The 57,357-nt window shown below is 73.4% G+C and carries 48 protein-coding genes and 2 pseudogenes; 18 read left to right on the forward strand and 32 right to left on the reverse strand.

Annotated features, from left to right (window positions below; genetic code table 11):
- Positions 1–71, forward strand: a pseudogene (locus AB0C59_RS17175) (DUF4442 domain-containing protein); the annotation flags it as partial.
- 51 nt (positions 72–122) lie between these two features.
- On the opposite strand, the gene AB0C59_RS17180 reads toward AB0C59_RS17175, so the two are convergent.
- Both AB0C59_RS17180 and AB0C59_RS17185 read right to left on the reverse strand, forming a co-directional pair.
- On the reverse strand, positions 123–986 hold the full coding sequence (locus tag AB0C59_RS17180; RefSeq protein ID WP_363005225.1) for a phospholipid scramblase-related protein: 864 nt from the start codon (positions 984–986) through the stop codon (positions 123–125).
- 164 nt (positions 987–1,150) lie between these two features.
- On the reverse strand, positions 1,151–1,819 hold the full coding sequence (locus AB0C59_RS17185; protein WP_363005227.1) for a hypothetical protein: 669 nt from the start codon (positions 1,817–1,819) through the stop codon (positions 1,151–1,153).
- Positions 1,820–2,153: 334 nt separating this feature from the next.
- Here AB0C59_RS17185 and AB0C59_RS17190 point away from each other — a divergent pair, with 334 nt between their 5' ends.
- The 4 genes from AB0C59_RS17190 (at position 2,154) to AB0C59_RS17205 (ending at position 6,228) form a co-directional block, all read left to right on the forward strand.
- The gene (locus AB0C59_RS17190) at positions 2,154–2,813 is read left to right on the forward strand and encodes a helix-turn-helix transcriptional regulator (RefSeq protein ID WP_363005229.1); all 660 of its coding nucleotides are present in this window, start codon (positions 2,154–2,156) and stop codon (positions 2,811–2,813) included.
- 32 nt (positions 2,814–2,845) lie between these two features.
- The gene (locus tag AB0C59_RS17195) at positions 2,846–3,379 is read left to right on the forward strand and encodes a toxin-antitoxin system, toxin component (protein ID WP_363005231.1); all 534 of its coding nucleotides are present in this window, start codon (positions 2,846–2,848) and stop codon (positions 3,377–3,379) included.
- 47 nt (positions 3,380–3,426) lie between these two features.
- Positions 3,427–4,611: an MAB_1171c family putative transporter gene (locus AB0C59_RS17200; protein WP_363005233.1), complete on the forward strand. Its 1,185-nt coding sequence runs from the start codon at positions 3,427–3,429 to the stop codon at positions 4,609–4,611.
- 198 nt (positions 4,612–4,809) lie between these two features.
- On the forward strand, positions 4,810–6,228 hold the full coding sequence (locus AB0C59_RS17205) for an FAD-dependent monooxygenase (protein ID WP_363005235.1): 1,419 nt from the start codon (positions 4,810–4,812) through the stop codon (positions 6,226–6,228).
- A 40-nt stretch (positions 6,229–6,268) separates the two neighbouring features.
- On the opposite strand, the gene AB0C59_RS17210 is transcribed toward AB0C59_RS17205, so the two are convergent.
- Genes AB0C59_RS17210 through AB0C59_RS17220 form a run of 3 tightly spaced genes read right to left on the reverse strand, consistent with a single transcriptional unit; the run spans position 6,269 to position 9,194 of the window.
- Positions 6,269–7,453, reverse strand: coding sequence for a DUF6545 domain-containing protein (locus AB0C59_RS17210; protein WP_363005237.1), 1,185 nt, complete (start codon positions 7,451–7,453; stop codon positions 6,269–6,271).
- Positions 7,450–8,613, reverse strand: a complete 1,164-nt coding sequence (locus AB0C59_RS17215) for an MAB_1171c family putative transporter (RefSeq protein WP_363005239.1) — start codon at positions 8,611–8,613, stop codon at positions 7,450–7,452. Before AB0C59_RS17215 ends, AB0C59_RS17210 begins: the two co-directional genes overlap by 4 nt.
- An 8-nt stretch (positions 8,614–8,621) precedes the next feature.
- Positions 8,622–9,194 carry a toxin-antitoxin system, toxin component gene (locus AB0C59_RS17220; protein ID WP_363005241.1) on the reverse strand — a complete coding sequence of 191 codons (573 nt, stop codon included), beginning with the start codon at positions 9,192–9,194 and terminating at the stop codon, positions 8,622–8,624.
- 307 nt (positions 9,195–9,501) lie between these two features.
- Here AB0C59_RS17220 and AB0C59_RS17225 point away from each other — a divergent pair, with 307 nt between their 5' ends.
- Positions 9,502–9,753 carry a hypothetical protein gene (locus AB0C59_RS17225; protein WP_363005243.1) on the forward strand — a complete coding sequence of 84 codons (252 nt, stop codon included), beginning with the start codon at positions 9,502–9,504 and terminating at the stop codon, positions 9,751–9,753.
- 48 nt (positions 9,754–9,801) lie between these two features.
- Here the strand turns inward: AB0C59_RS17225 and AB0C59_RS17230 are convergent, their stop codons facing one another.
- Together AB0C59_RS17230 and AB0C59_RS17235 are read right to left on the reverse strand one after the other, a co-directional pair.
- Entirely contained in the window at positions 9,802–10,485 is a 684-nt protein-coding gene (locus AB0C59_RS17230) for a 4'-phosphopantetheinyl transferase superfamily protein (protein WP_363005245.1), read from the reverse strand.
- Positions 10,430–11,338 (reverse strand): metallophosphoesterase, encoded by a 909-nt coding sequence (locus AB0C59_RS17235; protein ID WP_363005247.1) that lies wholly within the window; start codon positions 11,336–11,338, stop codon positions 10,430–10,432. The genes AB0C59_RS17230 and AB0C59_RS17235 overlap by 56 nt, the downstream gene beginning before the upstream one ends.
- A gap of 305 nt (positions 11,339–11,643) precedes the next feature.
- Between AB0C59_RS17235 and AB0C59_RS17240 the strand changes: the two genes are divergently transcribed.
- Both AB0C59_RS17240 and AB0C59_RS17245 read left to right on the forward strand, forming a co-directional pair.
- Positions 11,644–12,774 carry an ATP-grasp domain-containing protein gene (locus AB0C59_RS17240; RefSeq protein WP_363005249.1) on the forward strand — a complete coding sequence of 377 codons (1,131 nt, stop codon included), beginning with the start codon at positions 11,644–11,646 and terminating at the stop codon, positions 12,772–12,774.
- 154 nt (positions 12,775–12,928) lie between these two features.
- On the forward strand, positions 12,929–14,617 hold the full coding sequence (locus AB0C59_RS17245) for a carbohydrate binding domain-containing protein (RefSeq protein ID WP_363005251.1): 1,689 nt from the start codon (positions 12,929–12,931) through the stop codon (positions 14,615–14,617).
- A 43-nt stretch (positions 14,618–14,660) separates the two neighbouring features.
- Here AB0C59_RS17245 and AB0C59_RS17250 read toward each other — a convergent pair whose 3' ends face one another.
- The gene (locus AB0C59_RS17250) at positions 14,661–16,001 is read right to left on the reverse strand and encodes a 6-phospho-beta-glucosidase (protein WP_363005253.1); all 1,341 of its coding nucleotides are present in this window, start codon (positions 15,999–16,001) and stop codon (positions 14,661–14,663) included.
- Positions 16,002–16,194: 193 nt separating this feature from the next.
- Between AB0C59_RS17250 and AB0C59_RS17255 the strand changes: the two genes are divergently transcribed.
- Together AB0C59_RS17255 and AB0C59_RS17260 are read left to right on the forward strand one after the other, a co-directional pair.
- Positions 16,195–16,566: a DUF4981 domain-containing protein gene (locus tag AB0C59_RS17255; RefSeq protein WP_363005255.1), complete on the forward strand. Its 372-nt coding sequence runs from the start codon at positions 16,195–16,197 to the stop codon at positions 16,564–16,566.
- 55 nt (positions 16,567–16,621) lie between these two features.
- Positions 16,622–17,470, forward strand: a complete 849-nt coding sequence (locus AB0C59_RS17260) for a hypothetical protein (protein WP_363005257.1) — start codon at positions 16,622–16,624, stop codon at positions 17,468–17,470.
- 92 nt (positions 17,471–17,562) lie between these two features.
- Here the strand turns inward: AB0C59_RS17260 and AB0C59_RS17265 are convergent, their stop codons facing one another.
- On the reverse strand, positions 17,563–20,241 hold the full coding sequence (locus AB0C59_RS17265) for an FAD/NAD(P)-binding protein (RefSeq protein WP_363005259.1): 2,679 nt from the start codon (positions 20,239–20,241) through the stop codon (positions 17,563–17,565).
- Positions 20,242–20,671: 430 nt separating this feature from the next.
- On the opposite strand from AB0C59_RS17265, the gene AB0C59_RS17270 reads away from it, so the two are divergent.
- Positions 20,672–22,075 carry a glycoside hydrolase family 16 protein gene (locus AB0C59_RS17270; RefSeq protein WP_363005261.1) on the forward strand — a complete coding sequence of 468 codons (1,404 nt, stop codon included), beginning with the start codon at positions 20,672–20,674 and terminating at the stop codon, positions 22,073–22,075.
- Positions 22,076–22,108: 33 nt separating this feature from the next.
- Here the strand turns inward: AB0C59_RS17270 and AB0C59_RS17275 are convergent, their stop codons facing one another.
- The 7 genes from AB0C59_RS17275 to AB0C59_RS17305 form a co-directional block, all read right to left on the reverse strand.
- Positions 22,109–23,539: a glycosyltransferase family 4 protein gene (locus AB0C59_RS17275; RefSeq protein WP_363005263.1), complete on the reverse strand. Its 1,431-nt coding sequence runs from the start codon at positions 23,537–23,539 to the stop codon at positions 22,109–22,111.
- Positions 23,540–23,790: 251 nt separating this feature from the next.
- Positions 23,791–24,723 carry an aminoglycoside phosphotransferase family protein gene (locus tag AB0C59_RS17280; protein ID WP_363005265.1) on the reverse strand — a complete coding sequence of 311 codons (933 nt, stop codon included), beginning with the start codon at positions 24,721–24,723 and terminating at the stop codon, positions 23,791–23,793.
- Between the two features lie 427 nt (positions 24,724–25,150).
- Complete coding sequence (locus tag AB0C59_RS17285) at positions 25,151–25,753, reverse strand: histidine phosphatase family protein (protein WP_363005267.1); 603 nt, start codon at positions 25,751–25,753, stop codon at positions 25,151–25,153.
- Positions 25,754–25,758: 5 nt separating this feature from the next.
- The gene (gene gnd, locus AB0C59_RS17290) at positions 25,759–26,637 is read right to left on the reverse strand and encodes a phosphogluconate dehydrogenase (NAD(+)-dependent, decarboxylating) (protein WP_363005269.1); all 879 of its coding nucleotides are present in this window, start codon (positions 26,635–26,637) and stop codon (positions 25,759–25,761) included.
- 67 nt (positions 26,638–26,704) lie between these two features.
- The gene (opcA, locus tag AB0C59_RS17295; RefSeq protein ID WP_363005271.1) at positions 26,705–27,640 is read right to left on the reverse strand and encodes a glucose-6-phosphate dehydrogenase assembly protein OpcA; all 936 of its coding nucleotides are present in this window, start codon (positions 27,638–27,640) and stop codon (positions 26,705–26,707) included.
- Positions 27,637–29,304 (reverse strand): glucose-6-phosphate dehydrogenase, encoded by a 1,668-nt coding sequence (gene zwf, locus AB0C59_RS17300; protein WP_363005273.1) that lies wholly within the window; start codon positions 29,302–29,304, stop codon positions 27,637–27,639. Before zwf ends, opcA begins: the two co-directional genes overlap by 4 nt.
- Positions 29,305–29,379: 75 nt before the next feature.
- On the reverse strand, positions 29,380–29,829 hold the full coding sequence (locus AB0C59_RS17305) for a PPOX class F420-dependent oxidoreductase (RefSeq protein WP_363005275.1): 450 nt from the start codon (positions 29,827–29,829) through the stop codon (positions 29,380–29,382).
- Positions 29,830–29,932: 103 nt separating this feature from the next.
- Between AB0C59_RS17305 and AB0C59_RS17310 the strand changes: the two genes are divergently transcribed.
- Both AB0C59_RS17310 and AB0C59_RS17315 read left to right on the forward strand, forming a co-directional pair.
- Positions 29,933–30,517: a TetR/AcrR family transcriptional regulator gene (locus AB0C59_RS17310; RefSeq protein WP_363005277.1), complete on the forward strand. Its 585-nt coding sequence runs from the start codon at positions 29,933–29,935 to the stop codon at positions 30,515–30,517.
- 8 nt (positions 30,518–30,525) lie between these two features.
- Positions 30,526–31,797, forward strand: a complete 1,272-nt coding sequence (locus AB0C59_RS17315) for a serine hydrolase domain-containing protein (protein ID WP_363005279.1) — start codon at positions 30,526–30,528, stop codon at positions 31,795–31,797.
- A gap of 66 nt (positions 31,798–31,863) precedes the next feature.
- Here AB0C59_RS17315 and ribA read toward each other — a convergent pair whose 3' ends face one another.
- Positions 31,864–32,556, reverse strand: a complete 693-nt coding sequence (gene ribA, locus AB0C59_RS17320) for a GTP cyclohydrolase II (RefSeq protein WP_363005281.1) — start codon at positions 32,554–32,556, stop codon at positions 31,864–31,866.
- Positions 32,557–32,707: 151 nt separating this feature from the next.
- Between ribA and AB0C59_RS17325 the strand changes: the two genes are divergently transcribed.
- Positions 32,708–33,454, forward strand: a complete 747-nt coding sequence (locus AB0C59_RS17325; protein ID WP_363005477.1) for a creatininase family protein — start codon at positions 32,708–32,710, stop codon at positions 33,452–33,454.
- A 275-nt stretch (positions 33,455–33,729) separates the two neighbouring features.
- Here AB0C59_RS17325 and AB0C59_RS17330 read toward each other — a convergent pair.
- The 5 genes and pseudogenes from AB0C59_RS17330 to AB0C59_RS17350 all read right to left on the reverse strand — a co-directional run.
- Positions 33,730–34,743 (reverse strand): annotated as a pseudogene (locus tag AB0C59_RS17330) (lysylphosphatidylglycerol synthase transmembrane domain-containing protein); the annotation flags it as partial.
- Positions 34,740–35,690 (reverse strand): SAM-dependent methyltransferase, encoded by a 951-nt coding sequence (locus AB0C59_RS17335; protein WP_363005283.1) that lies wholly within the window; start codon positions 35,688–35,690, stop codon positions 34,740–34,742. The gene AB0C59_RS17335 and the pseudogene AB0C59_RS17330, both read right to left, overlap by 4 nt.
- Positions 35,687–36,853, reverse strand: coding sequence for a glycosyltransferase family 4 protein (locus AB0C59_RS17340; protein ID WP_363005479.1), 1,167 nt, complete (start codon positions 36,851–36,853; stop codon positions 35,687–35,689). Before AB0C59_RS17340 ends, AB0C59_RS17335 begins: the two co-directional genes overlap by 4 nt.
- A gap of 68 nt (positions 36,854–36,921) precedes the next feature.
- Positions 36,922–37,320 carry a 6-carboxytetrahydropterin synthase gene (locus AB0C59_RS17345; RefSeq protein WP_363005285.1) on the reverse strand — a complete coding sequence of 133 codons (399 nt, stop codon included), beginning with the start codon at positions 37,318–37,320 and terminating at the stop codon, positions 36,922–36,924.
- A 142-nt stretch (positions 37,321–37,462) separates the two neighbouring features.
- Positions 37,463–38,443 carry an FAD-dependent oxidoreductase gene (locus tag AB0C59_RS17350; protein ID WP_363005287.1) on the reverse strand — a complete coding sequence of 327 codons (981 nt, stop codon included), beginning with the start codon at positions 38,441–38,443 and terminating at the stop codon, positions 37,463–37,465.
- Between the two features lie 131 nt (positions 38,444–38,574).
- Between AB0C59_RS17350 and AB0C59_RS17355 the strand changes: the two genes are divergently transcribed.
- Entirely contained in the window at positions 38,575–39,375 is an 801-nt protein-coding gene (locus AB0C59_RS17355; RefSeq protein WP_363005289.1) for a CDP-alcohol phosphatidyltransferase family protein, read from the forward strand.
- Positions 39,376–39,386: 11 nt separating this feature from the next.
- On the opposite strand, the gene AB0C59_RS17360 is transcribed toward AB0C59_RS17355, so the two are convergent.
- Both AB0C59_RS17360 and AB0C59_RS17365 read right to left on the reverse strand, forming a co-directional pair.
- Positions 39,387–39,842 carry an RpiB/LacA/LacB family sugar-phosphate isomerase gene (locus tag AB0C59_RS17360; protein WP_363005291.1) on the reverse strand — a complete coding sequence of 152 codons (456 nt, stop codon included), beginning with the start codon at positions 39,840–39,842 and terminating at the stop codon, positions 39,387–39,389.
- A gap of 178 nt (positions 39,843–40,020) precedes the next feature.
- Positions 40,021–41,457 carry an MFS transporter gene (locus AB0C59_RS17365; RefSeq protein ID WP_363005292.1) on the reverse strand — a complete coding sequence of 479 codons (1,437 nt, stop codon included), beginning with the start codon at positions 41,455–41,457 and terminating at the stop codon, positions 40,021–40,023.
- Positions 41,458–41,672: 215 nt separating this feature from the next.
- On the opposite strand from AB0C59_RS17365, the gene AB0C59_RS17370 reads away from it, so the two are divergent.
- Positions 41,673–42,254 carry a helix-turn-helix domain-containing protein gene (locus tag AB0C59_RS17370; RefSeq protein WP_363005294.1) on the forward strand — a complete coding sequence of 194 codons (582 nt, stop codon included), beginning with the start codon at positions 41,673–41,675 and terminating at the stop codon, positions 42,252–42,254.
- A 10-nt stretch (positions 42,255–42,264) separates the two neighbouring features.
- Here the strand turns inward: AB0C59_RS17370 and AB0C59_RS17375 are convergent, their stop codons facing one another.
- The 8 genes from AB0C59_RS17375 to AB0C59_RS17410 form a co-directional block, all read right to left on the reverse strand.
- On the reverse strand, positions 42,265–43,014 hold the full coding sequence (locus AB0C59_RS17375) for a TIGR03943 family protein (RefSeq protein WP_363005296.1): 750 nt from the start codon (positions 43,012–43,014) through the stop codon (positions 42,265–42,267).
- Positions 43,011–44,027, reverse strand: coding sequence for a permease (locus tag AB0C59_RS17380; RefSeq protein ID WP_363005298.1), 1,017 nt, complete (start codon positions 44,025–44,027; stop codon positions 43,011–43,013). Before AB0C59_RS17380 ends, AB0C59_RS17375 begins: the two co-directional genes overlap by 4 nt.
- Before the next feature lie 164 nt (positions 44,028–44,191).
- On the reverse strand, positions 44,192–45,931 hold the full coding sequence (locus AB0C59_RS17385) for a phosphatidylglycerol lysyltransferase domain-containing protein (protein WP_363005481.1): 1,740 nt from the start codon (positions 45,929–45,931) through the stop codon (positions 44,192–44,194).
- 281 nt (positions 45,932–46,212) lie between these two features.
- Positions 46,213–46,896, reverse strand: coding sequence for a hypothetical protein (locus tag AB0C59_RS17390; protein ID WP_363005300.1), 684 nt, complete (start codon positions 46,894–46,896; stop codon positions 46,213–46,215).
- Between the two features lie 143 nt (positions 46,897–47,039).
- Complete coding sequence (locus AB0C59_RS17395) at positions 47,040–47,882, reverse strand: DUF2690 domain-containing protein (protein ID WP_363005302.1); 843 nt, start codon at positions 47,880–47,882, stop codon at positions 47,040–47,042.
- A 275-nt stretch (positions 47,883–48,157) separates the two neighbouring features.
- Entirely contained in the window at positions 48,158–48,844 is a 687-nt protein-coding gene (locus AB0C59_RS17400) for an SH3 domain-containing protein (RefSeq protein WP_363005304.1), read from the reverse strand.
- A 200-nt stretch (positions 48,845–49,044) separates the two neighbouring features.
- Positions 49,045–50,529 (reverse strand): hypothetical protein, encoded by a 1,485-nt coding sequence (locus AB0C59_RS17405; protein ID WP_363005483.1) that lies wholly within the window; start codon positions 50,527–50,529, stop codon positions 49,045–49,047.
- A 263-nt stretch (positions 50,530–50,792) separates the two neighbouring features.
- The gene (locus AB0C59_RS17410; RefSeq protein WP_363005306.1) at positions 50,793–52,148 is read right to left on the reverse strand and encodes a serine hydrolase domain-containing protein; all 1,356 of its coding nucleotides are present in this window, start codon (positions 52,146–52,148) and stop codon (positions 50,793–50,795) included.
- Between the two features lie 421 nt (positions 52,149–52,569).
- On the opposite strand from AB0C59_RS17410, the gene AB0C59_RS17415 reads away from it, so the two are divergent.
- Both AB0C59_RS17415 and AB0C59_RS17420 read left to right on the forward strand, forming a co-directional pair.
- Complete coding sequence (locus AB0C59_RS17415) at positions 52,570–55,881, forward strand: right-handed parallel beta-helix repeat-containing protein (protein ID WP_363005308.1); 3,312 nt, start codon at positions 52,570–52,572, stop codon at positions 55,879–55,881.
- A 69-nt stretch (positions 55,882–55,950) separates the two neighbouring features.
- A complete protein-coding gene (locus AB0C59_RS17420) occupies positions 55,951–57,162 on the forward strand; it encodes a S8 family serine peptidase (RefSeq protein ID WP_363005310.1) in 1,212 nt (403 codons plus the stop codon).
- Positions 57,163–57,357 lie beyond the last annotated feature (195 nt).

The raw sequence follows: 57,357 nt of genomic DNA on the forward strand, positions 1-57,357 counted from the left end.
TGGAGTACCTGGAGACCACGCCGGAGAAGGCCGTGCTGGCCCTGCCGGACCAGAGCGAGTACAACAACCACGGGTGCACGCGCCGGCCGCCGTTCTTCGTCCCGGGGGGATCCGGGTCCGGCTCAGCCGAGACCTCGGGAGTCCTGCTTGAGCGCCGTGTCCACGGTCAGCGCCGTCGCCACGACCAGGGTCAGCAGCGGCTCGGGAAGCTGGTAGTGGATCTTCAGGACGTAGTTGTCCGCGGTGGTGAACATGGTCTTCGCCAGGCCCTCCCACGTCTTCGTGATCCGGGCGACCTCGTTGTCGGCGTGGTCGACGATCGCGAAGTTCCAGGCGCGCCAGTTCTCCGCCTTGATCGCGCCGACCTTCTGGCCGTTCACGTTCATGGCGAAGTTGATCTTGCCGATCATGTTCTGCTGGACGATCTCGCCCACGGTCTGGCCGTCGGGCCGCGACACGATCACCCGCGACTTGAAGATCTTCGCGGGCCGGGTCAGCAGGAGCTGCGGCTGCCCGTAGGAGTCGCGGATCTCCAGCTTGTGCGTCATGAACTGGTCGAGGCTGGAGACGAAGCGCAGGATCTTCTTGAAGACGCCCTGCCCGACCTCGGTGACCGAGCCGAGCTGGTTGCCGTTCTGGTCGAAGACCCTGTACTCGTTCGTCACCTCGATGAGCTTGGCCTTCTGGTTCACGACCAGGACCGGCTCGGTGAACAGCGTGCCGCCGCCGGCGCCGCTCGGGGCGACTCCGGCCTGGTGCTGCACCTGCTGCTGGATGCGCGCGTCCGGGGCCGGTGCCGGATGGCCGTAGGCCCCCGGCGCCTGACCGCCGGCGGCCGCCTGCGGCGGCACCTGGGCCGGAGCCTGGCCCTGCTGGTCCGCGTGGGTGTGCTCGGTCCACTGGGAGCCGTCCCAGTACCGCAGGGTCTGGGCGGCTCCATGCGGATCCGGGTACCACCCTGCAGGAGTGTTCGATTGCGTGGTCACCGGGGCACACTACCCCGGCCGGGCCCGTCCCCGACCAGCCCGGGCGCTCCGCGATCGGAGGTCACGCGCGCTGTGCACCGCATGTCCCACTCTCCGTCACTTCCGGGGTCCGGATCCGACACCGCGACCCACCGCGCGGGCCGCTCAGCCCGCCGCTCCAGGCTCTAGTCGCTCGCCGCGCGGACCACGCTCAGGTGGCTCGCGGCGCGCCGGGGGCGCCGGGTCGCGCGCGAGGCGGCGGCCGGGCGGCGCGCCTCGCGCAGCACCAGCGTCAGCCGTGAATACCCCATGTCCCGCAGGGTCTTGGGGGTCTCCCCCACCACCCGGCAGTCCGCTCCCCAGCGGGGGTCGGGGTGCAGCAGCGGGCGCACCGCGCCGTCGTGCTCGGTCGCGCTGGATCCGACCGCCCTGATCCAGTGCGGCAGCCCCTGCCGGTAGGCGGCTTCCATGATCGGGTCCTGCGCGATGTCCCGGCGGATGGACTGCAGTTCATGGTCCTGGCCGTGCTGTTCGACCGCCGCGGCGAAGTGCGCCAGCATGGGCAGGCACCAGCTCGCCTCGTGCTCCCCGAGCACGGTCGCCGCGTCGGGGTGGAACAGCACGAACCGCAGAAAGTTGTCGCCGGGCATGGCCGTCGGATGCGGTGCGACACCGCCGAAGAGCGCGTGGAACGCGGAGTTGGCGACGACGACGTCCCAGCGGTGGTCGAACACCACGGAGGGGAACGCCACCGCCTCCAGGAGAGCGGCGTAGTCCTCGAGGTAGGCCCGCGCTTCGGCGTCGTCGGGGGCGGGCCGCGGCTGCGACCGCTGCCCTCCTGCCTGAATCCCCATCGGGAGGTCACCCCTCTTGCCCTTGCGGCCTTCACGCGGCGTCTCGATCCTGCGGCTCCGCATCGAGCCGTGTCAACTATCGTGGCATTCAGGGGGCGTTGACGTCCGAATCTCGCCACAGTTGTGGCGAGAGCTGGATGTCAGTTCGAGAATGCGGCTACTCTCCGGTTGGTGCGCGGCTACCCTCCGGTTGGTTCAGGCCGACCACGCCGACAACGACCCGTGCGGCCCATGGGCGACCGACCGCCCGTGGCGGCGGACACCGGCCGACGACCGCGGCTGTCGGCCCCTGGCAACGGCTGACGGCAGCCGAAGAGACGTAGGAGACCTGTCGGTGACGGATGGCTTCGAGGTTCCGGGCGCCACGGCGATGGGGCTGCTGCCGGCCGTCGTGGCCCGGGTGACCGCCCTGGCCGACCGGCTGGGTGTGCCGCGCGAGGAGGTCCTCGACGTCCCGCACCTGTCGGCCCGGTCCGGCGTGCCGGAGCCGGTGGTGAGAGCCCTGCTCAGAGGCCTGCCCGCCGGGGAACCGGACCTGCAGGCGCGCTTCCTGCAGCGTCTGGACCTGCTGCGCCGCACCCGGCTCAAGCCCAACGGCCGCCGGTACACCCAGCAGGAGATCGCCGACGGAGCGGGCATGTCGCGGCAGCAGGCCGGCGCCCTCATCAACGGCGACCGGCGCCCCACCATGGAGCACTGCAACGCGATCCAGCGCTTCTTCGGGGTGCACGCCGGGTTCCTCACGGCCGAGGACCACGAGGCGCTCACCGGCGCCCTCCAGCGCGGCGAGCAGGAGCTGCTGCAGCAGCTCGCGGACCGTGAGCGCGCGTCGGCGGCCGAGGCCGACGACGACCCCCTGGAGCGGCTCCTGAAGGACCACGGTGTGCGCGGCATCGCCTGGCGGGCGGCCCAACTGCCCACCGACCAGCACCGGGACAAGGTCGCGGAGTGGCTGGACATGCTGTTGGAGAGCGTGAAGCGGCCCGGCGCCTGATGCGGGGGAGATTCGTGGGTATAGGAAGGGACATGCGCCGCCTGTGCGGCGAGTTGGTCGGGGAGCTCTCGCTGGCCGCCCCGGCGGAGCCGACCGAGCTGTACGCCGAACTGTGCGACGGCATGAGCAGACGCCGCGGTCGTCCCGTCCGCTTCCGTACGGCCGCCTTCCCGCCCGGGACGGCGAGCGGCCTGTGGCTCGACATGGCCGACCAGGATCTGGTCGTCATAGAGGAACGCACCGCCCCCGACCACCAGTTGGTGATCCTCGGCCATGAACTGTGGCACATGAACGCCGGGCACCACGGCCACCACGTGGGGGGCGCCAAGGTCGCGGCGCGGCTGATCGGCGACAGCGCCGATCTGGAGGCGGCCGTCCACAGGGTCGCGGCCCGCACGCACTTCGACCTCAGGGACGAGAAGGAGGCGGAGAGCTTCGGGCTGCTCCTGGCCAGCAAGTGCCGCACCTGGCTGGCGGGTTCGTCGCTGATCGGGTCCATCCAGCGCGACGACCTGGCGGGCCGCATCGAGGCGTCGCTCGGGTACCGCGGGCCGCAGGGCCGCTGAGCCGCGAAGCCATACGGACCCCGAGAGGCCATACGGACCCTGACACGATGGACGGCTCCAGCTACTACATACCCGCCGCGGCGATGGCGTTCGCGTGCGCCTTCAAGACCCCGGCGCTGATCCGCTCCTGGCGCGACCCGCTGCTGCGGTCGGTGTGCGCCCTGCTCGCCCTGACCACGCTCGTCTTCCTGTTCGCCGCTCCCCCGACGATCGGCAACGTCAACGTCCTCACGGGCGTCACCAACGCCTCGGCCCTCCTGGTCTACTGCCTGCTCAGCGCGTTCAGCGCCGCCAGCCTGGTGGTCGTCGTCAACTGGCGCGGCGGTCCGCCCGCCGCCACCCGTCGCGTCAACCGCCGCATCATCACGGGCTACGCCGCGGTCATCGTCTGCCTGGCCGTCCTGTTCAGGCTCGGCGACACCCCCGTGGAGCGGCTGCGGGACTTCGACACCTACTACTCCGAGACGCCGTTCATCCGCGAGATGATCGTGCTCTACCTCGCGGCGATGACCGTGGCGGGGCTCGCCATGACACTCATGTGCTGGCGCTGGGCCCTGCAGGTGCGGGCGTGGCTGCGCGCCGGGCTGCTGATCATCGTGACCGGATACCTGTTCAACATGGCCTATCTCGCCGCGAAGTTCACGGCCGTGATCGGTCACTGGGCCGGTCTGGGCCTCGACGGGCTGAGCACCGACACGGCGCCCGCGCTGGCGTCCGTGGGCGCGCAGATCAGCGCCGTCGGCTTCTGCCTCCCCCTGGCCGGTCGCCGGGTCTCGGACAGCTGGACCACCTGGGCCACCTATCGCAGGCTCGGGCCGCTGTGGCGGGAGTTGAGGCCGGTGTCCGCCCACGCCGGCTCGGACGTGCGCATCTCCTGGTGGTCGTCTCCCCAACTCCAGGTCACCCAGCGGGAGTCCGACATACACGACGGAATACTCACGCTGTTCCCGTACTTCGACTCCGTGGTGCGGGAACGCACCTACGACGCGGCCGTGGCGGCGGGCTCGGACCCCGTGCACGCACGGGCGGAGGCCGACGCGGCGATGGTGGCGGTGGCCCTGCGGGCCAGGGCCGCCGATCCGGAAGGCCGTGTCGTCACCTCGGCGGAGGCCGGCGACACCCTCGCCACGGCGCACGGCAGCCCCCGCGACCTCGTACGGATGTCCATGGCACTGCACCGCTCCCCGGTCGTCGCGGCGGTCTGGGACCAGGCCGGTGAGCAGTCTCGATAGAACGAGGCGCGCCCCGGCGCCGCCCCTGCCGTGATGTCCTGACACCCCTGACGTGCCCAATGTCCCCGGCGGCCACGGGATCCGCTCCCGGGCCGGCGGCGTCGCGCCCGGCGCCCCCAGGGCCCCTCCCGCGACGGAACCTCCCCACGCCTCCCCACACCAGCCCGCACCAGCCCGCGAAAGAAAGAGTCACCGCCTATGTCAGACGGAGCCAGCCCTCGCCGCGCCGCGGTCGTCATCGGCGGGGGCATGACGGGGATGCTCGCCGCCTCCGTGCTCGCCGAGCACGCCGACGTGACCGTCCTGGAACGTGATGTGCTGCCCGAGGGGCCCGCGCCGCGCAAGGGCCTGCCGCAGGCCCGCCACATCCACATCCTGTGGTCCGGCGGGGTGAAGGCGCTGGACGACCTGCTTCCCGGCGTCGTCGACCGGCTGGTCGCCCAGGGCGCCTGGCGGGCCGGGATCATGACCGATCTGGTCTCCAAGGCCCCTTCGGGCCAGTGGTTCCGCCGCTTCGCGCGCAGCTCCCACGTCAGCCTCATGTGCAGTCGCGACCTGCTGGACGCCGTGGTGCGCGCACGGGTGCTGGAGGATCCGCGCATCACGGTGAGGGCGCGGACCGAGTCGCTCGGCCTGGAGGGCACCAAGGAGCGGGTGACCGGCGTCCGCATGCGGTCGGGGGAGCGGACCACCACCCTGAGGGCCGATCTCGTGGTCGACGCGAGCGGACGGACCAGCCGCGCCCCGGTCTGGCTGCGGGAACTGGGGCATCCGCAGGTTGTCGAGCGCACGGTGGACGCGGGCCTCGTCTACGCCAGCCGCGTCTACCGCGCCCCGCGCGGCGCCGTCGGCGGGTTCCCCATCATCAACGTCCAGGCGAATCCGCGCCGGGCTCCCGGCCGGGCCGGCGGCATCGCCCCCGTCGAGGGGGACCGGTGGCTGGTGACGGTCTCGGGGACCCGAGGCGGCGAACCCACCACCGACAACGACGCGTTCCTGCCCTTCGCCCGCACCCTGCCGCATCCCCTCATCGCGGAACTGCTCGTGGACGCCGAGCCCCTGACGGACGTCGTCATCACCCGCAGCACCGCCAACAGGCGGCGCTACTACGAGAAGTCCGCCACCTGGCCGGAGGGCTTCGTGGTCCTCGGGGACGCCGTCGCCGGCTACAACCCCGTCTACGGGCACGGGATCAGCGCGTGCGCGCAGAGCGTCGTCGCCCTGCGCGAGGTCCTGGCCGACCGCGGCCTTCAGGCGCCCGGTGCGGCCCGGCGCGTCCAGAAGGCCGCCGCACGGCCCGTGGACTGCGCCTGGAGTCTGGCGGTGGGACAGGACCTCTTCTACCCCGGCGCCGTGGAGCAGCCTCCCACCCGGCTGGAAAGGGCCCTGGCCGCCTTCGTGGACAGGGCCGTCGACGCGGGCTCGCGCAACCCGCGCGCCCAGCGGGCCCTGTTGGACGTGATGTGCATGGAGGCGTCACCGGCCGGACTCCTCCGGCCGGGCATGCTCGCCGCGATGCTCTTCGGCCGCAAACTGCCGCCCCTCGCCGGCCCGCCGCTGACCGCGGCCGAGTGGAAGGCGGCCGTCGCCGGGCCGCCGCTGGTCCGGGAGGACTGACGGTCCGGGAGGGCTGATCCGTCGCCCGGACCGGCGATCCTCACTCGGCCCCGTGGAGACGGAGCCGGTGGCGACGGCGCACGTCCTTGACGACGTGCGTCCCGAGCATCCGGGACAGCCGCGCCAGATCGCCGATCGCGGGCGACGGGCCCTTGCCGGGTGAGTCGGCCCGCTCGTAGGGGGACGTGTCGCCCGTGGTGCCGTATCCGTCGGCCGCCGCGGCGATCATCGCCGCCTCCGCGATGACCTCGGCGGTCCCGTCGTCCGCGCCCCGGGCGGCGGCGGCCTCGTACGCCTCGTTCCACACCCGGCGGTCGAAGTGCTCGCGGCAGGCGACGATACGGTCCGAGATGAACGTCTGGCGCTGCGTCAGGCGAAGTCTGAACCTGGGGTTCCACCAGGGCAGCGGCGTCGACCGGAAGTCGGGGCCGCTCTCGACGCGGCTGACGGTCCGGGCGAGGGGGCCCAGTCGCCAGTACCGGATGGCGTCCTCGCTGCTCCGCCCGACGAGCGGGGCGAGGAAGCCCGCGGTGATCAGCAGCGCGCAGGGCTGGCCCACCAGCGGCGCGAGAGCGGTGACCAGGACGTCCCAGCGGTGGCCCGTCAGGCGGCCGCCGATGGCGACGAGTCTGAACACGTCGTAGCCGACGAACTGGGTCAGGTAGCCCAGCGCCAGGGCACGCAGCCCGAACCGCATGCTCCCGTGCACATCGCGCGACCAGCGCCAGCACAGGCCGCTGCACAGGCAGGAGGCCAGACCGTGGGCGAGAAGGTAGAGCAGGATCATCTCGCCGATCCAGGGCGTCGTCGCGTAGTACACGTCGAAGTCGGTGCGCCGCTCCACCGAGGCGTCACCGCAGGTGAACAGCGTGACGATCAGAGCCCATACGAGCAGGTACAGGGCGATGATCCGCCGGGAGGAACGCCGGGTCTGCGCCAGGTCCGGCCCGCCGCGCCAGTTCAGGACGAGCACCACGGAGGCCGCGGAGAAGCCGGTGAGCGTGCAGTACACCAGCGGCGCGGAGAAGTTGGCCACGCCGGTGACCTTGTTGACGACGGCGATCGTCCGCGGCGCCGCGGTGAACAGGACGGCCGCCCCGACCAGGAGCAGCGCGCAGATCGAGGACAGCAGCCGGTCCCGGCCGCGGGCGCGCACCAGGGCGGGCAGTTTGAGCAGGCACACCAGGACCAGCAGGCTCCCGGAGAGGTAGAAGCTCACGGTCATGTCCGCTGGGTCTCCGGCTTCCGGTCGGCGCGCAGCAGGTCGGCGACGACGCTGGTGTTGACTGCCCGGGAGACGCGCACGAGGTCGCTCAGGTTCCCGTCGAGCACGGTGACGGCGTGATCGCGGGGGGCGGCGGTCGCCGGGGTCCCGGCCCGTGCCGCGATCACCACCATGGCGGCGGCGCCGATGGCCTCGGCCTCCGGGGTGCTCGCCCCGGTCGAGAGCGCCCGGTCGTGGGCCCGCGCGCGCACCCGGTCGTCCAGGCGGGGTCCGAGACGGGTGATGCCGTCGCGGATCCCGGTCTCCCGTTGCGTCAGACGCAGGTCGATGTCGGCCTTGGACCTCCAGGTCAGCGCCACCCGGTACTGCCGGTCGGCGGGACCGACCAGCAGCCGGAACAGCGGGCCGAGCCTGGCGTACAGGACCAGGCTGTCGATCCGCGGTCCCAGCAGCGGCAGGGTGTAGCCGACGGTGACCAGTACGGCGCCCACCGAGGCGGCGCCCGGGGCGAGATCCGTGCTGAGCACGTCCCAGTCGTGCCCGGTCAGGCGGCCGGCGACGGCGGCCATCTTGACCACGCTGAACAGGCTGTTGACCAGCCAGCCCCAGGCGAGCACGACCAGGCCCCGGTGGGTCCAGCCGGTGACCTGCCTCGACCACCGCCGGCACAGCGTCGCCGTGGTGAAGGTCGCCCCGAGGTGGGCCACCAGGTACAGGGCGATCATCTCGCGGATGAACGGGGTGCGGGCGTAGTAGGTGTCCAGGTCGGTCCGGCGTTCGACGGGCGCGTGGCCCAGCGCGAAGAGCAGCCACAGGGTCACGATCACGAGGGCGTAGGCGGTCAGCCAGCCGTGGACGACGCGGCGCACGTGGTCGGGGTCCCCGCCGCGCCAGTAGACGATCACGACCAGGCAGGCGGCGCTCGCGACGGTGACCACGGTGTACACGAGCGGCGCGGCGAGGTTGGGGACGCCGGCCAGACGATTCACGGCGGCGACGCTGTCGGGAGCGGAGAGGGTGAAGGAGACGCCGGCCGAGAGGACGACCGCGCACAGCGAGACCAGGGCCGGATCCCGCCGGGGATGCAGCAGCCGGGGAACCCTCAGGGCCACCCCGCCCCAGAGGACCAGCGCCGTCAGGTAGTAGTACCAACCGTTCACAGCCGGCCTCAGAGGCCTCTGCTCAGGGAGTCCTCGATCCGGGCGGCCACCTGCCCGGTGCCGGCGCGCCACAGGTTCCGGCGGAAGGTCCGCAGATCGGTCCCCAGCCGCAGGCCGAACATCTCGGCCTCCGCCTCGTGCCGGTGGTCGAAGCGGGTGCGGGCCGCGTAGCCGAGCCGCTGGGCGTCACGGGCGTCGAGCCCCTGGGCGCGGGAGCCGAGGACCTGGGCGACGACCTCCTCGACGACCTCGGCGCGGGCGGCGTCCGACCTGGCCGAGGCCCGGCCCCCGGCGCCGGGGGTGCCGCAGTGCCCTTCGAACATGTGCCAGATCTCGTGGCCGAGGATCACGTGCTCGTGCTCGCTGTTGGTCGTGTCGTCGCGTACGGCGATGACGTCCCGGTCCTCCAGGTCGAGCCACAGGCCGCTCACGGTCCCGAGCGGGAAGCCGGCCCGCATCAACGCCACCTCGCGCCCGCGCAGTTCGGTGAGGATGCCGCTCAGCTCGACGAAGATCTCCTCGTCGTCGCGCGGCGCGGCCTCGGCCAAGCGCGTCAGGAGCGTGTCACTGAGCTGCCTCATCCGTTTGTCGCGCCCGGTCCTCACCTCGTTGCTCCCCCATGGTCGATGTCGGCGCGACCCTCGGCAGGGGCCGCACGGTGCAGGACGACACAGTAACTCGTCGCCCGGGGCCCTCCATCGGTGGGCGCCCGAGGCCCGGTGAGGGCGCGTGAGTGCGCCGAGTGCGCTCCCGTGCGCCGGGGAGCGCCGCGCTGAGCGGGCGAACCTGCCGCCGTGCGAAGGGGATTGTCAGTGGGGGGCGGCAAGCTTGATGAGGACCACCCGCCGCGCGACACCGTCGCCCGGCCGACCCGGGGAGAGCCGACCGATGACGACCGCCGTACTGACCGACCGCCAGCGCGCCGCCGTGCAGGCCTATCTGCGTCTGCTGAGCACCGTGCGGGCGGCCTTCGACAGTCCACCGGGCCCGGTTCCGCCGGACCGGGCCGATCGACCGGCCCCGCCTCCCCAGGTGCCGACCGCGGCCCTCGCGGAGGCGGACCGGGCCCTGGCCGAGGCGGGGCTCACCGGCACGGAGGAGGAGTTCTTCCGGCTGCTGTGCGACTGGTGCCCTCACTGATCCGACACCCGCGCGCGGCGCTCACCGGCGGCGCGCGGGGCGGCTCCCTCAGGCGCCGGGTACGACGACGGACGTCGCGACCAGCCCGCGTCCCGTGGTCCAGCGACCGTCGAACGCCTCGATGCGGCGTCCCGCGACCACCGGTCCCGCCACCAGCAGCCGCGCCCGGAACCCGCCGACCCCGCCCGACCCGTCGCCCGGGTCGATGTCCACGTCCGCCTCGAGGAAGTCGAGCCACCGCTCCGTCAGGGGGTACCACGCCTTGTAGACGGACTCCTTGGCGCTGAAGAGCAGCCGGTCCCAGTGCACCGAGGGGTGGCTGCGGGCGAGGCCGCGCAGCCGCTCCCGCTCGGCGGGCAGGGTGATCACGTCCGCCACGCCCTCCGGCAGCGGCTCGTGGGGTTCGGCGTCGATGCCCAGCGAGGCCAGCTCCCCGGCCCGGGCGAGCGCCGCGGCACCGTAGCCGTCGCAGTGGGTCATGCTGCCGATCACGCCCTTCGGCCAGCCGGGCGCGCCCCTCTCGCCGGGTACGACGGGCTGCTCCGGCACGCCGAGTCGGGCCATGGCCCGGCGCGCGCAGGCGCGCACGGTGACGAACTCGCGCCGCCGCTTGTCGACCGCCCGGGCCACGACGGCCTCCTCCTGCGGGTAGAGGACGGTGCCGTCGGCTATCGCGTCACCCTCGTACGCCTCCACCACGGCGACCGACGCCGGGAGCAGCTCCTCGAACACCTGCGGGTACCTCCAACGGCAGGATGCGGCGCAGCTGCCCGGGCGGGCCCGGGCGCGGGCCCCATTCACGGGGGTATCCGACCGACACCTCTTCGAATCGGACGCCCTCGTGACGGGTGGTCCGCGGAATGTGCAGATGACCATAGACCATGCAGGCCGCACGGAACCGCCGGTGCCAGTCGGCGGTCAGCCGGGTACCGCACCACATGGCGAACTCGGGGTGCCACAGGACGTCCATGGGGTGCCGGTCCAGCGGGTAGTGGTTGACCAGCACCGTGGGCAGATCGCCGGGGAGGGCCTCGAGCCGGCGTTCGGTCTCCGCGACCCGGGCCCGGCACCACTCCTCCCGGCTCGGGTAGGGGTCGGGGTGCAGCAGGCGCTCGTCGGTGCACACGATCCCGGTGCCGTGCGCGTAGTCGAGGCCCTCCTCCTTGGTGGCGCAGTCCTTCGGCAGGAACGTGTAGTCGTACAGCAGGAAGAGCGGGGCGATCACCGCCGGGCCACCCGGCCCCTCCCAGACGGGGTAGGGGTCCTCGGGTGTGGTCACGCCCAACTTGCTGCACAGCGCGACGAGGTGCTGGTACCGCTCGACGCCGCGCAGGGTGACGGTGTCCTTGGGGTGGGTCCACAGTTCGTGGTTGCCGGGGACCCAGATCACCTTGCCGAAGCGGCTCGCGAGCAGTTCCAGGGCCCAGCGGATGTCGGCGACGGTCTCGGCCACGTCCCCGGCGACGAGGAGCCAGTCCTCGGGCGAGGTGGGGTGCATCCGTTCCACGAGTGCGCGGTTCTCGGGATATCCGATGTGCAGATCGCTGATGGCGAGCAGCTGTCCACGGCCGTCCGTCGACTCCACTGTCGCCCCTCTCGCGTGCCGATGGGAACACAAGAGCACACGGGGTCGTCGGCGGACAAGGGCGACCCGCCGGGTCGGTGGGCCCCGTCGCCGGGCCCGGGCGGCGGCCGTTCTCGTCCAGGGCACCGGGGCCACGCGAATCCGTAACACGCGCGTAGCCGTGACACCGCCCACGAGGCCCTATGATCGCCGCAACATCTCCGCCACGGACGCCGCTTCGCGTACGGCGGTTCGGTGTGTCTCCCTCTCCCCTGGCCGGGCACGGCCCGCTCAGCCCTGCCCGCGACCCCCGAAAGGCGGCCTGCATGGTCTCTCGCGTACGCGTCTGGCTCAACCGCACGTACGCGGAGAACGTGTTCTTCATGGATCAGGTGCGGAGGAATCCCAGCGACCGGGCCGTGGAGATCCACGCCACGCACGGCGACGCGGACTCGCCGGTGCTGGCCGCGGCGGACACCGCCGATCTGGAGCCGGAGGGCCTGTCGCCGGCCGCGTACGTGGAGTACGCGCTCGACCAGTGCGCACGCCGCGGTATCGACGTGTTCGTGCCCCGGCTGCACCAGGAGGTGCTCGTCGCGCACCGCGCCGAGTTCGAGGCGGCCGGTACGGCGCTTCTCGCGCCGACCGCCGAGGCGGTGGCGGTGTTCCGGGACAAGGCGACGTCCTACCAGGCCGCGCAGGCGGTCGGGGTGCCCGTCCCGCCGTGGTGGCGGGTCACCGGTGAGGCCGAACTCCTGGCCGCGGTGGAGGAACTGGAGGCGGCGGGGCACAGCGCCTGCTTCAAGCCGGCGGCCGGGGCGGGCGGCGTGGGCTTCAGGGTCGTCACCCGTGCTCCGTTCTCCCTCGCGCAGCTGAGCGGCTTCCCCGGCTCGACGGTGCCCCTGGACCTGGTCGTCCAGGCGGTGCGCGCGGCGGACGGACCCGTCGACTGGCTGGTGATGCCGCGGCTGGCGGAACCCGAGGTGTCGGTCGACTGCCTGACCGGTCGCGACAACCACGTCCGCATGGCGGTGGGGCGGACCAAGAACGGGCGCCGGCGCGGGTTCACGATGCACGAGCAGTGGCTGGAGCCGGCGATCCGGCTGGCGGAGGGCTTCGGGCTGCACCATCTCTCCAACATCCAGTTCCGGATGTTCGGCGATCAGCCCGTGCTCCTGGATGTGAACACCCGCCCGGCGGGCGGGCTGCACCAGCTGGCCCTGTGCGGCATCAACGCCCCCTGGGCCGCGGTGCGCCTGGCGCTCGGCGAGGATCCGGGCGAGGTGACGCCGCCGTTCCTGGGCACCGACTACACGGTGGTGTCGGGTCCGCGGCCCCTGCGGTCCGCCGCACTGCCCCAGCAGCGCGCGCAGGAGCAGCCCGCGCCGGTGCCCCTCGTGGCCGCGGCGCCGGTGGGCCCGGCCGGGATCGGGGCGGAGCAGGCGCTGCCCCTGTGAGCGGCCGCCGGTGCCCCCGCCGCGCGGTCTCCCCCCGGTAGGCGCCGATCCGCTTCGCGGCCTTGACATCCAGATTGGTCCATACCAACTTGGTTGCGCACCCTTCGCACTCCCCAGGCACTCCCCGAACCCCCCTTTCCTTCAGGGAGATCGCGTGCGCACTCTTCTCGGACGTCCCCGACGTGTCCTCCTCGCCCTCCTGGGCTCCGCCGCCCTGGCCATGGCCGGGGCGGTGGCCCTGCCCACCACCGCTCAGGCGGCCAACATCCTGACCGATCCCGGCTTCGAGTCGGGCGGCCTCTCCTCCTGGTCCTGCACCGGCGATCTCGGCTCGATCGTCTCCAGCCCCGTCCACGGCGGGTCCAGGGCGCTGGCCGGTGCCGCGTCGTCGAGCGACGACGCCCAGTGCTCCCAGACCGTCCAGGTCCAGCCGAACACGGCGTACACCCTCAGCGGCTGGGTCCGCGGCAGCTACGTCTACCTCGGCGTGAGCGGCGGCGCCTCGACCTGGACCACCTCCCCGTCGTCGTACAGCAGACTCTCCGTCGGCTTCACCACCGGCGCCTCCCAGACGAGCGCCACGATCTATCTGCACGGGTGGTACGCGCAGGGCACGTACTACGCCGACGACATCGCCCTGGACGGCCCCGGCGGGGGCGGCGGGGGCCCGGACACCCAGGCGCCGACCGCGCCCGGGAACCTCACCTCCACCGGGAAGACGGCCTCCAGCGTGTCCCTGGCGTGGTCGGCCTCCTCCGACAACGTCGGGGTGACGGCGTACGACGTCTACAGCGGCGCGAACCGGGTGCTCAGCGTCCCGGGGACCTCGGCGACGGTCGGCGGGCTCTCCCCCGCCACCGCCTACACCTTCACGGTCAGGGCACGCGACGCGGCCCAGAACGCCTCGGCGGCCTCGGGCGCGGTGACGGTGACCACCGCGGCGGCCGGTGGCGGCGGCTCCGGGTTCAAGCAGGCGGCGCCCTACCTCTACCTCGGCTGGGGCGACCCGCCGAACGCCGCCTCGGTGATGAGCGCGACCGGGATCAGGACGTACACGATGGCGTTCATACTGGACTCCGGCGGTTGCACCCCCGCCTGGGACGGCAGCAGGCCGCTCACCGGCGGCACCGACCAGAGCGTCATCGACCAGATCCGCGCGGCGGGCGGTGACGTCGTCCCGTCGTTCGGCGGCTGGCAGGGCAGCAAGCTCGGCGCCGTCTGCTCCTCCGCGAGCGCGCTCGCCGGAGCCCTGCAGAAGGTGATCGACGCCTATCGCCTCAAGGCGGTCGACATGGACATCGAGAACACGGACGAGTTCGAGAACGAGGCGGTCCAGGCGCGGATCCTCACCGCGCTGAAGACCGTGAAGGCGAACAACCCGGGTCTGCGGACCATCGTCACCTTCGGCACCTCGACCACCGGACCGACCTACTACGGCAACCGCCTCATCGAGCAGGCGCGGTCGCTGAACGCGGACGTCGACGTGTTCACGATCATGCCGTTCGACTTCGGCGGCGGCTCGGACATGTACGGCAGCACCGTGAACGCCGCCGAGGGGCTGAAGGCCAAGCTGAGGTCGACGTTCGGCTGGGACGACGCGACGGCCTACGCCCACATCGGCATCTCCGGCATGAACGGCCTGTCCGACCAGCAGGAGAACACCACGCCCGCGACCTGGCAGTCGATCCGTGACTGGGCCAACTCCCACCACATCGCCCGGCTCGCCTTCTGGGCGGTCAACCGCGACCGTCCGTGCGCGGGCGGCGGCGTGGTGAGCAACTGCTCCGGCATCGACCAGGGCACCTGGCAGTTCACGTCCCTCACCGCCGGGTTCACCGGCTGACGGCACGGTGCGGGGGGGCCGAGCGGCCCCCCGCACGCACCCCTCAGCGCCTCAGATAGGCGAGTTGCGGGTGCGCGGCGGTGTAGTCCTCGACGAGCCGGCGCGCCACGGCGACCGAGTCGACCAGCGGGTGCAGCGCGAACGCCCGCACGGCCAGGGCACGGGATCCCGACTCGGCGGCGGACAGCACATCCCGGTCGACGGCCTTGACCGCGCTCACCAGGGCGACGGCATGGCCGGGCAGCGGATCGACGGCGAGGGGGTGCGCGCCGTTCGCGTCGACCAGGCAGGGCACCTCCACGACGGCCTCGCGGTCCAGCGCGGAGAGGGTGCCGCGGTTGCGCACGTTGAGGATCAGGGTCGCGCGCTCGTCGCGGGCGATGGCCCGCATCAGGGCGAGCGCCACCTTCTCGTAGCCGCCGGACAGGTCCTCCTCCTCCCGCTCACCGGCACCGGCCGTCTCCCGGTTCTCCGCCATGTAGGTGGCCTCCCGCTCGGCGCGGGTACGGTCCCAGGTCGCGAGGGCAGTCGTGCCCGGGCGGCTCACCTCCTCGTAGAAGTGGCGCTGCTGGTCGAGCAGGAAGGCGCCGCGGGTCCGGTCCGCCCGCTGAGCGGCGTGCACGGCCTCGCGGTTGAAGTAGTAGTAGTGCAGGTACTCGTTGGGGATCGCGCCGAGCGAGCCCAGGAAGTCGGCGCCGAAGAGCCGGCCCTCCTCGAAGGAGCCGAGCAGGGCGGGGTCGGCCAGCAGGCGGGGCAACTCGTCGCGGCCCTCGACCCGCAGGCCGCGGACCCAGCCGAGGTGGTTGAGGCCGGCGTAGTCGATCCACGCCTGGTCCGGGCGCACCCCCAGCACCCGGGCGATACGGCGGCCGAGTCCGACCGGCGAGTCGCAGATGCCGATGACGCGGTCGCCGAGGTGGCGGGACATGGCCTCGGTGACCAGGCCCGCCGGGTTGGTGAAGTTGATGACCCAGGCGTCGGGGGCCAGGCGCGCCACGCGTCGGGCGATGTCGGTGGCCGCCGGAACGGTCCGCAGGCCGTACGCGACCCCGCCCGCGCCGACCGTCTCCTGGCCGAGGACGCCCTGGGCCAGCGCCACCCGCTCGTCCTCCGCCCGGCCGCGCAGCCCGCCGACGCGGATCGCGGAGAACACGAAGTCGGCGCCGCGCAGGGCCTCGTCCAGGTCGGTGGTGGCGCTCACCACCGGGGCGTCCGGCACGCCCGCCGCCTGCTCGGCCAGCACCCGCGTGACGGCGGACAGCCTCCGGGCGTCGACGTCGTGCAGGACCACCCGGCGGACCCGGCCCTCGCCCCGGTCCCCGAGCAGTGCCCCGTACACGAGCGGCACGCGGAATCCGCCGCCGCCCAGAATCGTCAGGTTCACGTCCCCGCCCTTTCGTGCCGTGCTCGGTGGTGACGTTACCCGCCGGGCGGGGCGGCGGCGGCAGGGCTCACGGGGCGCGAGGCCCCCGTGGGCGCGGGCGGGCGAAGGGCGGGCACCGGACCGCCATCGGCCGCGCCCCGCTCCTTCACGAGGGCTTCATCCGGGGGTTTCGGGGCCGCGGCATCCTCCAGCCGTGACGGACGTGAAGCCGGTCGAACACGCGGGCGCGGTGCCGGGGTCGTACGGCGACGGCGCGGACGGCCCGCCGGTGCGCATGAGGTGCTTCCGGCACGAGGGCGTCGTCATCGCCAACCACCGGCGTCTGTACGGCTTCGACGGGCTCACCGCCCGGTGGGAGCTGCGGTGCGCGGACGGCGGGGAGCGGGCCGCCCCGGCGGAGCTTCCCCGGCTCGCGCCGGGTGAGTCGGCGGCCGTGCCGCTGCCGTTCGCCCTGCCCGAGCACGGTGGTGAGACCTGGCTGACGCTGCGGGTCCGCACGGCGCGGGCGGAGCCGTCGGCGCCGCCCGGCGCACAGGTGTGCGCGCCTCGGGTGCGACTGCGGTGACCGTGCGGGCGATCCGTGGTTCGATGCCCTTCCCATCCCCCAACATGGCAGGTTCATGATGAAGAAGCGTCAACTGTTCGCCGTGGCCGCCCTGTCGGCCGCGTTCACCCTGAGCGCGGCCGTCTCGTCGGTGGCCGCCGCGCCGACCTGGCAGGAGACCGGCACCACGTACACCGGCAGCCTGGGCGGAGGCGAGGGCCTGGCGAGCCGGGCCGACGGCTCGCTGCTGTACCGGGGGCTCGGCTCCATCCCGCTGGACCTGCGCGTCAAGGGCTGGAACCACGTGGGCGACCCGGACATCGCCCAGGGCTACACCTTCGACGCCTACCAGGGGCCGGACTCCGCGACGTCGAAGATGTTCGAGGTGACCACGCCTGAGGGCAGGCGGTACGACTACGTCCACCCGCTCGACTCCGGCGAGAAGCTCAACAACTCGTTCGCCACCGTCTCGCCGGACGCCCAGTGGCTGGTGTCGGGCGAGTGGGGCGACCAGAACCGGCTCCAGGTCTTCCCCGCTCCCCTGCTCAACGCCTCCACCCCGCGCACGGGCGGGTCCCTGCCGCAGGCCGGGCAGATCACCCTGGACAAGCCGGTGCGCGACATCCAGGCCTGCGACTTCGTGAACGACACCCGGCTGGTGTGCGTCTCGGACGACGGCTCGCGCCAGCTGTTCCCCGACGACCGGCCGCTGCTCCAGGTGGACCTGCCGCACAAGCTGGACGGCGGACCGGTCACCGGCCAGGTGACCGACCTGTTCGCGCTGCCCCAGCGCAGCGTGTGCAAGGGCACGTTCGAGGCGGAGGGTGTGGACTACGACGCGGCGCGCGGGATCCTGCGCGCCCAGGTGGTCCAGCCCGGCGTGTGCGTCGTCGCGACGACGGTGTACTCCTACCGCCTGCAGTAACCCGCGCTCCTGGCCGGGGCCCTTCCCGGCCAGGAGGCACGGCCGTGACCGGTGGGGGCGTCGCCGCGGCCGGCGGCGGCCGACGCACCCGGTCACGGGGTGGGCAGCGCCGCCATCAGCCGCCGGTCCCTGGGGGCCGGTTTGCGGTCCAGGCGGATGTCCAGCAGGCGCCGCGCCGCGTCGCAACGGCCCCCCGCCACCAGCGCGTACAGCAGGGTCTCCTCGACCACCTCGCGCTGGGCCGCGCTGCCACCGACCTTGCGCAGGACGGGCAGCACGGCGTCGAGGCCGCGCGCGGCCTCCTGGAAGCGCTCCTCGACCAGCGCGCCGAACGCCTCGCACAGCGGCACGATGACCTCGCGCTGCACCTCGTCCGCGCCCGCCGCGTGATCCCGCAGCCTGCGCAGCGCGGCCACGTCGCCCACCGCGGCCAGGGCCACGGCCGCGTGCAGCGCCGTGAACGCGGTCGCCGGGCGTTCGACGACCTCCCGGGCGACGCAGTCGAGGACGTCCTCCGCGGGCATGTCGCCGTGCCAGCTGTCGCTCAGCCTGGCCCGCCACAGCAGCGACCCCGAGTCGACCAGCGCCCGCACCCCCTGGACACGGCCCGGCGCGAGCTGCGCGAGCCAGCGCCTGCGGACGGCGGCCGGGTCGTCGAGGGCCAGTTCGTGCAACGCGATGTGCCAGGAGAAGTGCGCCCGGTGGACGGCTCCGCGCCCCTGCCCGGACACCCATCGGTCGAGCCAGTCGCGGCCCGCCTCGTGGGCGCCGGACTCGTAGTGGACATGGGCGAGCGCGTGCACGGCGTGCCCGGAGGCGGGTTCGGCGGCCAGGGCGCGGTGGGCGAGCTCTCCCGCCTCGTGGTAGCGGCCCTGGCCCTGGCGCAGGAAGGCGAGCAGGGAGGTGTGGAACCAGTGGCCGTCGTAGGCGGGCGAGGCGCGCTCCACCAGCGGCAGGGCGTAGTCGTCGTCCAGGTCGGCGACACCGGAGAAGGCGATGGTCGGGACGGCGGCGGCGAGCGCGAGCGCGTCGCCGGGGTGGCTGTCGAGGTGCCGCAGCAGTGCCGAACCGTCGGTGTCGGTGCCGTGGACGCGGCGGGTGACCACGTCCACGAAGGAGCGTTCCCGCTCGTCGGCCCGCTCCCGCGCGCTGCGCTGCGCGTCGGCCAGGGCCCGGGGTACGTCGATGTCGGCGCCGCACTCATGGCCGAGCAGCGCGAGGGAGGCGTGGCCGAGGGCGAAGCCCGGGTCGAGGGTGACGGCCCGGCGGAAGGCGTCCTCGGCGCCGGCTCTGACCTTGAGGACGCGGTCGATCCCCGAGCGGTGGGCGGCGGCGGCCTCCGCGTACGTGGACAGCGGGAGTCCGTGGCCGTCCAGGGGGCGGCGGCGGGAGCGGCGCGCGACGGGAGTGAGCGGGGCGAGCAGGTCCCGGGCCAGCGCGGCGGCCTGCACCCGGATCTCCGGTACGGCGGTGGTCTCCCACAACTCGCCCCGGCGGGGGGCGCCGAGCGTGAACAGCGGCCGTCCGCACAGGCCCTGCGCGTCCACGAGCCGTCCGTCGCGGGTGGCGACGCCCATGCCCAGGGGGCCGGGGACGGCGGCTCCGGAGTCGAGCAGCGAACACCACAGGGGGTCGTCCGGCCGGGGTCCCGGGCCCGTGCAGTCGATGACCCATCCCACGCGCAGGGACCGGCCGTCGGCGAGGGCCACGGTCACCGTGCCGTCCGGTTCGGGGTGTGCCGCGACGACACGGCCGGAGTGCGTCCGCAGCCGCCGTGCGGTCCGCGCGCGGGCGAGCGCCTCACCGGTGGAGGGCGACATCCGGTGGCGGTGCGTGTTCCACAGCGCCCCGTCCCGTGCCAGGAACTCGGCTCGCTCGTCGGCTGTCAGCCCTTGCCAGAGCTCGGCCGTCAGGGGCCGCAGGCTGTCGAGGGCGGGGCGCCAGTCGCCGTGCAGGCGCACCGCCCGCCCGACATGGCGGTACACGGCGCGGCGCAGCCGTTCGAGGGACGCCCCGTGCAGCCCCTCGGGCGGGGCCATCGCACCGGCCGGGGTCAGCGCGTGGGGCTGCGGCAGCAGGCCGCCGCGCGACAGGGCGTGGAGGGTGCGCCCGGGACGGTCCAGGCTCAGCACCAGGTCGACGGCGGTCAGACCGGTGCCGACGAGCAGGACGTCGGAAGGGTCGGCGAGCGGCCCGTCCAGCGCGCCCGGTGTCCAGGGCGAGGCGATGAACCGCGCCGACTCCCGCAGGGCGGTGGGAGCCCACGCCGCGTTGCCCGCCGCCGGCCCGGTGGCGATGACAACGCTGTCGGTGTCCAGGAGTTCGCCGTCGTCGAGTCGGATCTCCAGTCGGCCGCCGCTCCCGTCCGCGCAGCCCACGGCCCGGGCCCGCACCCGGCGCACCCGCACCACGCCGTGGGCGCGGACGATGGCCTGACCCAGGGTGTCGGCGACGTACGCGCCGAAGCGGTGACGCGGGACGAAGTCCGCCGCGGTGACGCCGCTTTCGCCGTGCCGGCACAGCCAGCGGGTGAGATGGCCCGGGTCGTCGGGGTAGCAGCTCATGCCGCCCGCGGGCACGTTGAGCCGGTGCCGGGGGTCGGGGGTGGCGTAGGCGGTGCCGCGTCCGGCTTCCGGGGCCGGGTCCACGAGCACCAGATCGAGGGGGACACGACGGCGGGCGGCCGTCTCGCAGAGCTGGATCGCGGTCATCGCTCCGGCCGCACCGGCTCCGACGACGGCCACAGTGTGCGGCACGCGGGCTTGACTCACGACTACCTCCGGCGTTCGAGGGGGCCTGGGGGACGCCCGTCCCCACTCTGTCGGTCTTTACTCTGACCCGACCACAGGGCGCCGGGGCAATGCAGGTTCCGGCCCCATCTGGCGTATGTCTTCCCAGGAACCGCCCGAAACGCCCCTCGGATTCGGAGGTTCGGCGCCCGAGGCCCTGGGGAGCGCACGCGGCACGGACCGGGCGCCCGCGACACGCGCGACGCGCCGCCGCCGTGCGGGGAACGCAGCCTTCACGCCCTTAACGCCCGTGTGACGCAAGGAGTTTCACGGCTTCGCCTCTTGACGTCCCACGCGGCGGAGAGCACATTGGCCGCGCGGCGTGGGAGCGCTCTCACACCGCACGGAGCGGCCTTCCGCTCCCGGCTCACCCTCGCACCGCACCCCCACCCCGTACGCGAAGAGGAAGCCCATGTCGCACACCTCCCGCACACCCGCACGGCGCTCGTCCCCACGTCGCGGGCTCGCAGCCGTGCTCGGCACCGCGGTTCTCGCCGTGGCGGCCGCCCTGGCCGCCGTCCCGTCCGCGAACGCGTCCGCTCCCCCGGCACCCTCCGGCTGGACCCAGGTCTTCCTGGACGACTTCGACGGCGCGGCCGGTTCAGGAGTCAGCACCTCCTCCTGGCAGTACGACACCGGAACCTCCTACCCGGGGGGTGCCGCCGGCTGGGGTACCGGTGAGGTCGAGACGATGACCTCCAGCACCGCGAACGTCGCCCTCGACGGCGGCGGCGATCTGCTCATCACCCCGCGCCGCGACGCCTCGGGCCACTGGACCTCGGGCCGTATCGAGACCACCCGCACCGACTTCCAGGCCCCGGCGGGCGGCAGGCTGCGGGTTCAGGCGCGCCTGCGGATGCCCGACGTCACCGGTGAGGCGGCCGCCGGATACTGGCCGGCCTTCTGGATGCTGGGCGCCCCCTTCCGAGGCAACTACCAGAACTGGCCCGGTGTCGGCGAGTTGGACATCATGGAGAACGTCCAGGGCTTCGACAAGACCTGGGCGACCATGCACTGCGGCACCAACCCGGGCGGCCCGTGCAACGAGACCACGGGCCTCGGCAACTCCACCGCGTGCCCCGGCACCACCTGCCAGGCCGGCTTCCACACCTACACCATGGAGTGGGACCGCTCGACGAGCCCGGAGGCGATCCGCTTCTCCGTCGACGGCACCACCTACCAGACGGTCACGGCGAACCAGGTGGATGCGACGACCTGGGCGAACGCCACCCGGCACGGCTTCTTCGTCATCCTGAACGTGGCGATGGGCGGCGGCTTCCCCGGGGCGTTCGGCGGCGGCCCCACCGGTGCCACGGAGCCCGGCCACCCGATGGTGGTCGACTACGTGCAGGTCCTTGAGTCCTCGGACGGTTCGGGCGGCACCACTCCCCCGCCCCCGGGCGGCCGCGACGCCTACGGCGCCATCCAGGCCGAGGCCTACGACAGCCAGTCGGGGACCGGCACCGAGACGACGACCGACAGCGGCGGCGGCCAGGACCTCGGATGGCTCGCGAACGGCGACTGGGCCCTGTACAAGGGCGTGGACTTCGGCTCCACGCCCGCCACCCAGTTCCACGCCCGGGTGGCGAGCGGTGCGGCACCCGGGGTCAGCGGGCTGGTGGAGGTGCGCCTGGACAGCCGTGCCGACGCGCCGATCGGCAGCTTCGCGGTGGGCGGCACCGGCGGCTGGCAGAGCTGGCGGACGATTCCGGCCAACGTCGGCGCGGTGACCGGGACGCACGACGTCTATCTGACGTTCAGCAGCGGACAGCCCGCCGACTTCGTGAACGTCAACTGGTTCGACTTCGGCCACTGACCGGGTGCCTCGGGGCGGCCGAGCGGGCGCGTCTCACAGGCAGCCGAGCGCGTGGTACGCGGCCCGGGTCGTCGCGGCGACCCGGGTCCACGTACGGTCGCGGGCCACGGACGCCCGGCCCGCCGCACCCCAGGCCCGGCGCCGCTCCGGGCTGTGGAAGAGCCCTTCGAGGGCATCCGCCCAGGCCGTGGGCGCCTGCGGCGGGACCAGCAGGCCGCTCACCCGGTGCTCGACCAGTTCCCGCACGGCCGTGAGATCGCTCGCCAGCACGGGCAGACCGCTCGCCATCGCCTCCACCGGTTCCCGCGGGGGCACCAGATGGCAGACTCGGTCGCCGGTGCGCGGCAGCGCGAGCACGTCCAGCACCCCGTGGTACGCCCGTACCCGGCCGGGCGGCACCGCGCCGGTGAACAGGACGACCCCGTCCGCCAGGCCGAGTTGCCGGCCCGCGGCCGCCAGCGCCCTGCGCTCGGGACCGTCGCCCACCAGCAACAGCCGTACGGGCACACCGCGTCGGCGCAGTTCGGCCACGGCCTCCAGCAGGGTGCGGGTGCCCGCGGCGCGGGTGAGGGCGCCGATCGCTCCGACGACGTAGTCCTCGGGGTCGATGCCGAGCCCGAGGCGCAGGGCTCCGCCGTCGGGTGGCGGGATGAGGAAGAGCGGGTCGACGGCGTGCGGGGCGACGCGCACCCGCTGCGGCGGCACTCCGCGGGAGACGATCTCGGCCTTCATCGCCTCGCCCAGCGTCAGGACCGCGTCGGCCTGACGCATGCAGTGGGTCTCCCACTCCCGCAGCGCCCCGTACGTCTCGTCGCTCCGGGAGCGTCCGGGCGCCCGCGCCAGCCAGCTCTCCTCCGGGAAGTCGCGCACCTCGTGCACCACGGGCAGCCCGTACGCCTCGCGCAGGGCGAGCGCCACGCGGCCCTCGCCCTGGCCGCCGGCCGCGTGCAGCACGGAGGGGCGCAGGCGTTCCACGAGACGCCCGGCGAGTTCCGCGTTGCGCGCGAGGACCCGACCGGAGCCGTGCGGCAACCGGCGCGGCAGCAGCCGGTGGTGGGGTACGCCCTCCAACAGGTCCAGGGGCCGCGCGTCGAGCACTCCCTGGGCCACCGGGAAGCCGATCCGGGTCACCACGTGCGGGTCGAGTCCGGCGGCCGACTGGGCGCGGGCGAGTGCCTGGGTGCGCAGGGCGGGCTCGGTGTGGCGGTGCGGGAGTCCCTCCGGCACCAGGTGCAGCACCCGGCCGGGCACCGGCCGGAGGGGGCGTCCGGGCGGTGGCACCCGGACGGCGGACGGCCGGCCCGAGGGGAGGTCCCCGGCGTCCGGTAACTCCTGCGCCCGGGCGGACGGCGGGCGCAGGGCGGACAGGACCGTGCGCAGGGGTGCGTGGCGCAGCCTCGCCCAGACCACCGAGAGGGCCAGGGTGAGTGCGCGCACGGGGCGGCGGGGCGGGCGACGCGACATACCGTCAGGTTAGGACGGTGGGGTTCCGGCCAGGCGGGATGCCGTCCGCGCCACCCGGACGGCGGGGCGCACACCGTGCGCCCCGGCCCCGGCATGCGACGGGAGCGCACCCTGCGCGCCGGGCTCTCACCACGACGGCCGCACGGGGCGCGGGCGAGGGCGGGGCACGGCAGCCGGGGACGGCCGCCCGGTGCACGGAGCCCGGTGGCGCGCGGTCCCGCCGCCGGTCAGGCGGTGGTGAGGGCCGCCGGTCAGGCGGGGGTGGTGAGGAGAGTGGCCAGTTCGTCGGCCAGCGAGACCAGGCGCCGCAGCTCCTCCCCCTCGCGGGCGCGGCGGAATCCTCGGCGGCGCCCCGAGAAGGCGGCCTGGACGGCCTGGAGTTGCGCCCAGTGCCGGGCGCGCCGGCGGTCGAGTCCGGCGGCTTCGGTGAAGACGTCGATGAGGCGGTGGAGGGAGGTGCGCAGGTCGCCCTGCCCGAGGAGCGCCACGGAGCGGGACTTGACCAGGGTGCCGCAGTCGTAGGCGGGGTCTCCGGCCCAGCCCTTCGGGTCGGCCGCCAGCCATGGCTCCCGGGTGGCCTTCAGGATGTTGCGGGCGTTCATGTCGCCGTGGATGAGGACGTCGGGCTGGCCGTGCGCCAGCTCGCGCACGGACGCCATCGCGCGGGCCACCACCGTGTGCGGCAGCACGTGGGGGAACTCGGCGCTGTCCCGCCTCAGTTGCTCCTGCCAGGCGTCCGCCTGCGCGCGCAGGCGGGGCAGACCGGGAGGCGCGGGGACGGCCAGGCGGCGGCTCACGCGCCCGGCGACCGCGGCCACCTCGTCCGTCGAGGTGACCTGGGCCAGGGTGGTCGGATCGGTCCGCTCCAGGAGCATCGCGAACTCGGCGTCGTCCCGTTCGAGCAGGCGGACGGCTCCGTGCCCGTCCCACGCGGCGAGCGCGTCCGGCTCGTGCCGGTTGCCGGGGTGCGGGAAGGACACCTTCAGGACGGCGGGCCCGGTCGCCGGACGCAGCACGGGGACGACGAGCGCGACACCTCCGTGCATGACCTCGCCGTCCGGGACGCAGTGCCAGCGCTCCATCATCCGCGCGACGACGGCGGGCAGGTCGGCGAGCCACTGCTCGCCGCGCGCCCCCTCGCGCTGGACGGTGCCCCGCGCGAAGGCCCACGGCGTCCGGATCACTGCGCACCTCCCGGGCGGACGCGGCACCGCGCGCGACGAAGTCACCGCCGTCGGCATCACGGCGCGAAGCAACGATGCTAGCCGCCGACCTGACTGTTCGGCCTTCGGCCATCCGGTCGATCGTCGGGGCGCCGTGCACTTCCGGCCACTTTCCCGAGCGCCGGTTCGCGGGGCGAGGAGTCTGGTGGGCGAGTTGCACGCCCTGGCCCAGGATCGCTGACGGCCACGTGAGCCGACGCCGCCCCGTGCGGAACGTGGGCGGAGCCAAGCCCGTCCGGCAGTGTCCGAGCGCAACGCGAGGCGGAGCCGTGCCCATCCGGCGGTGCCTCGGGCGCGAACGGGGGTGCTCAGGGGAGGATGGCAGGTGGCCCAACGGTCCGGAACCGGCCGCCACCGGCGCGGTCTGCGCCGGTGGCGGGGCGTGGGGTCAGGGGGCGGCGCCGGTGGGCCCCGTCGCGTTCCACTCGGCGATCACCGGCCGGCCGTGTTCCGTCGACAGACGGCTCACCGTGGCGGTGCCGAGCTGGAACAGCCGCCCGTCGGTGGCGGTGAGGCCCAGATGGCGGGCGGTGAGGACGCGCAGGAAGTGGCCGTGGGCCACGAGGAGCACGTCGCCCTCGGCGAGCGCGGGGGCGACGCGGTCCAGGACCTGGTCGGCGCGCGCCCCCGCGTCCTGCGGTGACTCGCCGGGGTGTCCGGGCGGGCCCGGCGGCACCCCGTCGGTCCACAGGCTCCACTCGGGCCGGGTGCGGTGGATCTCGGCGGTGGTGATGCCCTCGTAGCCGCCGTAGTCCCACTCGTGGAGTCGGGGTTCGGCATCGGCGAGGACCCCGGCGAGTTCCGCGGTGCGCACGGCCCGGTGCAGGGGGCTCACGAGGCTGAGAGCGAAGGTGCGCCCGGCGAGCAGGGGGGCGAGCGACTTGGCCTGTTCCTCGCCCCGCTGGGTGAGCGGTATGTCGGTGAAGCTGGTGTGCTGCCCCGACACGCTCCATTCGGTCTCGCCGTGACGGACCAGGAGAAGATCGCCCACGGTGTCTACTCCGTGGTCTCGACGGCGTGGCCGCCGAACTGGTTGCGCAGCGCGGCGATCATCTTCATCTGCGGCGAGTCGTCCTGCCGTGAGCTGAAGCGGGCGAAGAGCGACGCGGTGATGGCGGGCAGCGGCACGGCGTTGTCGATGGCCGCCTCCACCGTCCAGCGGCCCTCGCCGGAGTCCTCCGCGAAGCCGCGCAGCTTGTCCAGGTGCTCGTCCTCGTCGAGGGCGTTGACCGCGAGGTCGAGCAGCCAGGAGCGGATGACCGTGCCCTCCTGCCAGGAGCGGAAGACCTCGCGGACGTTCTCGACCGACTTGACCTTCTCCAGCAGCTCCCAGCCCTCGGCGTAGGCCTGCATCATGGCGTACTCGATGCCGTTGTGGACCATCTTGGAGAAGTGCCCGGAGCCGACCCGTCCGGCGTGGACGTAGCCGTAGGGTCCCTCCGGCTTGAGGGCCTCGAAGATCGGCTGGAGCCGCTCGACGTGCTCCTTGTCGCCGCCGACCATGAGGGCGTAGCCGTTCTGCAGGCCCCACACGCCGCCGGAGACGCCCGCGTCGACGAAGCCGATGCCCTTGATGCCGAGTTCGGCGGCGTGCTTCTCGTCGTCGGTCCAGCGCGAGTTGCCGCCGTCCACCACGGTGTCGCCGGGTGACAGCAGGTCCTTCAGCTCATCGACGACGGACTGGGTGGCGGTGCCGGCCGGGACCATCACCCATACGACGCGGGGCGCGTCGAGCTGCGCGACCAGGTCGGCGAGGTCCTTGGCGTCGGAGAGTTCGGGGTTGCGGTCGTATCCGACGACGGTGTGGCCCGCGCGGCGGATGCGCTCGCGCATGTTGCCGCCCATCTTGCCGAGTCCGATGAGTCCGATCTGCATGTCAGTTCACTTCTTCCTGAGCGCGTGGCGGGCGGCCACAGGGGCGGGGGTGCGGGTGGGAGGAAGGTCAGGCACGGCCGGCGGGCTCCTCGGCTCCCTCACCGCGCAGGGCGATGGCGTACATCTCGTCGGCGTCCAGGCGGCGCAGTTCCTCGGCGATCAGCTCGGAGGTGGCACGCACCTTCAGGGCCATGCTGCGCGGGGGCTGGCCCGGCAGGGTGAGGGTGGCGAGCGGCCCTTCGGGGCGGTCGATGAGGATCTCGCCCTTGTCCGTGCCGAGGCGGACGGCCGTGACCACCGGTCCGTCGGTGACGACCCGGTCGACGGGCACCCCCAGACGGGCCTGGAGCCAGCGGGCCAGCAGTTCGGCCGCCGGGTTGTCGGCCTCGCTCTCGACGGCCGCCGAGACCACCTTCGAACGAGCCTGGTCGAGGGCGGCGGCGAGCAGCGAACGCCAGGGGGTCAGCCGGGTCCAGGCCAGGTCGGTGTCGCCCGGCGCGTAGGTGGCGACGCGGTTGTCCAGCGCGACCAGGGGGTCCTCGACGGCGTACAGGTCGGTGATCCGGCGCTGCGCGAGGGCGCCCAGCGGGTCCTTGGAGGGGTTGGCCGGCGCGTCGACGGGCCACCACACGACGACGGGCGCGTCCGGCAGCAGCAGCGGCAGGACCACCGAGTCGGCGTGGTCGGACACCTCGCCGTAGGTCCGCAGGACGACCGTCTCGCCGGTGCCCGCGTCGGCTCCGACCCGGACCTCGGCGTCCAGGCGGGAGCCGGTGCGGTCGCGGGGGGTGCGGGCCTGCCGCTTGATGACGACGAGCGTGCGCGAGGGGTGCTCGCGCGAGGCGTCCTCGGCCGCCTTGAGCGAGTCGTAGGCGTTCTCCTCGTCGGTGACGATGACCATGGTCAGGACCATGCCCACAGCGGGAGTGCCGATGGCGCGGCGGCCCTGCACCAACGCCTTGTTGATCTTGCTTGCGGTGGTGTCGGTCAGATCGATCTTCATGGCCTGCGCCAGCTCCGTCCGTCTCGTGCGAGCATCTCGTCGGCTTCGTCGGGGCCCCAGGTGCCCGCCGGGTACTGCGCGGGCTTGCCGTGGGTGGCCCAGTACTGCTCGATCGGGTCGAGGATCCGCCAGGACTCCTCCACCTCCTCGGTACGGGGGAACAGGTTGGCGTCGCCCAGCAGTACGTCGAGGATCAGCCGTTCGTAGGCCTCGGGGCTGGACTCGGTGAACGACTCGCCGTAGGCGAAGTCCATACTGACGTCCCGGATCTCCATCGAGGTGCCCGGCACCTTGGACCCGAAGCGCACGGTCATCCCCTCGTCGGGCTGCACCCGGATGACGATCGCGTTCTCCCCGAGCTCCTCGGTCGCGGTGGAGCCGAACGGGGAGTGCGGGGCGCGCTTGAAGACCACCGCGATCTCGGTCACCCGGCGTCCCAGCCGCTTGCCGGTGCGCAGGTAGAAGGGGACGCCCGCCCAGCGGCGGTTGTCGATCTCCAGCTTGACGGCCGCGTAGGTGTCCGTGGTGGAGCCCGGATCGATGCCGTCCTCCTCCAGATAGCCCCGCACCTTCTCGCCGCCCTGCCAGCCGCCCGCGTACTGCCCGGCCACGGTGTACGCGCCCGGATCGGCCGGCGACTTGATCGACTTGAGGATCTTCAGCTTCTCGGTGACCAGTTCCTCGGCGTCGAAGGCGATGGGCTCCTCCATCGCCGTGAGCGCGAGGAGTTGGAGCAGGTGGTTCTGGATGACGTCGCGGGCGGCGCCGATGCCGTCGTAGTAGCCCGCCCGGCCGCCGATACCGATGTCCTCGGCCATGGTGATCTGGATGTGGTCGACGTAGGACCGGTTCCAGATGGGCTCGTAGAGCTGGTTGGCGAACCGCAGCGCCAGGATGTTCTGGACGGTCTCCTTGCCCAGGTAGTGGTCGATGCGGAACACCTGGTCGGGCGCGAACACGTCGTGCACGATCGAGTTCAGCTCGCGTGCGCTCGCCAGGTCGCGGCCGAACGGCTTTTCGATGACCGCGCGACGCCAGGCGCCCTCGGGCCCGTTGGCCAGCCCGTGCCTCTTGAGCTGCTGGACGACCTGGGGGAAGAACTTCGGCGGCACGGAGAGATAGAACGCGTAGTTGCCGCTGGTGCCCCGCGACTCGCTCAACTCGTCGACGGCCTCGCGCAGTTGCCGGAACGCGTCGTCGTCGTCGAACGTGCCCGGGATGAACCGCATGCCCTCGGCGAGCTGCTGCCAGACCTCCTCGCGGAACGGCGTACGGGCGTGCTCCTTGACCGCCTCGTGCACCACCTCCGCGAAGTCCTGGTCGGCCCAGTCGCGCCGGGCGAAGCCGACGAGCGAGAAGCCCGGTGGCAGCAGACCGCGGTTGGCGAGGTCGTAGACGGCGGGCATCAGCTTCTTGCGGGACAGGTCGCCGGTCACCCCGAAGATGACCAGTCCGGACGGGCCCGCGATACGGGGCAGCCGGCGGTCGCGGGGATCACGCAGGACGTTGTCCCAGTCGGTGGGCGGGGAGGTGGCGGCACCCGTGCGGGAGGGGGACGCCGGGGGCTCGTCCGGGGCGCCCGCCGCCGGTGTCGCCTCGGCGGCGGTTGCTTCGGTGGCGGCGTCTTCGGGCGCGGTGCCTTCAGTGGCGGTTGGTTCGTTCACAGTGATCATCTTCCTTCTTGCGAGCGGATCAACCACGAACGGCGGCGAGTGATTCCTTCGGTGTCCGACTCCGACCTAGCCCTTCCTGGTGGGCCTGGGCACGCCGTAGGCCCGTTCCACCCGCAGCCGCAGCAGCAGGCGGCGTTCTCGGACCATGGCCCGACGATAGTCGTCCCAGTCGGGATGCTCCCCCGCGATGTCGCGGTAGAGGCGGACGAGTTCCTCGGCGGTCTCGTCGTACGGGTCCTCGGTGACGGATGTCAGCTCGGCGAGCCCCTCGGCGACCGTGTACGCCCACCGGTCGTCGGTGGTCACGTGGTAGGAGGCCCGGGGGTCCCGCCGCAGGTTGCGGGTCTTGGCGCGGTCGTCCGTGAGCGAGACGCGGATGACCCGCTCGTCCGGGTCGTAGGCGTGGCCGACGTTGGACAGCTGGGGCCGGCCGTCCCGCTTGAGGGTGACCAGTACCCCGCCGTGGCCGGCGGACAGCAAGGCGAGCAGTGCGTTCTGCGTGGCGTCCTCAGTCATACCCCCCACAACCCGTGAACACCTACGTTCATTCCACGCATTCCGGGCGGCCGGGCCCGGGTGGGCGGTAGACACTGTCAGCGACGCCTGGTAGACAGCGTCCATGAGTGCACCCGAGACGGAACCGGGCCTGCGGCGGCGACTGGTCGACACGGGCGTGGAGCTGCTTGCCGCCGAGGGGGCCCAGGCGCTGACCCTGCGGGAGATCGCCCGGCGCGCCGGGGTCTCGCACGGTGCGCCGCGCCGCTACTTCCCCACCCATCTGGAGCTGCTCTCCGCGATCGCGCGCGAGGGGTTCCGCGAGCTGTCGGCGCGCGCGTCGAAGGCGGCCGGCGACGGCACGGCCGGCGACCGGGAGCAGCTGACCGCCCTGGCCGAGGTCTACGTGGAGTTCGCGCTCACCCACAGCGGCATGCACGAGCTGATGTTCCGGCACGACCTTCTGGAGAGCGGCCACCTCGGCCTGCGCGAGGCGAGCCTTCCCCTGTTCGCGCGGGTGACGGAGCTGGTGGGCCGCGTCAGGCCCGACGCCGACGCGCGCGTCCTCGCGGGATCCCTGTTCGCGAACCTGTACGGCGTCGCCCAGTTGTGGAACTGGGGCAGCCTCGGGCTCGCCACCGGCGCCGAGGACATCACGCCCGTGCTGCGCGCCGCGCTGGACGCGCACCTCGGGCCCCAGGCCGGATGAGGGAAGCGATGACGGCACCCGAGCCGCTGCGGCAGCAGGCGGAGCCGGACGAGGTGGGCCTGGATCCCGGGGCACTCGCCCGGCTCGACGGCCACTTCGCCCGCCAGGTGGACGCGGGCCGGCTGCCCGGCTTCCTGGTCGCCGTCTCCCGGCACGGCAGGGTCGCCCATCTCACCGCCTACGGCCACCGGGACGTGGCGCGGCGGCTGCCGGTCGAGGCCGACACGCTGTGGCGGATGTACTCGATGACCAAGCCGGTCACCTCGGTCGCCGCGCTGATCCTGATGGAGGAGGGCCGCTTCGGCCTCGACACGCCCGTCGCGGACTTCCTGCCCGATTTCGCCGACCCCCAGGTCTACGTCGAGGGGACGGGGCCCGGGCTGCGGACCCGGCCCGCCGGGCGGCAGCTCCTCGTCCGCCATCTGCTCACGCACACGGCGGGCCTGACCTACGGCTTCTACCACGCGCACCCCGTCGACGCCCGGTACCGGCAGGCGGGCATCGCGTCGTCGGTGCTGCCCGGCAGCACCCTCGCCGAGACCTGCGCGGCCTACGCCCGGCTGCCGCTCCAGTTCGAACCGGGTACGCGCTGGAACTACTCGGTGGCCACGAACGTCCTGGGCCGCCTGCTGGAGGTGGCCACGGGCCGGGGCCTGGACGCCGTCCTGGCCGAACGCGTCTTCGCCCCGCTCGGGATGCGGGACGCGGGCCTGTGGGTCCGTGAGGACCAGGCGCCGCGCCTGGCCGAGCTGTACGGCGAGAGCGGGGACGGCGGCATCACCCCGGTGCCCGGTCCGCCCCTGCGCGGCAGGCCGCGCTTCCTGTCCGGCAGCGGCGGCATGGTGGCCGGCGCCCACGACTACCACCGGTTCATGGAGTTCCTGCGCCGCCGGGGCGAACTGGACGGCACCCGGCTGCTGAGCGAGGCCGCGGTCACCGCGATGACCTCCAACCAGCTTCCGGGCGGCGCCGATCTGCGCGCCTGCGGCGCCCCGGCCCACCAGGTGCCGGGCAAGGCGGGCCTCGGCTTCGGGTTCGGCGTGTCCGTGGTCACGGACCCCGAGGTCCACCCGTCGCCCTCGGCCCGGGGCTCGTACGGCTGGAGCGGGGTGGCCAGTACGACGTTCTGGGTGGACCCCGGCAGCGATCTGACGGTGCAGTTCCTCACCCAGCTCAGGCCCACCGGAGCGCACACCGTCTACCCGGAGGTGCGACGCCTGGTGCGTGAGGCCATGACCGAGGGCCTCAGCGGACCGTCGGGCCGCACGCCCCGCGCCTAGCGCGGCGGGCGCGGCGGCCGGTGCCGGCTCGGACACCGGCCACCCCTCCGCGCCCGGTCACGGGGTTCACGAGGACTGCACCACCGCGTCCAGGTGCGGCAGGTAGTGGTCGAGCCGCTCACGCTTGGTGCGCAGATACGTGATGTTGTCCTCGCACGGCGGGATCAGCAGGGACACCTGCTCGTCCACCGTGATGCCGTGCCGCACCAGCGCCTCGTGCTTGCGCGGGTTGTTGGAGAGCAGGCGCACGGACCGTACGCCGAGGTCGTGCAGGATGTCCGCCGCCACACGGTAGTCGCGGGCGTCCACCGGCAGCCCCAGGGCGAGGTTCGCCTCCACCGTGTCCAGTCCCCCCTCGGACTGGAGCTTCATCGCGCGCAGCTTCCCGAGCAGCCCGATGCCGCGTCCCTCGTGCCCGCGCAGATAGACGACGATGCCGCGTCCCTCGGCGACCACCTCCCGCAGCGCGGTGGAGAGCTGGGGCCCGCATTCGCAGTGGGTCGAGCCGAAGGCGTCACCGGTCAGGCACTCGGAATGCAGCCGGGTGAGCATGCCCGATTCCCTGATGTCGCCATGGACGAGCGCGACTTGTTCGTCACCGGTGGCGTGGTCGAGATATCCGTAGGCCCGGAATTCGCCGTACTGGGTGGGCAGGGGTGCTTTCACGACGCGGGTCACGCCGGAGGCGGGGGCATTCACCACTCGGGGAACTTCCGTGAGATGGGGATCGCCGCCGAGCACACCGTCGATGTCTGTCATGATCTGTTCCTATCTTGTGAGCGCAGGCGGTACGGGACGAAGGGCCGTGAAAAGGATGAGTGACGCGATGAGCGCTGGGACTTCGGGGGCTTCGGGGACTCCTGGTCCTTCGGGGGTTTCGGGACTTGCGGATACTACGCGGACGGGTGTGCTGCCGGCGGACACCTCTCAGGACGTACGGGAGCGGGCGGCCCGATCGCGCCGGCAGGTCGCCGTCCTGCCGGTGGGCAGTCACGAACAGCACGGCCCCTTCCTGCCCCTGGCGACCGACACGCTGGTGGCCTGCGCCATCGCCCGGGAGATCGCCGAGGCCTACCCGGTTCACCTTCTTCCTCCCGTGACGATCTCCTGCTCGCACGAGCACACGGGATGGCCCGGAACCGTGAGCATCTCCTCCGTCACCCTCCACGCGGTGGTCCGGGACATCGCCGAGTCGCTGCGCCGCTCGGGCGTCGACGCCCTGGTGGTGGTCAACGGCCACGGCGGGAATTACGTCCTCGGCAATGTCGTCCAGGAATCCATGGGCAGCGGTGTGCGGATGGCCCTCTACCCGGCCCCGGAGGACTGGGAGACGGCCCGGGAGCGGGCCGGAGTGCTCACCTCGCTGCTGACCGACATGCATGCCGGGGAAATCGAGACCTCCATTCTTCTGCACTGCCATCCCGAATTGGTCAAACCCGGATACGAGACCACTGATTTCGTCGCCGACGACCGCAGGCATCTGCTCACCCTCGGTATGTCCGGTTACACGGAGTCCGGTGTCATCGGACGGCCCTCGCTCGCCTCCGCGGAGAAGGGGGAGCGACTGCTCTCGGCGCTCACCGAGTCCTTCGGGGCGTATTTCTCCTTGGTCACCTCCGACGAGGACGGCGATTCGGGCAGCACGCACAGCCTTTGACGCCGTGTCACACACCCGGCCCGCGCCGTGGGGGGTGAGCGCGGGTACGGGGTGTGCGGGCCCGGGGCCCGGAGCGCATGGGGGGTGCGCTCCGGGCCGCCCGCCCTTGCAGGCTGGTGCGCGGCGGAGGTCCGCGCCGCGGTGCGCGACGAGGCGGCCCCGTCGCCCTCGGCGTCGACGCCGACCGCCGTCGCGGCCCCGGCGGCACCGTCCGCCTCGCCGTCGGCGGCCGTCACCGTCACCTTCCCGGTACCCCTCGCCCGCAGGTCGGTGGCCCAGCGGGCGAGGAGGACGAGCACGCCCGGCAGGCTCGCGACGAAGCTCAGCACCCCGTACACGACCGCGACGGCCAGCCCCCGCTCCGCGCCGAGGCCCGCGGCGCCGAACGCCCAGGCGGTGACGCCCTCGCGGGGGCCCCAGCCGCCGATGTTCAGCGGCAGCCCCATGGCGATGAGCGCGAGCAGAGCCAGCGGAAGGAGGGTGAGCGGCGCCGCGTGGGATCCGGCGACACGCGCGGCGACCAGGAACATCAACAGGTGGCCGGCGAGCACGGCGACGGACGAGAACAGGACGGCGGGCCAGCTGCCGCGCGCGAGCAGCGCGGTGCGCGCCTCGGCGAGCGCGGCGCGCAGGGCGCGGGTGCGTCGGGTGGGGCGGGGGGCCCGGCCCATGCGCACCGCCACGACGACCGCGAGAGCCCCGAGCAGGGCGAGTCCGAGCAGTCCGGCCAGCTCGCGGGCCTGGGCCAGCGCCGGTGAGGGCACCATGAGCAGGACGGGCACGCCGAACGCGACGAGGGCGACCTGTCCGGCCGTGCGCTCCAGGACCACCGCGCGCACCCCGCGCCCGATGTCTCCGGCGCTCTGCCCGTGGCGCACCGCGCGGTGCACGTCGCCGAGCACACCGCCCGGGAGGGCGGCGTTCAGGAACAGCGCACGGTAGTAGTCCGCGACCGCGGCGCCGAGCGGCAGCCGGAGGCCGAGCGCACCGGCGACCCGGCACCAACGCCAGGCGCTCAGCACCGTGGTCAGCGCGCCGATGCCGAGCCCCGCGAGGAGGGTGGGCGCGTCGACGCGCCGCAGCCCGTCCAGGAAGACCCCGGTGCCCAGGCGCCACAGCAGCACACCCAGGATGGCGGCGCCCGCGACCGTGCCCAGGTGCGCGCGCAGCGCACGCGTGACGGGACGGCGGGCGGGTGACGGCTCGGTGGCCGTCGTCGCCCGGGTACCGGGGCGTGCCACCGGGGTGACGGCCAGGGCCGTCACCGGGTCGATGGTCCGGGCCGTCATCCCGCGCCTCCCGCCATCGGGGGCAGGACCAGTACGTCGACGTGGTGCACGGTCACCGACAGCTCCCCGGCGGCGCAGGCGGCCAGCCGGTCGCGCAGGTACGTCTGCGCCCGGTCGGCGAGTTCGGGGCTCTGCTCGACGGCGGCGGCGACCCAGCCGCGCAGCCACTCCCCCGTCAGTTCCGCCTGCTTGGCGCCGAGCCGCCAGGGGCTGGGGTGCGCCAGCACGCGCGCTCCCCGCCGCTCGAACGCCTCGCGGGCCACGTCCAACGCGTCCGGGCCGAGGAGGTCGCCGCGGCGCTGGTGCGCGTTGAACGCGTCCAGGACCTCGTCGTCCAGCGGGTGCGCGGGCTGGAGCTCCACGCGCCCGACCACGGAGAGCGTCAGCAGGGCTGGACACCCCGCCCCCGCGCAGGCCTCGGCGAGCGCGTCGATCTCGTCGGCGGTGAGGACGTCGAGCAGCGCGGAGGCGGTCAGCAGACCGGCCCCTGACAGGGCGTCGGGGGTCAGTCGCCCGATGTCCCCGCGCTGGGTCGCGACGGTGACCCGGGCGCCGTCGGCCGCGGCCTTCGGCGCGCCGGCGGTGGCGAAGTGGAGCAGATACGGGTCGCGGTCGTGCAGCACCCAGTGCTGGTCGCCGGCCAGGAGCGGGGCGAGCCAGCGGCCCATCGAACCGGTGCCGCAGCCCAGGTCGTGGACGACCAGGCCCTCGGCGCCGGCGGAGGAAGCGGCCCGCTCGGCGAGGTGCGCGCGCAGAGGCTCCAGCAGGGAGCGCGCCCGCGCCGCGGCGTCCGCGGGCTCGCGCAGCCGCAGCCACTGCGGGGCGTACCGGGGGACCTCGGTCTCACCGGTGCCGGGGGCGGGGGCGCCGTACAGGTCGGCGTCGTCGGGGGTGTCCACGGGCACCGTGTACCCGTCGGATCCGGCGGGAGTCGTGCTCATGATCATGCGGACCTCCGGGGTTCGTCGTGCAGCCGTCCCAGCACGCCCGCGAGGCTGCGCGCGGTGGTCGCCCAGCCGTCCAGGGCGGCGCGCCGGCCCCGGGCCGCGGCCTTCAGGCGGCGCCGCACGTCCGCTTCCCCGAACCAGCCGCGCAGTTCGGCGGCGAGCGCCGCCGGGTCCTCCGGCGGTACGAGGATGCCGGGCACCCCGCCGTCGGGCGCCCGCCCGACGGCCTCGGGCAGACCGCCGACGTCGGTGGCGAGCACCGGAACACCGCGGGCGAGCGCCTCCGTGACGGCCATGCCGTAGGTCTCGGCGTACGAGGTGAGGACCATCAGGTCGGCGGCCGCGTAGGCGGCGTCGAGTTCGGCGCCGGAGCGGGGGCCGGCCAGCCGCAGCCGGTCGCCGAGGCCGCGCTCCTCGATGAGGGCGCGCAGGGCGGCGACGTACTCCGGGTCCTGCTCCAGACCGCCGACCAGGGTGCAGGTCCACGGCAGGTCGGTGACGGTGGCGAGGGCCTCCACGAGCCGGTGCTGGCCCTTGCGCGGGGTGACCGCGGCGACGCACAGGAGGTGGGAGACGCCGTCGGTGCCCGGGGCGAGCGGCGCGATGTCGGCGCCGGGGGCGGCGACATGGACGCGTTCGGGGGCCAGGCCGTGGTGGGACACGAGCCGGCGCACGGCCCAGTCGCTGGTGGCGACGACGGCGGAGGCGGCCCTCAGGGTGTCGCGCTCCTTGGCGTCGAGTTCGGCCGCCGTCCACGTGTCCAGTCCGGTCTCGTCGCCGAGCGGCAGGTGGACCAGGACGGCGATCTGCAGGCGCCCGGTCTCCGGCACCACGATCTCGGGGACGCCGCAGGCGACCAGGCCGTCGATGAGGACGGTCGTGCCGTCCGGGATCTCCCGCAGCGTGCGGGAGAGTTCCGTCCGGGCCGCGACGCCCGGGCGGGGCCAGCGGCCCGCCACGGCGTGCCGGCGGACCGCCCAGCCGAAGCCGGGCAGGTCGAGGCAGACCCGGCGGTCGTAGGCGTTGCCGCCGCTGGGGGCGGCGGGGTCGTCGACGCCGCCCGGCATGACGAAGTGAACCGTGCGCAAGGACATGGGAATGATGTCCGCGTTGCTCAGGGCCGTGCTCTGCACGGGCACGTAGGTGAGGGACGGGGCCGGCACAGGCGCCTGTGTCGGTGTCGGGTGGTCGACGGGCGCGCCCGGCGCCGGACGGTCGATGGTCGTGTCCGTCACAGGCCACGCTCGTAACTCGCCCACGCGATGTGCGACTCGTGCAGGGTGACGCCGATCGCCGCGATCTGCCGCGCGCCCTCGCCCAGGGCCCCCTTGTGGATCCGCTCGGCGAGCCGGTCCGCGATCACCTTGGCCAGGAACTCCGTCGAGGTGTTGGTGTTCGCGAAGTCCGGCTCGTTGTCGAGGTTGCGGTAGTTGAGCTCGCTCACCACGGCGCCGAGCTCCTGCGTGGCCAGTCCGATGTCGACCACGATGTTGTCGTCGTCCAGCTCGGCGCGGCGGAACGTGGCGTCCACGAGGAACGTCGCGCCGTGCAGGCGCTGTGCGGGTCCGAAGACCTCGCCGCGGAAGCTGTGGGCGATCATCAGGTGATCGCGGACGGTGATGCTGAACAACGGACGACCCTCCAGGTGCGGTGCGTCTGCCCCCTGTCGGGGCATGCCGTGTAGTACGGCTGTCCCCGGCACGTTGTTCAGCTGTCCGTTCGTGTTGTTCCGAGGGGTCGGACACAAGCGGGCACAACCGGAACAACCGGGCTCAGTCGGATGGGTGGACGACGCGGTGGCACATTCCCTTGAGCTCACCGCCGGCGAGCCGTGATAGCACGTCGGGGAGGTCCTCGAAAGCGGACTCGCCGGTGATGAGGGCGTCGAAGCCGGGATCGGCCAGCAGTTCGAGAGCGAGGGCCAGCCGGTCGGCGTAGGTGCGTCCGGTACGCGCGCGCGGCGAGACGGTGCCGACCTGGCTGCTGCGCAGGGTGAGTCGGCGCGAGTGGAACGCCTCGCCGAGCGGCAGAGTGACCTGGCGGTCGCCGTACCAGCTGAGTTCGACGACGGTGCCCTCGGGGGCGAGCAGTTCCAGGGACCGCCGCAGGCCCGGTTCGGTGGCGCTGGCGTGGACGACCAGGTCGCACTCACCGAGGGCGTCGCCCGGCAGGGCGAAGTCGACGCCGAGCGCCCGGGCGGTCTCGGCGCGCTCGGGGTCGGCGTCCACGAGCTGGACGCGGACGCCCGGATGGCGGGCGAGCAGCGCGGCGACCGAACATCCGATCATCCCGCCGCCCACGACCGCGATCCGGTCCCCGATCTGGGGCCCCGCGTCCCACAGGGCGTTGACAGCGGTCTCGACGGTACCGGCGAGGATGGCGCGCTCGGCGGGCACCGAGTCGGGCACGACGGTGACGGCGGACGCGGGGACGACGTACCTGCTCTGGTGCGGGTAGAGGCAGAAGACCGTGCGTCCCAGCAGGTCGGCGGGGCCGTGCTCCACCCGTCCGACGCTGAGATAGCCGTACTTCACGGGCGCGGGGAAGTCGCCCTCCTGGAACGGCGCCCGCATCACCGCGTGCTGGCTCCGCGGCACCCCACCGCGGAACACCAGCGTCTCGGTGCCGCGGCTGACACCCGAGTACAGCGCGCGCACCAGCACCTCGCCCTCACCGGGTGCGGCCAGCTCCACCTCCCGCAGCTCTCCGTGTCCCGGCGAACGCAGCCAGAAGGCGCGGGCGGTGAGGTCCATGGGCGTGCTCCTGAACGATCGGGCGTCTTGTCACGTACGCAGCTATGACCAGTCGCGTACGGCGACGTGCGGGAAGTCGCGCACAAGGTACGCGTGAAGATCGAGTCTGTCACTTGGCCGGAGGGTGAGCGGTGGCCCTGAACCACACATACGACGTGAGGCTGTTGCAGCAGGAGACGACCGTGGGAGCGGGCGTCCAGGTGCTGCTGCTGGCCTTGCTGGGCACGGCGATCGGCATGGGCCCGGCGGGCTGGCTGACGGGGCTCGCGTTCGCGCTCGCCACCTGGGCGGTCCTCACCCGTGCGGTGCTCCGCTCCCGGCTCAGCTCCTTCGGCCCGGCCAACCGGGTGACCCTGGGGCGGGCGATCCTGGTGGGGGGCGTCACGGCCCTGGTCGCGGACTCCTTCGAGAGCTCGCCGCCGGCGACGGTGTTCGTGGGGCTCACGGCGGTGGCGCTGATCCTGGACGGCGTGGACGGCAAGGTGGCCCGGCGCACCGGGACGTCGACCGCGCTCGGGGCGCGCTTCGACATGGAGGTCGACGCGTTCCTGATCCTGGTGCTGAGTGTCTACGTGGCGATGGCGCTGGGGCCGTGGGTGCTGCTGATCGGCGGCATGCGGTACGTGTTCGTGGCGGCGGCACGGGTGTGGCCGTGGCTGAACGGGGAGCTGCCGCCGAGCATGGCGCGCAAGACGGTGGCGGCCGTGCAGGGCGTCGCCCTCCTGGTGGCGGCCTCGGGCCTGCTGCCGTACGGGGCGGAGTTGGCGGTGGTCGCGTCCGCGCTGGGTTCGCTGGTGTGGTCGTTCGGACGGGATGTGCTGTGGCTGCGGAGTGCGCGGGGCGGGGCGATGCCGGGGAGTCCGGCGGGGCCGGCCGGTTCACAGGACGAGGTGGCTCGGGGTGCGGTGGGGGAACTGGTCGGGGGACGTTGAGGGACGGCCCGCTACGACCCCGCTCCGCCCCCGGCGTGCCCGCCGACCCGTGCCACGTTCTCCCGGTCCTCCGGGTCCTCACTGGCCTCGGTGGTGAACCAGGCGTCGAGGATCTCCTTGAGCAGGGCACGTGAGGTGAGGCGCAGGCTCAGCGCCAGCACGTTGGCGTCGTTCCAGCGGCGTGCCCCGGACGCCGTGTACGCGTCGGTGCACAGGGCCGCCCGCACGCCCGGCACCTTGTTCGCGGCGATCGCCGCGCCCGTTCCGGTCCAGCAGCAGACGACCGCCTGGTCCGCGACGCGGTCGACCACCTCGCGGGCCGCCGCCTGGGAGCAGGTCGCCCACCGGGGGTCGTCGCCCTCCAGCAGCGCGCCGTGGAGGAGCACCTCGTGGCCGCGTGCGCGTAGTTCTCCGACGAGGTCCAGGGCGACGGGTTCTGCCATGTCGGAGGAGACGGAGATCCGCATGGGGCGAGGGTATCGGTTACGGGGGTTCGGCTGGGGGTTTTGCGCAGTTCCCCGCGCCCCTGAGGGGGGTGGAGCGGCGGGCGCGCGTTGTCCGGTGCGGGTGAGTTGGTGGGTTTGCGCAGTTCCCCGCGCCCCTGGACGGATGGGGCGCGGGGTTGGGGGGTTGGGGGGTTGGGGGTCAGTGGGGGGTTGTGGCGGGTTCTGGGGTGGGGGTGGGCAGGATGGGGGTGAGGGGCGTCGGGTGGGGGGTGCGGCGGGTGGGGACCAGGAGGGCCGCCAGGGCCGCGGCCACGAGGAGCACGGTCAGCAGGGCGAAGCCGTGGGTGTAGCCGGAGGCCTGGGGCAGGCCCGACGGCTGGAGGTGGCCGGTGACCAGGACGCTGACGACCGCGGCGCCGATCGAACCGCCGATCGTGCGGATGTTGGCGTTCATCCCGGTCGCGGCGCCCGTCTGCTCGGCCGGGACACTGCCGACGATCAGGTTGGCCATCGAGGCGAAGGCCAGTCCGATGCCGAAGCCGAACAGACCGGCGACGACGGCCACCTGCCACTGGCTGTCGTGCCAGAGGGTGAGGAATCCGCAGGCCACGGCCCCGAACGCGGCACCGGCCATGAGGAGCCGCTTGGCGCCGAGCACCGGTTCGAGACGGCCGCTGAGGACACCCGAGACGAACATGGCGACCAGCATCGGGAGCATGAGCAGCCCGGAGGCGGTGACGGTGGCGCCGAAGCCGTACCCGGCGGCGCGGGGAGTCTGCACGAAGCCGGGCAGGAAGGACCAGATCGAGTACATGCCCGCACCGAACAGAAGGGCGACGGTGTTGGTCGTCCACACGGCGGGCAGCCGCATGACGCGCAGGTCGATCAGCGGGGAGCCGCTGCGCGACTCGGCCGTCAGCCACAGCGCGAAGAGCGCCGCGGCGGCCGTGAACAGGCCGATGACACGGGCCGATCCCCAGCCCCAGCGGGCCGCCTCGCTCAGCGGCAGCAGCAGCGCGACCAGCCACGCCGACAGCAGGACGGCGCCGAGCCAGTGCACACGGCCGCCGGCCCGGTGCGGCGTCTCGGGCACGTAGCGCATCGCGATCATCGCGGTGACGGCGACCACGGCGACCGGGATCCAGAACAGCCAGCGGTAGTCGAGCGCGGACACGATCGGGCCCGCCGCCACCATGCCGACCCCGCCGCCCGCGGCGATCACCGCGGAGAGGTTGCTGATGCTGCCGCTGACCTCGGACGGGGCGAACTCGTCGCGGATGATGCCGAAGGACAGCGGGAAGAGCGCGCCCCCCGCGCCCTGGACGGCGCGAGCCACGATCAGGACGCCGATGTTCGGCGCGAGCGCGGCCAGCAGACAGCCGGCCAGCACGGTGAACAGGACGGCCACGAGGGTGCGCTTGCGTCCGACGAGGTCGCCGACCCGTCCGAGGATCGGGGTGAAGACCGAGGCGGACAGCAGGTAGGCGGTCATCACCCAGGTGGCGGTGGACTGGGAGGTGTGCAGGGCGTGCTGGACGGTCGGCAGGGCCGGCGCGATCAGCGACTGCAGCATGGAGAACACGCCCGCACCGGTCGCGAGGACCGCGAAGGTGAGGCGGGTTGACTTCCGGGGCATGGATGGACACTCCGAAACTGGGGGTACGGCCACGGACGGGCGGGCGCGATCGGCGCGGGCCCGAAGCCGGTGGTCGGGAAGAAGCGAAGGAGGAGCAAGCGGTGGGCGGCCGCACGCGTCCGTGGCGGGCACACCCCGACTGCTAAAGTGGAGGTACGCCTCCACTGTACCGGAGGCAAACCTCCGCTTCAAGCGTTTCCGGCCGGGAGGCAGCAGTGACGGTCCAGTCGTTCCCCGTCAGCGAGATCGTCGCGTCACAGCGGCCGCACCGTAAGGACGCCGCCCGCAACTACGACGCGCTGATCGCCGCGGCCCGCGAGGTCTTCGCCGAGCACGGTGCGGAGGCGGCGCTGGAGGACATCGCGCGCCGCGCGGGCGTCGGCATCGGCACGCTGTACCGGAACTTCCCCACCCGCCGCCATCTCTTCGAGAGCGTGTACGCGGGCGAGGTGGAGGACCTGTGCCGGGTGGCCGAACAGGCCGGCGGGCTGGAGCCCTGGGAGGCGCTCTCCTCGTGGCTGCGCCGATTCGTGGACTACACGGTGACCAAGCGGGCGCTGCGCGAGGCGATGGACGACGAGTCGGAGATCTTCCTGGCCTGCCGGGAGTCGATGTACCAGGCGGGCGGCCCGCTGTTCGAGCGGGCGCAGCAGGCCGGCCGGGTGCGTACGGACATGGGGTTCGACGACCTGCTGCGCATGGTGGCCGGGATCACGGCCACGAACTTCCTCGACGACGCCCAGCGCGACCGGGTGCTGGACATCGCCCTGGACGGGGTGCGGACGGCTCGCGGGTAGGCCCGGGCCGCTACTGGTTCCAGCTCTCGTCGTACGGGTCCTTCGGAACCGCCACCGGCCGGGCCTCGGCGACGTCCATGAACGGGATGATCCCCCCGTTGACGGGATCCTTCGTCCGCTCCTCGCTGTAGGTGCCGGTCACCTGGAGCCACGCGTCGGGCTGCAGCACGGGCGGCAGCTTCCCGGTCAGGCCCACCTTGACCGGCTGGGCGTCGGCCGCGCAGCAGTTGAGGGCCATGCGGACGAGGTAGGGCCTGCCGGCGCCGTCGATGGTCACGAAGCCCGTGATCCGGAACCTTCGCGCACCGAGGGTGCGCCCGTGGCCGTAGGCCGCGCGACCCGCGTAGTCCACCAGGCTGAGCGGGGCCGGGTCGGCGGACGGCAGGGGCGGGTAGGCCAGGGGCGGCTGGATCGCCGTACCGCTGCGCACGGCGGTGTACGAGCCGAGGGCGGGTGGGGCCACCAGGATGAGGGCGAACAGGGGAAGGACCAGGAGCCAGGAGATACGCGGCTCGCGGTGTCCGTGCCCGTGCCCGTCGTCGTGGTCCGCGTCGGGGGCGTCGTGCTGCTCGGTCCGTCGTGTCGCGCGCCGTCCGTACCAGACGGTGGCCGCCGACGCCACGATCAGCACGGCCCCGGACGCGAGCAGCATCGGCTGGAGCCCGGCTTTGACGTACCGGAGGTAGAGGCCGGTGGTTCCGGCGTGCAGCATCGCCCCGCCGAGCAGGAACAGGACGGCGGCCTGCGCCTGGCGGTTCACAGCAGCACCGTCCCCACCAGCAGGGCCCCCGCGATCGCCATCGCGAAGGTGGTGGGCGCGAACCGCAGCGCGAAGGCGCGGCCGAAGGTGCCGGCCTGCATCGCGAACAGCTTGAGGTCGACCATCGGTCCTACCACGAGGAAAGCCAGCCGGGCGGTGAGGGAGAACTGCGACAGCGACGCGGCCACGAACGCGTCGGCCTCCGAGCAGATCGACAGCAGGACCGCCAGCAGCGACAGCGCGAGGACGGCGACCACCGGATCGGCCGCGGCGGTACGCAGCCAGCTCGCCGGTGCCACGGCCTTGAGGGTGGCCGCGGCCATCGCGCCGACGACGAGGAAGCCCCCGGCGTGCATCACGTCATGCCGTACGGAGCCCCAGAACGCGGCACCCCTGCTCTGGCCCTCGTAGGAGGTCCGGGTGGGCGGTCGCAGCCAGTCGGTACGGCCCAGGCGCTGCCACAGCCAGCCCATCGCGCACGCCACCAGCAGGCTGGCCGCGAACCGGCCCACGACCATCAGCGGATCGCGGGGGAAGGCCACCGCCGTGGCGGTCAGCACGATCGGGTTGATCGCGGGCGCGGACAGCAGGAACGCCAGGGCGGCGGCGGGGGTCACCCCCCGGCGCACCAGCGCCCCCGCGACCGGCACCGAGGCGCATTCGCAGCCGGGCAGGACCACCCCGGCGAGGCCCGCGACCGGCACCGCGAGGGCGGGCCGCTTCGGCAGCGCGCGGGCGAAGAACGACGGCGGGACGAACACCGCGAGGGCCGCCGACAGCAGCACGCCGAGCACGAGGAAGGGCAGGGCCTGGACGACCACGGCCAGGAACACGGTCATCCAGCTCTGCATCACCGGTGCGGCCAGCGCCCGGCGGATCGGCCCCTGCCCCACGACGAGCAGGAGCAGCAGGAGGACGAGGCCGAGGGAGGAGTTGAACTGCCAGCCCTGCGGATCGCCCTCCTCGTCCTCGCGTCGGTCGGCCGGGGCCGGGGGTGCTTTGACGCTCGTCACGGGCGGGGTACCTCTCGGGGGCGGGGCAGGAGAGCGGGGAGCGGGAGGCTGCCCGCTTCCCGCTCCCCTCTCGGTACGTCCGCAGGGCCCGGGCGTCTCATCGCGGACCGGGGACTTTGCCGCTCGATGACCCTTTCTGTACCCGACCGTTCTCTACCCGCCCGTCAGCGGTCGGCCAGGCTCGGCTCCTGTTGCGGCCGGGTGTGCCGGCGGTGGAAGAGGGAGGGCAGGCTCGGCACGGTCAGGAAGCCCTCGGCGCCCGCGCTGGCGATGCCGATACGCGGAATGTCGCTGGTCTTCTCGAACAGCAGGAAGCGCGGCTCCCAGACGGGACGGTACTTCGCGTTGGCGCGGTAGAGGGACTCGATCTGCCACCAGCGGGAGAAGAAGGTCAGCACGGAGCGCCACAGCCGCAGCACGGGTCCGGCGCCGAGGCGGGAGCCGCGTTCGAAGACGGCGCGGAACATCGCGAAGTTGAGCGAGACCCGTTCGATGCCCAGGTCGCGGGCGCGCAGCAGGAGTTCGATGACCATGAACTCCATCAGGCCGTTCTCGCAGCCGCGGTCGCGCCGCATCAGATCCAGGGAGAGGCCCTTCTCGCCCCAGGGCACGAAGCTGAGCAGGGCTCGCGGCTCGCCGTCGGCGTCGTTGCACTCCAGCATCACGCAGCTGCCGTCGGCGGGGTCGCCGAGACGGCCGAGCGCCATGGAGAAGCCGCGCTCGCTGCCTCCGTCGCGCCAGTGGTCGGCCTTCTCGATCAGGGTGGCCATGTCGGTCTCGGGGATCTCGCCGTGCCGGCGGACCGTCACGGTGTAGCCGGCGCGGCGGACCCGGTTGTGGGCCTGCCGGACGACCCGCATCGCCCGCCCCTCGAGGCTGAACTCGCTCACGTCGACGATCGCCTCGTCGCCCAGTTCGAGGGCGTCCAGGCCGTGCCGGGCGTAGATCGTCCCGGCCTCCTCGCTCGCGCCCATGACGGCGGGCGTCCAGGCGTGCCGGCGGGCCTGCTCCAGCCACTCCTCGATGGCCCCGGGCCAGGCCTCCGGGTCGCCGATCGGGTCTCCCGCGGCCAGGGTGACGCCGCCGATGACCCGGTAGGTGATGGCGGCCTTGCCGCTCGGGGACCAGATGACGGCCTTGTCGCGGCGCAGCGCGAAGTAGCCGAGGGAGTCGCGGTCGCCGTGCTTGGCGAGCAGGGCGCGCAGCCGCTGCTCGTCCTCGTCACCGAGGAGTTCGGCGCCCCGGGGGGCCCGGAAACAGGCGTACAGCACGATGAGGAAGGAGATCGCCATCAGGACGTTGATGGTGATGTCCACCCAGCGGGGCGCGTTCACCGCGGCGATGCGGTCCGCGAGGGGGCCCACGCTGACGCCGCGCAGCAGGGAGTACGCGACCTCGTCGGTCAGGGTGGCGCCGGGGAGCTTGTTGGTGGCGTTCACCAGCAGGGTGCCGATGCCACCGCTGACGACGATGCCGCCGGCGGCCACGATCAGGGCCAGCTTGGGGTTGGAGCGGTCGCCGACGGCCCGGAACTCCCGGCGTCCGAGCAGCAGCGCGGCCACGAACACGCCGGTCAGCAGGACCGAGATCCAGTTCAGGGCGTGCTGACGGTAGCCGTGCTGGGTCAGGGCCAGCGCGTAGAGCACGAACAGCGGTCCGGCCAGGAGGAGGTTCAGGATCCAGGCCGCTCGCTTGCGACGCCGCATGACCACGGCGAGGAACAGGGCGAGAGCGGCGGATACCAGGCCGGCGGTGGCGAGGTACGGGGTGAAGAACTCACCGCCGTTGTGCTCGTGGACCTCTTCGCGGAAGGGCAGCGAGAGGACCGCCACGATGTTGAGCACGGCTTGCAGCCTCAGGTACCAGACCGTGACGGTCGCGGCCCACGGGCGCAGACGTGCCAGGAGGGAGGGGCGCCCCTCCCCCGTGTCCTGCGCGTCCCGGCCGCGCTGCTTGGGGATCAGTGGTCGTTCCTGTGCGGGCACCGCGATGATTCACCTTGAGGAAGTGGGGGCCGGAGCGACCGGCACGGGCAGAATCTGTCATGCACATAGACGCGGAACAGCCTGCCCTTGGTTCTGTCCGGCGCGCCACCGATCCTGACCATACCCTCGGCGGGGGCTGTGGGAAGTCTGTGGACGGTAGGAGTCCGGCAAGGACACGGGAGTACGGCGAGCGGGTCCCGCTAGGCCGATTCCTCCGCGCCGAGGGCGGGCTCCGGGACGGCCTGCCCGTGGGCCGTGTGCCCGTCGGGCCGTTCGTGCTGCCCGGGGTCGACGCGCTCGCTCAGGAAGGGGACGAGGCCCCGTTCCAGTACGGCGCGCTCCCACTCCTCACGGGCGCGGCGCACCTGGACGTGGCGGTCGGCGAGATCGTCGTCGCCTCGTCCGCAGCGGCCTCGCGCGCGGGCGACCAGCAGCCAGGCGAGGTCCCCGAGGGCCGCTCCCGAGATCACCGCGGCGGCGATCACCCCCGTCATCACGAGTCCGTCGTCGAAGTGGGGGCGTACGGCGAACGCCCGCAGGCCGAATCCGCACAGCAGGAAGACGCCGGTGGCCACGATGCCCAGGCTCGGCACCAGCACCGCGAGCACCCGCAGGAGCGCCTCGGACCGGCGGTCGCCCCGGGACAGGCGCCCGCCCCGGGAGACGGCGGTGGCGCGCAGCGTGAGGTAGTGGTCGTACTCGTCGGCGGCGACTCCCAGGAGACGGGCGCGCGCCTCGAGGGCCTGGGCGCGCAGCCGTTCGCGGGAGGGGCAGGCCTCGACGACGCGGATCGCGGCCGCGAAACGCGGAAGGTCCAGGGCCCGGTCCACGACGTTCTCGAAGATCGGGCCGCTCTGCGGTGACGGCTCGTCCGGCTCCTGCACAGATCCCCCGATCGGCGATGACGCGTCGGCCGACGCCCGGCCGGCCTGCGAACGAGCCAAACCCTACAACATGTAGGACATTGGCCAAGGGAGACTGTTGACATCGGGCCCCTCAGGTGCCGAGCCGTGATCCGATGATCCGTTCAGCGCTCGTCGGCGGCGTCCGCGTCCAGGCCGGTGCAGGCCAGTTTGCCGTCCACCACGGCACACGCCTCCACCCCTTCGGGCGAGGTCACGGCGAGCATGGGACTGGCCGTACCGGCGGATCCGTCCCCCGGGTACTGCGCCGACAGCACGTCACGGCCCGAGCGCACCGAGATCACGCGCGCGTCCGACGCGCGCGCCTGGACCTCGGCCCAGGCCGCGCGGCAGGACGGTGAGTACTCCAGGCGCACGGCGTACGACGACGCCCGCACCGTGTTCTTGGTCTGGGCGTCCCGGTCGCAGGCGGAGACCGAGGGCAGCCGGCCCTCGCAGGAGGCGCCCCGGCAGCTGGGCGACACCGGGGCCCGCCGCCCGTCCGAGGTGCCGGAGGGGTGGGTGGCGACGAGGGTGACGGCCACGGCCGCCGCGACGACGCCCAGCGCGACGGCCGGCAGGGGAGGTCGCGGGAGTCGGGCGGTCCGGGCGGTCGGCTCGGCTCCGTCGACGGGGTGGGCGCGGTGGACGTCCCCGTCCTCGTGCGGTTCGGGGTCCGCGGGGGCCGCGTGCTCGGACGTCTCCCACAGCGCCAGGACCGGGCCGGGATCGTCCCCGGCGAGCCGGGCGAGCGCCTCCACCGCCGAGCGCGGGGGGCGTTGGGCGCCGTTGAGATAGCGGTGCCAGGCCGACTTGCTGTAGGGGGTGCGCGCGGCCAGGGCGGCGAGACTGAGTCCGGTACGGTCCTTCAGGGCGCGCAGCCTGGTGGCGAACGGCCCGTCGGGCTGTCCGGGCTCGGCGGCCTCCGGTTCGCCGGGTGCCTGAGCGCGCGCCGCGCCCGCCCTCACCGTCTCAGCCCCCGGGGCCGCCTGACGACCTGATCCCTCGACATCCCTGATACATCCCTCGATCCGTCGACACCGCCCCCGGTTTGGGCGGTTCGCCCTTGTTGTCGGAATGAGTTCCCTCGAATGCCCTGGCGCCACACATCGGGAACGGCGAGGGATCGGCGGGTTGACGGCGGCGGAGCGGCGAGTTGACGGGGCGGGAGGCGCGCGGACGGCCCGCCCGGGCACAGGTGTCCGGGCGGGCCGTTCCCTCGGAAGAGGAGGGGGCGCGTGGGTCAGCACCCGCGCACGTGCGTGCGGACGCGGACGTAGTGGGCCGACACGTACCCCTTGCCGTGGGCGAGCCGGTACCAGCGCGGATCGCCCTGGACGGACGAACCGTTGCGCCGGCAGGTCACCATCAGCCGCCCGTGGTGGCGGCGGTGACCGATCACCCGGTACTGCGTTCCGGGACCCGAGCGGACGTTCAGCCGGCCGTGGCGGGTGACGACGCGGCCCACCACATGGGCGCCATGGCGGTGGCGCACCGCCCCCGTGACGAGGTGGAGGCGACGAGCGTGCCGGTAGTACGTGGTGTGCCGGACATACGTGGTGTGCCGGTAGGACGCGGCGTGGCGGTAGTACGCGGCGGGGCGCGGATGGCCGGTGCGGAGTGCGTAGCCCGTGTGGCGCAGGTGGCCGGCGAGGCGGACGGGCCGCCGGAGGTGCCTGACATGACGAGCGTGGCGGGCGTGGCAGACGTGGCGGATGTGGGACCGGCACCGGTGGACACGGTGCGCGCCGGGCCGGGCGGGCAGATGCCGGGCCGGGACCGGGAGCAGCGGGTGCGGGTGGTGCGGGACCGTCACGACGACCGGCGCCGGGGTGATGTGCGTGCCTTCGGCGGCCACGGCCGCCGAAGGCGCGAGTGCGAACATCGCGACGACGGCCGCCAGGCCGCCCTGCAGTGTCCGACGAATCATGGAAACCTCCGTGCTGACGGTGCAGACCACGAAGTGTGATCTCGTCGCCGAGCGTTTCCGTGCCGACGGCCGGGAATGCCGTTCCGCCGTCCCGGGGATGCGGAGGGACGTCCCGCGGGACGCGGAAACCCCTCCGACCTGCGGGGACGTCACCGCTTCCCGGCCGCCGGCGGCACCAGCCCCTCGACGGGGCGCAGCGGCTACGCCGGGCTCGCGGCGAGCTTCCACTCCCGGTGCAGCGTGCCCAGGGGAACGGTGTGCCGCAGGACGGGGGTGCCGAAGATCGACAGGTGCAGTTCGAGCACCCCGCTCAGATCGACACCGCCGTAGACGGCCCAGGACCCGGAGAAGCCGGACGAGGGACGGCCGTGCGCGTCGACGGCCGCGGTGGCGGAGCCCGCCGCGTCGCCGCGCAGATAGGGCGCGAGGTCGGCGGTGACGCCCACCGCGCCGTACAGGCCCACGGACGCCTCCGCGCCGAGGGCCGCCTTCACATGGCCCTCGGCCGTGACGGAGGCGCGCACCGGGGTGCCCGTCATCGTGGACTCGTTCACGGGGCTCCAGCCCTTGCCGAGTCCGAAGGTGCCTCCGGCCTTGAAGGCTCCCTTGAGGTCCTGTTCCACCGAGACGGTCACCTTGCCGTCGGCGCTGACCTCGAAGTAGCAGGTCAGGTCGAGGTTGACCACGACCGGGATCGGCCCGACCTTGAGGACGGGGTCGGCGTGCAGCTTGGCGAACGGCAGCCGCACGGGCGTGGTCGACGCCGCGGCGCGCCCCTTCAGGGACCAGCGGGAGGTCCAGTCACCGGACACCCCGAGGTAGGCCGAGGCCGGTCCTGACCGACCCGCGGCCGCACCCGCGCCGCCACCGCCGTAGGAGAAGTCGACCTCGGGGGCGACCTGGACGAATCCGTCGACCGTCGCGTCCGCCGACACGGGCGAGCCCTTCGGTGTGGGCACCGCGGCCTTCACGTCGACGCGCAGGCTGCCCAGCGGGAGCTTGGCGCCCTCGGGCCCGGAGCGCAGGTCGCCCGTCTTGGCCCAGGAGACCTGCACATCGGGCAGCAGCCGCTGGACGTCGAAGGAGGCCGGGTCGACCGGTACCGCGCCCTTCGCCTTGTCCGCGCCGAGGAGGGTGTCCAGGGTGGTCGGCGCCGTCTGCACCTCGGTGCCGTTCCCCTTGGCCCCGATCACCTGCGTGACCTTGGCGAGCAGGCCCTGCGGGGCGCCGGGCGCGGGGGCGCTGGCGATGACGTCGCCGACGGCGACCGGGCGGTGCGGGTCGGGTGTGCCGGGGCTGGTCGACGGGGTGGACGGGGTCGGCGAGGACGGGGCGGCCGTGGGCTCGTTCGAGGGGGTGGCACTCGGCGGAGCGGACGGGGGCACGGGCGTCGCCGTGCCCCGGCCCGCCGGTGTACCGGATATGACGGCACGCCGGGTGTGACGGTCGTACGAGTTGACCTTGAGTGCGCTGCGGTGGGCGTGGCCTCCGCTCTCGCCGGAGCGTGCGACGGCGGTCGGGGTGCCGTCGGGCGCGGCGGCGACGGCGAGGGAGTCGCTGGACTCGTCCGGCGCGACGGAGGCCTCGGAGGTCCCCGCGGGCGCGGGGCCGGAGGTGTTCGACGTCCCGGGGCCGGACGAGCAGCCGGAGGCGAGCAGGAGAGCGGAAGCGGTGACGGCGGGCATGACGGCACGCAGGTGCCACTTGCGGTTGCGCAAGACCTGTCCTGAGGGGGTGGGGGGTTGCTGAGGAGCCCGTCGACGCATGACGCACTACCGACGGGTAACAAGTTGTGAGCTTGCCATGGATATGTGAAGGCCCGCTCCACAATCCGCACCCACCGGCTGTGATGTGAACCACGCGCCAGGCGCCAAGAGGCGGTGTCCTGGGCGCAGTTGGCCGAATCCCCTCTCACCCTCCTGTTCGACCTGGCATCAGGTCACCTCGCTCAGCTCTCCGAACGATCCGAGCCGTCCGGACGATCGGCCTTGTCGGCCCCGTCGGATCTGTCGGCCCCGTCGGACCGGTCGGACCCGTCGGACCTGTCCGGCTTCTGCGGGGGCAGGTCGAAGACGTGACCGGGCGTGGCGATCCTGGTGATGGCCTCCCCGACGAGCGTGCTCGGTTCCTGGCCGTCGTGGGAGGCGTCGGTGTTCAGCAGGACGACCAGGGTCGCGCCGGCGGACGGCAGATGGACGGTCAGGGACTCGTAGCCCGGCAGCGAGCCGTTGTGCCCGATCCAGCCCTGGACGTTGAAGACCCCGAGGCCGTACCCGGTGCCCGGGACGCCGGTCGGGGGCGCCGTGAGCCGCTGCTTCTGCAGGGTGGGACTGACCAGGGTCCCGCCGCTCGGGAGCTTGCCCGTGGCGAGGGTGTGCGCCCAGACGCGCAGGTCCTGGAGGCTGGAGATCATCGCCCCGGCCGCCCAGGCCCAGGACGGGTTCCAGTCGGCCGCGTCCTCGACCCTCCCGGTCGCGGTCTGGTCCGTGTACCCCTGGGCGTGCGGCGTGGGGAACTGGGTGCCGTTCGGGAACAGCGTGTGGTCGAGGCCGGCCGGTGCGAGGACGTTCGCCCGTATGAAGTCGCCGAGCGGCACGCCGCCGGCCTTCTGGACGACCAGGCCGAGCAGGACGAGATTGGTGTTGGAGTAGTCGAACCGCCGGCCCGGCGGGAACAGCGGCGGATGCTTGTAGGCGTAGGCGAGCAGTTGCTGCGGGGTGAAGGCCCGTTGCGGATCGGACGTCAGCGCCTTGTAGAAGGACGCGTCGGCCGAGTAGTTGAACAGGCCGCTGCGCATACCGGCCAGTTCGCGCAGGGTGATCCTGTCTCCGCCGGGCACTCCTGCGACGTACTTCGCGATCGGGTCGTCGAGGCGGACCTTGCCGCGGTCGACGAGTTGGAGCAGTGCCGTCACGGTGAACGTCTTCGTCTCGCTGCCGATCCTCATGAACAGGTCCGGTGACATGCTCAGGCCGGTGGCCTTGTCGGCGACGCCGAAGGACCGCACGTAGCTCTGCCCGCCGACCGTCCACAGGCCCACCGTCGCGCCCGGGATGTGCGCCTCGCGCATGACCTTCAGGACAGCGTTGTCGAGCTGCCGTGCGACGTCGGGGGTGAGCGCGCGCATACCGCCGACGGACGACGAGGTGCCGATGGCGAGCGAGTCGGGCAGGTCGACGGAGAACGTGGTGGGGTCCGCCTCCGGCACCCCGAACGCGGCTCCCACCGCGAGGGGCAGTACGAGCGTTCCCGCCGCGGCGGCGGTCGCGGCTCCCCTGCGCAACCGGGTACGCGCATGCGTCATGGGCTGACTCCAACCGGGCCGTGGGACACGGCCTTGTCCGAAACACAGACCCCGAGCTCGCGACTCAGCATATGAGCGGCTCGGCACACCCGCCCGGCGACGCCGACACCCTGCGTGACCGACGGCCTCCCGCCAGCGTGCCGGCGGCCTTTCGCACCCTCGACGGATTGAGCCGGTCGAGCGACGGACGCCGACGGGGTGTGCAGGGCCGGTGGCCGGTGGGGGCGGTACGCCGGGCGGGGCGGGTTCCCGAACACGCATGCGACGATGGGGGTCGCCGGAAACCGGCGGGCACTCGGACCGGACCTTGTGTGGATCGGCGTCGTGATCGCCCGGCATGATGGTGCCCGCCCACGCCAGGCACCGCCGGGCCCCCGTTCGTTCCCTGGGGTCCCGGTGCCGTCAACAGGAGGTTCCCCCCTTGTCACGCCAGGTACTGACGGTCGGCCAGGATCGGTCGGACGGCTATCGGACGATCGGTGAGGCCCTGGCGAGGGCGCGCAGCGGTGCCGTCATCAGCGTGCTCCCCGGGACCTACGCGGAGAACCTGACGGTCACGACCCCGGTCACCGTCGTCGCCGAACAGGGCCGCGGCACCGTGGAGATAGCCCCCCGCCGGGGCAGCGCCGTCGTGCTCAAGGCGGACGCGGTGATGCTCACGGACCTCGGACTGCGCGGCCGCGACGAGGAGCTCCCCGTCGTGGACGTGCCGCGCGGTCAGGTCGCGATGGACGGCTGCGAGATATCGGGCACCGCCTGGGCGGCGCTGCTCGCCCGGGGCAGCGGCTCGCTGGCCATGCGGGACTGCCGGATCAGCAACCCGGGCGGCGCCGGGGTGGTGGCGACCTCCGCCGTGGACAGCTCCATGGAGTCGTGCACCGTCGAGCACCTCGGCACCTCGGGCGTCGTCATCGGTGAGAGCGGCCGGATCACGGTGCGCGGCTGCACCATCCGGGACGCGCGGGGCAACGGCGTGCTCGCCAACGGCGAGGCCCAGGGCTCGGTCGAGGAGTGCGACATCTCCTCCACCGACAAGCCCGCCATCGCCCTGGAGGACCGCAGCACGACCCGGGTGCTGCGCACCGTCGTCCACGACACCAGCACCGGGGTGCATCTGACCAGCCAGGCGCGGACGACCCTGGAGGACGTCCGGGTGACGGTCACCTCCGGTCCCGGTGTGGTCCTGGGCGGCGGCACCGACCCGCTGCTGCGGCGCTGCCGGGTGGCGCGCACCAAGGGCCACGGTCTGCTGGTGACCGAACGCTCCCGCGGCATGTTCGAGGACTGCTGGCTGGACGCCGCCCAGGCGCCGGCCCTGCGGGTCGCGGGGTCCGCCTCCCCCGTGCTGGTCGGACTGACGGTGCGGGACTGCGCCGAGACCGCGGTGCTGCTGGAGGAGGACTCGGCAGCCGAGCTGGACCGCCTGGAGGTACTGGACGCGGGCGGCGCCGGGATCTCCATCCGCACCGGGGCCAACCCGCTGGTGCGGCGGGCCCGGATCAGCGCGCCCGGCGGGCACGGCGTGGAGATCGTCAAGGACGGGCGGGGCCGGCTGGAGGACTGCTCCGTCGAGCGGCCGGGCGGCGCCGGTGTCCGGGTCGAGAGCGACGGCAACGCCTACGTCGCGGGCGGCAGTGTCGACGCCGCGTCGGCGAGCGGTCTGTCAGTGGGCACCGGCGGCGTCATGACCGTACGGGACGTGGAGGTCCGCGCCCCCGCCGAGTCCGGGATCACGGTGGAGGCCGACGGTGAACTGACCGCCACCCGGGTGCGGGTGAGCGGCGGCACCGGGCACGGTGTACTGGTCGCCGACGGCGGTCGGGGTTCCTTCAACGCCTGCGAGGTCGCCGGGGGCGCCAAGGACGGCTTCCGGATCGAGAGCACGGCGCCGGTCTCCGTCGTCAACTGCACGGCGCGCGACAACGCCGGAGGCGGTCTCGTGCAGGCCAGGCCCGGGGACCGGCTCGCCGTGGAGGGCCTGACCAGCAGCGGCAACGGCAAGCGGGACGCCTGGGGGCTCGGCGAGGCCGAGGGCGCGGACCCGGCGGCCGGGGGCGACGGCGACGCGCTGACCCGTGAGGACGGGCCGCTGGTCGCGCTGGACGGGCTCATCGGCCTGGACAACGTCAAGCACCAGGTCCGTACGCTGGTGAACCTGACGCAGCTCGCCCAGCGGCGCGCCCGACTCGGCATGTCCGCGCCGCCGATGAGCCGCCACCTGGTCTTCGCGGGGCCGCCCGGCACCGGCAAGACCACCGTGGCCCGGCTCTACGGCACCATCCTCGCGGAGCTGGGCGCGCTGCGCTCGGGGCATCTGGTGGAGGTCTCGCGGGCCGACCTGGTCGCCCAGATCGTGGGCGGCACCGCCATCAAGACCACCGAGACGTTCACCAAGGCCCTCGGCGGTGTGCTGTTCGTCGACGAGGCGTACACCCTGCTGTCCGACGGGCGCGGCTCCGGCGCCGACTTCGGGCGGGAGGCCGTGGACACGCTGCTGAAGCTCATGGAGGACCACCGCGAGGACATCGTGGTGGTGGCCGCGGGCTACTCGGCCGAGATGGAGGGCTTCCTCGCCTCCAACCCCGGTCTCGCCTCCCGCTTCTCGCGCACCGTCGAGTTCGAGAACTACACGGTGCCCGAGCTGGTGGCCATCGTGGAGAGCATGTGCGTGCGCCACCAGTACGAACTGGACGACACCGCGCGCGCCGCGCTCGCCGTGCACTTCGAACGGATGCCCAGGGACGCGACGTTCGGCAACGGACGTGCGGCACGGCAGGTGTTCGAGGAGATGGTGGACCGGCAGGCGTTCCGGCTCGCCTCGCTCGCGGAGGTCGGGGAGCGCGATCTGACCCTGCTCGTCGCGGAGGACCTGGGTGAGGAGGTCGCCGCCGCGGTGTCCGGCGGGTCCGGCCCGGGGCAGGAGAGCGACCCGCTCGCCCGGCTGGGCGACCTCGTCGGCCTGGCCGCCGTCAAGCGGGACGTCACCGACCTGGTCAACCTGCTGTCCACGGCGCGGCAGCGGGAGGCCGCCGGGCTGCCCGTACCGCGCATCAGCCACCACCTGGTCTTCACCGGGCCGCCCGGTACCGGCAAGACCACCGTGGCCCGGCTGTACGGCGAACTGCTGGTCTCGCTGGGCGTGTTGCCGCGCGGTCAGCTCGTGGAGGTGTCGCGCGCGGACCTGGTGGGCCGGTACGTCGGCCACACCGCGCAGCTCACCCGCGAGGTGTTCGAACGGGCCCTGGGCGGTGTGCTGTTCATCGACGAGGCCTACACCCTCACCCCGTCCGGGTCGTCGTCCGACTTCGGGCAGGAGGCGGTGGACACGCTGCTGAAGCTCATGGAGGACCACCGCAACGAGGTCGTGGTCATCGTCGCCGGATACACCGAGGAGATGGAGCGGTTCATGTCCTCCAACCCCGGTCTGTCCTCGCGTTTCTCCCGGCGGGTGGAGTTCGCCGACTACTCCTCCGACGAACTGGTCACGATCGTGCGCCAGCACGCCACGACGTCCGGGTACGAGTGCGGGACGGGCACGGGGCAGGTGCTGCGCGAGCACTTCGACTCGCTGCCGCGGGACCGTTCGTTCGGCAACGCGCGGCTGGCGCGTCAGGTGCTGGAGGGCATGATGACCCGTCAGGCCGGACGCCTCAGCACCATGGCCGCCCCGGGCATCGACGACCTGCGGCTGCTGCTGCCCGAGGACCTGCCGTGGCGGGAGCCGGCCGTGTGAGGAGCGGTCGACCGCTCAGGAGGGTCCGCCGGTGCGGGTGGTGAGCATGCCACGCTTAGGATGCGTGGCATGCGACGCCTCCCCCGCGCCCTGGGTGCCCTGATGCCGCTGCTCCTGACCTCGGCGACGGCGGTGGGAGCCACCGCCCCCGCGGCCTTCGCGGCGGGCGGCACCGTGAAGTTGCCGGTGCTGCGGTCGCAGCTCGCCGACGGGGCGGCGTGCGCGGGGGCCTCGGGTTCGGTCGCCTCGGCGGTGCCGTGGGAGCAGCAGAGCCTGGGACTGTCCAGGCTGTGGGGGCTGGGCAGCGGGGCCGGGGTGACGGTCGCGGTGGTGGACACCGGGGTGTCGGCGCAGGCGCCCGCGCTCCGCGGCCGGGTCACCGCCGTCGGCGGGGCGGGCACCGACTGTGTGGGGCACGGCAGTTTCGTCGCCGGGCTCATCGCCGCGGCCCCGGTGGAGGGCGTGCGGTTCGCGGGAGTGGCCCGTGGCGCGCGGGTGGTGGGCGTACGGGGCACGGACGAGCGTGGTGCCGCGACGGCGGCGAGCGTGGCCGAGGGGATACGTGCCGCGGTGGATGCCGGGGCTCGGGTCGTGGCGGTCTCCCCCGCCCTGACCGGGAGTTCCGCCGCGCTGGACGCCGCGGTGCGGTACGCCGCCGGGCGGGATGTGCTGCTGGTGGCCGCCGCGGTCCCGGACGCGCCCGCCACCGATGCCTCCGCGTCGGCGCCGCCGCCCCGGGACTACTGGCCGGCGGCCGCTCCGGGCGTGCTGTCCGTGCTCGACGTGGACGTGGCGGGCAGGCGGCCGCGGGGGGCGTACGTGCCGCGCGCGGCGGATCTGGCGGCGCCCGGGGACGGGGTCGTCGGGCCCGGGCCCAAGGGCGCAGGGCACTACATCGGTTCGGGGGCCTCGCTCGCCGCGGGCTATGTCGCGGGGACGGCGGCTCTGGTGCGCGCCACGCATCCCTCGCTGACGGCGGCGGAGGTGGGCCGCCGGTTGACGGCCACGGCGTATCCGGCGGACGTGGCGCGGGTGGATCCGTATGCGGCGCTGACGTCCGTGCGGGGGGCCTTGCCGGCCGTGCGGTCGGGTGGCGGCGGGGGCGGGGCCGTTCGGCTCCCCTCCGACGAGGCGGGATCGAAGGCCACTCACCGGGCGGTGCTGGTCGCCCTGGGGGGCGGGGGCGTGGTGCTGCTCGTGGCCTGGGCCGCGGTGGTCGCTCCTCGGGGACGGGCCCGGGGATGGCGCGCGGGCCCTCTGCGCAGTTCCCGGCGCCCCTAGAGGGCCGGCTTCCGCGCGTCGTCGACTGCGGGCACGCCCGGGGAATCGCGCGGTTCCCCGCGCCCCTGAGGGGTGACGCCTGAGGCGCGTGTGCGGGTGCGGGTGCGTGGCGGGTTTTTTGCGCGGTTCCCCGCGCCCCTGATCGGTGCCTCCTGGGGTGCGATGGCGCGTGCGGGTGCGTGGTGGTGCTTTGCG

Source organism: Streptomyces sp. NPDC048664 (genome assembly GCF_040650555.1).
Taxonomy (GTDB): domain Bacteria; phylum Actinomycetota; class Actinomycetes; order Streptomycetales; family Streptomycetaceae; genus Streptomyces.

Coding starts and splice junctions, on each gene's coding strand:
- AB0C59_RS17185 (WP_363005227.1), bottom strand. CDS start 1,819: ATGGGGATTCAGGCAGGAGGGCAGCGGTCGCAGCCGCGGCCCGCCCCC.
- AB0C59_RS17195 (WP_363005231.1), top strand. CDS start 2,846: ATGCGCCGCCTGTGCGGCGAGTTGGTCGGGGAGCTCTCGCTGGCCGCC.
- AB0C59_RS17200 (WP_363005233.1), top strand. CDS start 3,427: ATGGACGGCTCCAGCTACTACATACCCGCCGCGGCGATGGCGTTCGCG.
- AB0C59_RS17205 (WP_363005235.1), top strand. CDS start 4,810: ATGTCAGACGGAGCCAGCCCTCGCCGCGCCGCGGTCGTCATCGGCGGG.
- AB0C59_RS17210 (WP_363005237.1), bottom strand. CDS start 7,453: ATGACCGTGAGCTTCTACCTCTCCGGGAGCCTGCTGGTCCTGGTGTGC.
- AB0C59_RS17220 (WP_363005241.1), bottom strand. CDS start 9,194: ATGAGGCAGCTCAGTGACACGCTCCTGACGCGCTTGGCCGAGGCCGCG.
- AB0C59_RS17225 (WP_363005243.1), top strand. CDS start 9,502: ATGACGACCGCCGTACTGACCGACCGCCAGCGCGCCGCCGTGCAGGCC.
- AB0C59_RS17240 (WP_363005249.1), top strand. CDS start 11,644: ATGGTCTCTCGCGTACGCGTCTGGCTCAACCGCACGTACGCGGAGAAC.
- AB0C59_RS17260 (WP_363005257.1), top strand. CDS start 16,622: ATGATGAAGAAGCGTCAACTGTTCGCCGTGGCCGCCCTGTCGGCCGCG.
- AB0C59_RS17270 (WP_363005261.1), top strand. CDS start 20,672: ATGTCGCACACCTCCCGCACACCCGCACGGCGCTCGTCCCCACGTCGC.
- AB0C59_RS17275 (WP_363005263.1), bottom strand. CDS start 23,539: ATGTCGCGTCGCCCGCCCCGCCGCCCCGTGCGCGCACTCACCCTGGCC.
- gnd (WP_363005269.1), bottom strand. CDS start 26,637: ATGCAGATCGGACTCATCGGACTCGGCAAGATGGGCGGCAACATGCGC.
- opcA (WP_363005271.1), bottom strand. CDS start 27,640: ATGAAGATCGATCTGACCGACACCACCGCAAGCAAGATCAACAAGGCG.
- AB0C59_RS17305 (WP_363005275.1), bottom strand. CDS start 29,829: ATGACTGAGGACGCCACGCAGAACGCACTGCTCGCCTTGCTGTCCGCC.
- AB0C59_RS17310 (WP_363005277.1), top strand. CDS start 29,933: ATGAGTGCACCCGAGACGGAACCGGGCCTGCGGCGGCGACTGGTCGAC.
- AB0C59_RS17315 (WP_363005279.1), top strand. CDS start 30,526: ATGACGGCACCCGAGCCGCTGCGGCAGCAGGCGGAGCCGGACGAGGTG.
- ribA (WP_363005281.1), bottom strand. CDS start 32,556: ATGACAGACATCGACGGTGTGCTCGGCGGCGATCCCCATCTCACGGAA.
- AB0C59_RS17335 (WP_363005283.1), bottom strand. CDS start 35,690: ATGATCATGAGCACGACTCCCGCCGGATCCGACGGGTACACGGTGCCC.
- AB0C59_RS17350 (WP_363005287.1), bottom strand. CDS start 38,443: ATGGACCTCACCGCCCGCGCCTTCTGGCTGCGTTCGCCGGGACACGGA.
- AB0C59_RS17360 (WP_363005291.1), bottom strand. CDS start 39,842: ATGCGGATCTCCGTCTCCTCCGACATGGCAGAACCCGTCGCCCTGGAC.
- AB0C59_RS17365 (WP_363005292.1), bottom strand. CDS start 41,457: ATGCCCCGGAAGTCAACCCGCCTCACCTTCGCGGTCCTCGCGACCGGT.
- AB0C59_RS17400 (WP_363005304.1), bottom strand. CDS start 48,844: ATGATTCGTCGGACACTGCAGGGCGGCCTGGCGGCCGTCGTCGCGATG.
- AB0C59_RS17405 (WP_363005483.1), bottom strand. CDS start 50,529: ATGCCCGCCGTCACCGCTTCCGCTCTCCTGCTCGCCTCCGGCTGCTCG.
- AB0C59_RS17410 (WP_363005306.1), bottom strand. CDS start 52,148: ATGACGCATGCGCGTACCCGGTTGCGCAGGGGAGCCGCGACCGCCGCC.
- AB0C59_RS17420 (WP_363005310.1), top strand. CDS start 55,951: ATGCGACGCCTCCCCCGCGCCCTGGGTGCCCTGATGCCGCTGCTCCTG.